Origin of the sequence: Pseudomonas sp. FYR_2 (assembly GCF_043106425.1) — a bacterium.
GTDB classification, from domain to species: Bacteria; Pseudomonadota; Gammaproteobacteria; order Pseudomonadales; family Pseudomonadaceae; genus Aquipseudomonas; species Aquipseudomonas monteilii.
In genome coordinates this window covers 1-56,321 of the sequence record NZ_JBICMM010000058.1, presented here as the reverse complement: position 1 = coordinate 56,321, position 56,321 = coordinate 1, and the positions used below count along the sequence as shown (strand labels likewise).

The 56,321-nt window shown below is 63.8% G+C and carries 46 protein-coding genes and 2 pseudogenes (1 of these 48 running past the window's edge); 15 read left to right on the top strand and 33 right to left on the bottom strand.

Going from position 1 to position 56,321, the window contains the following annotated elements; all coding sequences use genetic code 11:
* The 6 genes from ACF8R4_RS24870 to ACF8R4_RS24845 form a co-directional block, all read right to left on the bottom strand.
* Positions 1-1,505, bottom strand: the 5' portion of a protein-coding gene (locus ACF8R4_RS24870; RefSeq protein ID WP_060499520.1) for a C13 family peptidase. The gene continues 229 nt to the left of window position 1, outside the view; only the first 1,505 of its 1,734 coding nucleotides appear in the window; the start codon lies at positions 1,503-1,505; the stop codon falls past the left edge of the window.
* Positions 1,506-1,658: 153 nt separating this feature from the next.
* A complete protein-coding gene (locus ACF8R4_RS24865) occupies positions 1,659-2,723 on the bottom strand; it encodes a 2,3-butanediol dehydrogenase (RefSeq protein ID WP_392493684.1) in 1,065 nt (354 codons plus the stop codon).
* A gap of 53 nt (positions 2,724-2,776) precedes the next feature.
* Positions 2,777-3,883, bottom strand: a complete 1,107-nt coding sequence (locus ACF8R4_RS24860; protein ID WP_060499518.1) for an acetoin dehydrogenase dihydrolipoyllysine-residue acetyltransferase subunit — start codon at positions 3,881-3,883, stop codon at positions 2,777-2,779.
* Complete coding sequence (locus ACF8R4_RS24855) at positions 3,880-4,902, bottom strand: alpha-ketoacid dehydrogenase subunit beta (protein WP_010951829.1); 1,023 nt, start codon at positions 4,900-4,902, stop codon at positions 3,880-3,882. Before ACF8R4_RS24855 ends, ACF8R4_RS24860 begins: the two co-directional genes overlap by 4 nt.
* A gap of 33 nt (positions 4,903-4,935) precedes the next feature.
* Complete coding sequence (locus tag ACF8R4_RS24850) at positions 4,936-5,913, bottom strand: thiamine pyrophosphate-dependent dehydrogenase E1 component subunit alpha (RefSeq protein WP_060499574.1); 978 nt, start codon at positions 5,911-5,913, stop codon at positions 4,936-4,938.
* Positions 5,914-5,935: 22 nt separating this feature from the next.
* Positions 5,936-6,991, bottom strand: coding sequence for an ATP-NAD kinase family protein (locus ACF8R4_RS24845; protein WP_060499517.1), 1,056 nt, complete (start codon positions 6,989-6,991; stop codon positions 5,936-5,938).
* Positions 6,992-7,274: 283 nt separating this feature from the next.
* Here ACF8R4_RS24845 and ACF8R4_RS24840 point away from each other — a divergent pair, with 283 nt between their 5' ends.
* Positions 7,275-9,128 carry a sigma-54-dependent Fis family transcriptional regulator gene (locus ACF8R4_RS24840; protein WP_392493662.1) on the top strand — a complete coding sequence of 618 codons (1,854 nt, stop codon included), beginning with the start codon at positions 7,275-7,277 and terminating at the stop codon, positions 9,126-9,128.
* A 71-nt stretch (positions 9,129-9,199) separates the two neighbouring features.
* On the opposite strand, the gene accC is transcribed toward ACF8R4_RS24840, so the two are convergent.
* The 6 genes from accC to ACF8R4_RS24810 form a co-directional block, all read right to left on the bottom strand.
* Positions 9,200-10,555, bottom strand: coding sequence for an acetyl-CoA carboxylase biotin carboxylase subunit (gene accC / locus ACF8R4_RS24835; RefSeq protein WP_016715394.1), 1,356 nt, complete (start codon positions 10,553-10,555; stop codon positions 9,200-9,202).
* 17 nt (positions 10,556-10,572) lie between these two features.
* Positions 10,573-11,037, bottom strand: a complete 465-nt coding sequence (gene accB, locus ACF8R4_RS24830; protein WP_016715395.1) for an acetyl-CoA carboxylase biotin carboxyl carrier protein — start codon at positions 11,035-11,037, stop codon at positions 10,573-10,575.
* A 99-nt stretch (positions 11,038-11,136) separates the two neighbouring features.
* Entirely contained in the window at positions 11,137-11,592 is a 456-nt protein-coding gene (gene aroQ / locus ACF8R4_RS24825; RefSeq protein ID WP_003255330.1) for a type II 3-dehydroquinate dehydratase, read from the bottom strand.
* A 179-nt stretch (positions 11,593-11,771) separates the two neighbouring features.
* Positions 11,772-13,544, bottom strand: coding sequence for a protein-disulfide reductase DsbD (locus ACF8R4_RS24820; RefSeq protein WP_060499515.1), 1,773 nt, complete (start codon positions 13,542-13,544; stop codon positions 11,772-11,774).
* 210 nt (positions 13,545-13,754) lie between these two features.
* A complete protein-coding gene (locus tag ACF8R4_RS24815; protein ID WP_371920922.1) occupies positions 13,755-14,534 on the bottom strand; it encodes a methyl-accepting chemotaxis protein in 780 nt (259 codons plus the stop codon).
* 1,310 nt (positions 14,535-15,844) lie between these two features.
* Positions 15,845-17,203, bottom strand: a complete 1,359-nt coding sequence (locus ACF8R4_RS24810; protein ID WP_060499513.1) for a diguanylate cyclase — start codon at positions 17,201-17,203, stop codon at positions 15,845-15,847.
* 248 nt (positions 17,204-17,451) lie between these two features.
* Between ACF8R4_RS24810 and ACF8R4_RS24805 the strand changes: the two genes are divergently transcribed.
* The 4 genes from ACF8R4_RS24805 to speA all read left to right on the top strand — a co-directional run bounded on the left by ACF8R4_RS24805 (position 17,452) and on the right by speA (position 21,721).
* Positions 17,452-18,519, top strand: coding sequence for a DUF2333 family protein (locus ACF8R4_RS24805; protein ID WP_060499512.1), 1,068 nt, complete (start codon positions 17,452-17,454; stop codon positions 18,517-18,519).
* Between the two features lie 2 nt (positions 18,520-18,521).
* The gene (locus tag ACF8R4_RS24800) at positions 18,522-19,058 is read left to right on the top strand and encodes an NUDIX hydrolase (protein ID WP_060499511.1); all 537 of its coding nucleotides are present in this window, start codon (positions 18,522-18,524) and stop codon (positions 19,056-19,058) included.
* 226 nt (positions 19,059-19,284) lie between these two features.
* Positions 19,285-19,656 (top strand): translation initiation factor Sui1, encoded by a 372-nt coding sequence (locus tag ACF8R4_RS24795; protein ID WP_025754639.1) that lies wholly within the window; start codon positions 19,285-19,287, stop codon positions 19,654-19,656.
* A 151-nt stretch (positions 19,657-19,807) separates the two neighbouring features.
* Complete coding sequence (speA, locus tag ACF8R4_RS24790; protein WP_016715402.1) at positions 19,808-21,721, top strand: arginine decarboxylase; 1,914 nt, start codon at positions 19,808-19,810, stop codon at positions 21,719-21,721.
* Positions 21,722-22,001: 280 nt separating this feature from the next.
* On the opposite strand, the gene ACF8R4_RS24785 is transcribed toward speA, so the two are convergent.
* Complete coding sequence (locus tag ACF8R4_RS24785; protein ID WP_392493659.1) at positions 22,002-23,339, bottom strand: MATE family efflux transporter; 1,338 nt, start codon at positions 23,337-23,339, stop codon at positions 22,002-22,004.
* A gap of 182 nt (positions 23,340-23,521) precedes the next feature.
* On the opposite strand from ACF8R4_RS24785, the gene ACF8R4_RS24780 reads away from it, so the two are divergent.
* Complete coding sequence (locus ACF8R4_RS24780; RefSeq protein WP_392493657.1) at positions 23,522-28,423, top strand: alpha-2-macroglobulin; 4,902 nt, start codon at positions 23,522-23,524, stop codon at positions 28,421-28,423.
* A gap of 139 nt (positions 28,424-28,562) precedes the next feature.
* On the opposite strand, the gene ACF8R4_RS24775 is transcribed toward ACF8R4_RS24780, so the two are convergent.
* Positions 28,563-28,856 (bottom strand): hypothetical protein, encoded by a 294-nt coding sequence (locus ACF8R4_RS24775; RefSeq protein WP_016715405.1) that lies wholly within the window; start codon positions 28,854-28,856, stop codon positions 28,563-28,565.
* Positions 28,857-28,933: 77 nt separating this feature from the next.
* On the opposite strand from ACF8R4_RS24775, the gene pbpC reads away from it, so the two are divergent.
* Positions 28,934-31,288 carry a peptidoglycan glycosyltransferase PbpC gene (pbpC, locus tag ACF8R4_RS24770; RefSeq protein WP_104833520.1) on the top strand — a complete coding sequence of 785 codons (2,355 nt, stop codon included), beginning with the start codon at positions 28,934-28,936 and terminating at the stop codon, positions 31,286-31,288.
* Between the two features lie 60 nt (positions 31,289-31,348).
* Positions 31,349-32,004: pseudogene (locus ACF8R4_RS24765) on the top strand (ShlB/FhaC/HecB family hemolysin secretion/activation protein); the annotation flags it as partial.
* Positions 32,005-32,042: 38 nt separating this feature from the next.
* Here the strand turns inward: ACF8R4_RS24765 and ACF8R4_RS24760 are convergent.
* From ACF8R4_RS24760 to ACF8R4_RS24725, 8 genes are all read right to left on the bottom strand, one after another.
* Entirely contained in the window at positions 32,043-32,816 is a 774-nt protein-coding gene (locus ACF8R4_RS24760; RefSeq protein WP_104835390.1) for a response regulator transcription factor, read from the bottom strand.
* A gap of 119 nt (positions 32,817-32,935) precedes the next feature.
* Positions 32,936-33,406: a prepilin peptidase gene (locus tag ACF8R4_RS24755; protein WP_104833519.1), complete on the bottom strand. Its 471-nt coding sequence runs from the start codon at positions 33,404-33,406 to the stop codon at positions 32,936-32,938.
* 204 nt (positions 33,407-33,610) lie between these two features.
* Entirely contained in the window at positions 33,611-34,180 is a 570-nt protein-coding gene (locus ACF8R4_RS24750) for a DUF4136 domain-containing protein (RefSeq protein WP_060499505.1), read from the bottom strand.
* A gap of 19 nt (positions 34,181-34,199) precedes the next feature.
* Positions 34,200-34,835 carry a DUF4136 domain-containing protein gene (locus ACF8R4_RS24745; protein WP_392493654.1) on the bottom strand — a complete coding sequence of 212 codons (636 nt, stop codon included), beginning with the start codon at positions 34,833-34,835 and terminating at the stop codon, positions 34,200-34,202.
* Between the two features lie 21 nt (positions 34,836-34,856).
* Complete coding sequence (locus ACF8R4_RS24740; RefSeq protein WP_060499503.1) at positions 34,857-35,606, bottom strand: methyltransferase domain-containing protein; 750 nt, start codon at positions 35,604-35,606, stop codon at positions 34,857-34,859.
* Positions 35,603-35,908 (bottom strand): MazG-like family protein, encoded by a 306-nt coding sequence (locus tag ACF8R4_RS24735; protein WP_009685784.1) that lies wholly within the window; start codon positions 35,906-35,908, stop codon positions 35,603-35,605. The genes ACF8R4_RS24740 and ACF8R4_RS24735 overlap by 4 nt, the downstream gene beginning before the upstream one ends.
* A gap of 55 nt (positions 35,909-35,963) precedes the next feature.
* Positions 35,964-36,815: a MaoC/PaaZ C-terminal domain-containing protein gene (locus ACF8R4_RS24730; RefSeq protein WP_060499501.1), complete on the bottom strand. Its 852-nt coding sequence runs from the start codon at positions 36,813-36,815 to the stop codon at positions 35,964-35,966.
* A gap of 2 nt (positions 36,816-36,817) precedes the next feature.
* Entirely contained in the window at positions 36,818-38,170 is a 1,353-nt protein-coding gene (locus ACF8R4_RS24725) for a 3-oxoacyl-ACP reductase (RefSeq protein WP_392493651.1), read from the bottom strand.
* 118 nt (positions 38,171-38,288) lie between these two features.
* Here ACF8R4_RS24725 and ACF8R4_RS24720 point away from each other — a divergent pair, with 118 nt between their 5' ends.
* Entirely contained in the window at positions 38,289-39,569 is a 1,281-nt protein-coding gene (locus ACF8R4_RS24720) for an acetyl-CoA C-acetyltransferase (protein ID WP_060499499.1), read from the top strand.
* A 54-nt stretch (positions 39,570-39,623) separates the two neighbouring features.
* Positions 39,624-40,403 carry a helix-turn-helix transcriptional regulator gene (locus tag ACF8R4_RS24715; protein ID WP_060499498.1) on the top strand — a complete coding sequence of 260 codons (780 nt, stop codon included), beginning with the start codon at positions 39,624-39,626 and terminating at the stop codon, positions 40,401-40,403.
* A gap of 64 nt (positions 40,404-40,467) precedes the next feature.
* Here ACF8R4_RS24715 and ACF8R4_RS24710 read toward each other — a convergent pair whose 3' ends face one another.
* The 5 genes and pseudogenes from ACF8R4_RS24710 to ACF8R4_RS24690 all read right to left on the bottom strand — a co-directional run bounded on the left by ACF8R4_RS24710 (position 40,468) and on the right by ACF8R4_RS24690 (position 45,824).
* Positions 40,468-41,196, bottom strand: coding sequence for a methyl-accepting chemotaxis protein (locus ACF8R4_RS24710; RefSeq protein ID WP_371257973.1), 729 nt, complete (start codon positions 41,194-41,196; stop codon positions 40,468-40,470).
* A 129-nt stretch (positions 41,197-41,325) separates the two neighbouring features.
* Positions 41,326-42,213: pseudogene (locus ACF8R4_RS24705) on the bottom strand (sensor histidine kinase); the annotation flags it as partial.
* A gap of 365 nt (positions 42,214-42,578) precedes the next feature.
* Positions 42,579-42,989: a Cu(I)-responsive transcriptional regulator gene (gene cueR, locus ACF8R4_RS24700; RefSeq protein WP_060499496.1), complete on the bottom strand. Its 411-nt coding sequence runs from the start codon at positions 42,987-42,989 to the stop codon at positions 42,579-42,581.
* Positions 42,986-45,385: a heavy metal translocating P-type ATPase gene (locus ACF8R4_RS24695; protein WP_200929056.1), complete on the bottom strand. Its 2,400-nt coding sequence runs from the start codon at positions 45,383-45,385 to the stop codon at positions 42,986-42,988. The genes cueR and ACF8R4_RS24695 overlap by 4 nt, the downstream gene beginning before the upstream one ends.
* A 52-nt stretch (positions 45,386-45,437) precedes the next feature.
* Positions 45,438-45,824, bottom strand: coding sequence for a hypothetical protein (locus ACF8R4_RS24690; protein WP_060499494.1), 387 nt, complete (start codon positions 45,822-45,824; stop codon positions 45,438-45,440).
* Between the two features lie 131 nt (positions 45,825-45,955).
* Between ACF8R4_RS24690 and ACF8R4_RS24685 the strand changes: the two genes are divergently transcribed.
* Both ACF8R4_RS24685 and ACF8R4_RS24680 read left to right on the top strand, forming a co-directional pair.
* Positions 45,956-46,153 carry a heavy-metal-associated domain-containing protein gene (locus ACF8R4_RS24685; RefSeq protein ID WP_060499493.1) on the top strand — a complete coding sequence of 66 codons (198 nt, stop codon included), beginning with the start codon at positions 45,956-45,958 and terminating at the stop codon, positions 46,151-46,153.
* A gap of 104 nt (positions 46,154-46,257) precedes the next feature.
* Positions 46,258-47,439, top strand: coding sequence for a multidrug effflux MFS transporter (locus tag ACF8R4_RS24680; protein WP_060499492.1), 1,182 nt, complete (start codon positions 46,258-46,260; stop codon positions 47,437-47,439).
* Here the strand turns inward: ACF8R4_RS24680 and ACF8R4_RS24675 are convergent.
* Positions 47,390-47,587: a hypothetical protein gene (locus ACF8R4_RS24675; RefSeq protein ID WP_082426406.1), complete on the bottom strand. Its 198-nt coding sequence runs from the start codon at positions 47,585-47,587 to the stop codon at positions 47,390-47,392. The two genes, ACF8R4_RS24680 and ACF8R4_RS24675, sit on opposite strands and share 50 nt — an antisense overlap.
* A 458-nt stretch (positions 47,588-48,045) precedes the next feature.
* Here ACF8R4_RS24675 and ACF8R4_RS24670 point away from each other — a divergent pair, with 458 nt between their 5' ends.
* Positions 48,046-48,759: a helix-turn-helix transcriptional regulator gene (locus tag ACF8R4_RS24670; protein WP_104833513.1), complete on the top strand. Its 714-nt coding sequence runs from the start codon at positions 48,046-48,048 to the stop codon at positions 48,757-48,759.
* A gap of 19 nt (positions 48,760-48,778) precedes the next feature.
* Here ACF8R4_RS24670 and ACF8R4_RS24665 read toward each other — a convergent pair whose 3' ends face one another.
* The 5 genes from ACF8R4_RS24665 to ACF8R4_RS24645 all read right to left on the bottom strand — a co-directional run bounded on the left by ACF8R4_RS24665 (position 48,779) and on the right by ACF8R4_RS24645 (position 53,133).
* On the bottom strand, positions 48,779-49,726 hold the full coding sequence (locus ACF8R4_RS24665) for an adenosine deaminase (RefSeq protein WP_060499490.1): 948 nt from the start codon (positions 49,724-49,726) through the stop codon (positions 48,779-48,781).
* Positions 49,727-49,812: 86 nt separating this feature from the next.
* Positions 49,813-50,499, bottom strand: a complete 687-nt coding sequence (locus ACF8R4_RS24660; RefSeq protein ID WP_060499489.1) for an SDR family oxidoreductase — start codon at positions 50,497-50,499, stop codon at positions 49,813-49,815.
* A 369-nt stretch (positions 50,500-50,868) separates the two neighbouring features.
* A complete protein-coding gene (locus ACF8R4_RS24655; RefSeq protein ID WP_060499488.1) occupies positions 50,869-51,453 on the bottom strand; it encodes a YigZ family protein in 585 nt (194 codons plus the stop codon).
* Positions 51,454-51,462: 9 nt separating this feature from the next.
* Positions 51,463-52,125, bottom strand: a complete 663-nt coding sequence (locus ACF8R4_RS24650) for a TetR/AcrR family transcriptional regulator (RefSeq protein WP_019099774.1) — start codon at positions 52,123-52,125, stop codon at positions 51,463-51,465.
* Positions 52,126-52,215: 90 nt separating this feature from the next.
* Complete coding sequence (locus ACF8R4_RS24645; RefSeq protein WP_016715426.1) at positions 52,216-53,133, bottom strand: LysR family transcriptional regulator; 918 nt, start codon at positions 53,131-53,133, stop codon at positions 52,216-52,218.
* 118 nt (positions 53,134-53,251) lie between these two features.
* On the opposite strand from ACF8R4_RS24645, the gene ACF8R4_RS24640 reads away from it, so the two are divergent.
* Positions 53,252-54,598, top strand: a complete 1,347-nt coding sequence (locus ACF8R4_RS24640) for an aspartate aminotransferase family protein (protein ID WP_060499487.1) — start codon at positions 53,252-53,254, stop codon at positions 54,596-54,598.
* Between the two features lie 73 nt (positions 54,599-54,671).
* A complete protein-coding gene (locus ACF8R4_RS24635) occupies positions 54,672-56,165 on the top strand; it encodes a CoA-acylating methylmalonate-semialdehyde dehydrogenase (protein WP_014861053.1) in 1,494 nt (497 codons plus the stop codon).
* Positions 56,166-56,321 lie beyond the last annotated feature (156 nt).

Sequence of the window (56,321 nt, the reverse complement as noted above, 5' to 3'; positions counted from 1 at the left end):
TCGGCGAAGAGGGCATCGCCAAAGTAGGTGAAGTCGGCTTCTTCTGAGCAACCGAAAGACACGCGGTCGGCCCGGGCCGCCGTCATGATCAACGTGCGCTCATCCTTGAGCGGGGCGATGTAGCCCCCTGAATAGCAGGCCGAGATGACGATTACCTTGTCTCGATCCTTGAGCGGCGCCAGGGCAGCGGCCAGTTCGTCGGCGGAAAGGTCAGCCAACTGCAGGCGCGGCTGGTCCAGCACCAGTTGATGGTCTTGGCTGCCATGGCTGGTAAGGTAGATGAACACCAGGTCTTCAGGGCCGCTGCGCTCGGCCAGGGTGCGGGCGGCCCGGGTAAGGTTTTCGCGCGTGGCCATGGGGCGGGTGGCCATGTGGTCGCGGTGGTTGACCAAGGTCACCTGGCCACGGGCGCCAAAGCGCACCTTGAGCATGTTGCTGACATAGTCGGCTTCGCGCAGGAACACGCTCTGCTGGCCATCGCCGGCCACCACCAGGCTGTACAGCTGGATCGATGGGGCTGAGCGCGGGACACCGGCCAGCGCCTCGTCCAGCAGGCGGCCCTGATTGAGCAGGGCCAGGTCCAGTGGATCGGGCAGCAACTGGCCTTTCTGGTCGCGTACCCGCACGCCATTGACCCAGACGCCGCTTTCGACCTTGCCGCTGGCCAGGATCAATCGCCCATGCCCGTGGTAGGCATCGTTCAGGAAGCCGCCGATGTACTTGCTGCCGTCGGCCAGCTGCAGGCTGCCCTGGCCCGACAGGCGCCAGTCGGCGAACTCGCCTTTGTAATGGCTGCCATCGCTGCCCAGCAGTTCGCCTTCGCCGATCAATGAGCCATCCTTGAATTCGCCAATCCACACATCGCCATCGGCGTTTTCGTACCGGCCGCGACCTTCCAGGCGGTTGTCCTTGAACTCGCCGATGTACTGCTCACCGTCAACGCTGTCGTAGGTGCCGCTGCCTTGCAGCTCGCCGTTGACGAAGCGGCCACTGAACTGGTTGCCGCTGGCATCGCTGCGTACGCCGGCGCCGTTGGGTTTGCCTTTGGCGAACAAGCCCTGGTAGCGGCTGCCGTCGGCCAGTTCCAGTTCGCCCGCGCCTTCGTACAGGTCGTCCTTGAACTGGCCTCGGTAGGTCTGGTCGGCTTGCTTGAGCGTGCCTTCGCCATCGCGGCGGCCATGCTTGAAGGTGCCGGCATAGTGGCTGCCCGGCGTGGTCAGGTCGCCCAGTCCCTGGAACAGCCCTCCGGCGAACTGTCCACGGTACACCTCGCCGTTCTGGCCGTGCCATTCTCCCTGGCCGTGCCACTGGCCGTCCTTGAAGCCGCCGGCGTACCAGCTGCCGTTGGGGTAGTCGATACGGCCCTCGCCCTGCAGCAGGCCATCGACCACCTGACCCCGATAACGCCCCCCGTCAGGCAGGCGCGCGTCCGGCGGAAGCAGCGATTCGCCATCGCCACAGGCGGCGAGCAACAGGACCAGGGTAATGGGGAGCAGTGGACGCATGGCGAGGACCGGGCAATAGGTCTGCCGAGTATGACGCAGAATGGGATCCTGAGACAGCGAGGGCAAGGCTTGTACGGCGCCTGATGCTCCCACAGGATTCTGCGCTGCCCCGGGGCCTTGTGCAGTACCTGTGGGAACAAGGTGTTGCAGCAGTCAGCGCACGCCAGGCGAAACGATGATCTTCACGTTCTCCTCTTTGTTGTTCACCAGTTCCTCGAAGCCCAGTTCGACAATCTGCTCCAACCCGATCCGCCCGGTCACCAGCGGGCGAATATCCAGCCGGCCATCCGCAATGAAGGCAATCACATCGGCAAACTCGCCGTTGTACGCCAACGCTCCCAGTACCTGCTTCTCGGTGGATACCAATTCGAAGAAGTTGAACTCGCTAGGCTCTTCAAAAATACCCACCAGCACGCACTTACCCGCCTTGCGGATGGTGTCGATGGCCAGCTTGGCCGTGTGCTTGTTGCCGATGCACTCAAAGCTCACATCGGCCCCCAGCCCGGCGGTCAGTGCACGGATTTCCGCCAGCGCGTCGCACTGGCTAGGGTCCAGCACCACGTTGGCGCCTACCTCTTTGGCCTTGGCCTTGCGCGCCGAGGACATTTCCAGCGCAATCACTTGCGCCGCGCCCGCAGCCTTGGCGCACATGATGGTACACAGGCCGATGGTGCCTGCACCCACCACCACAACCGTTTGCCCAAGCAGGCTGCCGGCCTTTTTCACCGCGTGCATACCCACCGCCAGCGGCTCGATCAGTGCCCCCGCCTCTGGCGGGAAGCCTTGCGGCAAGCGGTACAGCAGGTTGGCGGGTACGTTGACCAGCTCGGCAAAGGCGCCATTGTTCATCAGGCCGGTGAACGCCAGGTGCTCGCAGATGTTGTACAGGCCGTGGGTGCAGTAATAGCAAGTACCACAATGCTGGCAGGCGTCCGCCGCCACCGGGTCACCTACCGCAAAACCCTCCACGCCTTCGCCAAGCTTGGCGATCTGGCCGCAGAATTCGTGGCCGAGGATGCACTGGCCCTGGATGCCGGTCAGCGGGTGCGGTGCCTCCACCGGGATGAACACCGGGCCGGCGACGTATTCGTGCAGGTCGGAGCCGCAGATGCCGCACCAGTCCACCTTGATCTGCACCCAGCCGGGTGCCGGGTCGGCTGGTAGGGGTACCTGTTCGACGCGAATGTCATTGCGGCCATGCCAGACGGCGGCGCGCATGTGGGTGTGGCTCAGGTCATTCATTGTTGTTCTCCAGGCTCACGGGAAAGGGCTTAGTGCTTTCGCAGGAATGCGAGCACCTGCTGGTTGACCTGTTCGGCTGCCTCCATCTGCACCATATGCCCGGCCTCTGGCAGCACCAGCACTTCGGCCTCCAGGCCCTCTGCGTGGCTGGCCGGGATAATCGCGTCCTTGCCGCCCCATACCACCAGTGCCGGATGCTGCCCCAGCACGCCGCGCAGTTCATGGCGCTGGCGGTCACCCTCGGCAATGGCCGATGCCAACTGGCGCAAGGCGTTATCAACACCTTCCAGGCGCTTGAACTTGAGCATGTCTTCCAGCATCTGCCGGGTGACCAGTGCCGGGTCGGCGAACAGCTGCACCATCTGCGGTTTGAGGGCGTTGCGGTTTGCAGCGGCAACAAAGCCTTGCAGGTACTGCCCATTGATTGCCTCACCCAGGCCGGCACTGGCGATCAGGCTCAGGCTGGCGACCCGCTGCGGCGCCAGGCGCGCCACGTTCAGGCTGACCGCGCCACCCATGGAGTGGCCGGCCAGGTGGGCTTTGGCGATATCCAGGTGGTCGAGCAGGGCCAGTACGGTTTCGCTCAGTTCATCCAGGTCGCCCCGTTGCAGGGCCTTGGCCGACTCGCCGTGCCCCGGCAGGTCGAGGGCGATCACCCGGCGCTCGGCTGCCAGGGCCGGGTGGTTGAACAGCCAGTTGTTGAGGTCGCCGCCGAAGCCGTGTACCAGTATCAGCGGCGTACCGCCTTCGCCCAGTTCGAACCAGCGCAACAGGCGGCCGCCCACTTCAGCCTTCTGCGGGGCCGGCCCTTGTGCCTGATCGGCGCCTCCTTCGGCGACGAACTCGGCCTGGAAGCGCTGTACCACCGCGTCGATCTCGGCGTCCTCGGCTTCGCCTTCCACCACCACCGCCAGTAGCGCGCCGACCGGCAAGGTTTCATCCGGTTTGGCCACCTGGCGGCGCAGTACGCCACTGAACGGGGCTTCGACGCTGCTGCTGATCTTGTCGGTCTCGACGTCCAGCACCTCGTCGCCCTTGTTGATTTCGTCGCCTTCCTGCTTGAGCCAGGCGTCCACCCGGCCCTCGGTCATCGAAAGGCCCCACTTGGGCATGGTCAGGGTATGGATCTGGCTCATGCGGCACTCCTTGCAGCTTCGATCACCTTGCGCACGGCAGCTTCGATCTTCGCCGCGTCAGGGATGTACAGGTCTTCCAGGGCATCGGAGAAGGGCACCGGGGTGTGCGGTGCGGTGACCATTTCGATCGGGCCCTTGAGCGCGCCGAAGGCCTTCTGCGCCACCAGCGCGCTGATGTCGGTGGCCATGGAGCAACGCGGGTTGGCTTCGTCGATCACCACCAGGCGGCCGGTTTTTTCCACGCTTTCCAGAATGCTGTCTTCGTCCAGCGGGCTGGTGGTGCGCAGGTCCAGCACCTCGCAGTCGATGCCCTGGCGGGCCAGGTTGTTGGCAGCCTCCAGCGCCACATGCACCATGCGCCCGTAAGTGACCAGGGTCACATCGTCACCATCGCGCAGGAAGTTGGCCTCGCCGAACGGTACGGTGTACACCTCTTCCGGCACCTCCCCCTGCATGCTGTACAGCAGCTTGTGCTCGCAGAAGATCACCGGGTCGTTGTCGCGGATCGCCTGGATCAACAGGCCTTTGGCATCGTAAGGCGAGGACGGGCACACCACTTTCAGGCCCGGGATGTGCGTCCACAGCGAGGTGAGCATCTGCGAGTGCTGGGCCGCCGCACGCAGGCCGGCGCCATACATGGTGCGCATCACCAGCGGGGTGACTGCCTTGCCGCCGAACATGTAGCGGAACTTGGCGGCCTGGTTAAGGATCTGGTCCAGGCAGCAGCCGGCGAAGTCGACGAACATCAGCTCGCACACCGGGCGCAGGCCCTGGGTGGCGGCACCGACGGCGGCCCCGACATAGCCGATTTCCGATAGCGGCGCGTCCAGCACGCGGCCCGGAAACTGGTGGTACAGGCCTTTGGTCACGCCCAGCACGCCACCCCAGGCGTCATCCTCGCCCGGGGCGCCGGCACCGCCGGCCACGTCTTCGCCAATGATGAACACCGTACTGTCGCGCCGCATTTCCTGGGCCAGGGCTTCGTTGATGGCCTGCTGGTAGCTGATCTTTCTTGCCATGGTGGTTCTCCTGTTGTTCTTGTAATCCGCGGCTCAGGGGTAGGCGACGTAAACGTCGGTGAGCAGGTCGGCGGGCTGTGGCTTGGGATCGGACTTGGCGCGGCGCACGGCGTCCTCGATAAGGTCTTCGATGCGGGCGTCGATGGCGTCCAGTTGCTCGGCAGTGAGCAGGCCGGCTCGGGTGGTCTTGTTGCGGAACTGCATGAGGCAATCGCGGGATTCGCGCAGGTTCTTCACTTCATCCGGGGCGCGGTAGGTTTGCGCATCGCCTTCGAAGTGGCCGTAGTAGCGGCTGAGCTTGACCTCGATCAGCGACGGGCCTTGCCCGGAGCGTGCGCGCTCGATGGCCGCGCCAGCGGCCTCGTACACCGCAAAAAAGTCGAAACCATCGATGGTGACACCCGGCATGCCGAAACCGGCGGCGCGGTCGGCAATATGGTCGCAGGCTACGGACCAATTGGAGGCAGTTGCCTCGGCATAGCCGTTGTTTTCGGCCACGAAGATGCAGGGCAGGTTCATGATCGACGCCATGTTCATGGCCTCGAACACCGCACCTTCGTTGGAGGCGCCATCGCCGAAGAAGGCCACCGATACATCGTCGCGGCCTTTGATCTTGGCGGCCAGCGCCGCCCCGGCTACCAGCGGGGCGCCAGCGCCGACGATGCCGTTGGCGCCGAGCATGCCTTTTTCCAGGTCGGCAATGTGCATCGAGCCGCCCTTGCCGCCACATACGCCGGTCTTCTTGCCGTAGATCTCGGCCATCATGCCGTACACGTCCACGCCCTTGGCGATGCAGTGGCCATGACCACGGTGGGTTGACGCGATGCAGTCGCTGTCGCGCAAATGGGCCATGACCCCGGCGGCCGAGGCCTCTTCGCCAGCGTACAAGTGGACAAAGCCTGGGATCTCGCCGGTGGCGAATTCCACATGCAGGCGTTCTTCGAAGGCACGGATGGTGCGCATCACTTCATAGGCATGCAGCAGTTGTTCGGGACTCAGTTGATTGGACATCTTGTTGTTCTCCAGGGTTGTCTCAACGCGGGGATGCAGGGTGCAGCCGGTGGCCGCGCGGTACGGCCAGCAGGTGATGGCGGGCGGCATGCGCCAGTACGGCCTCGACATCCACGCTCAACGGGCCTTGGTGGTCGAGGGTGACGGTGGGCGTGTCGTGCTCGGCGAATTCGATCTCGCGTTCGCCGTCCAGGGCCAGGGTGCCGCTGGTCAGGCTCAGGCGATGGGCAACGCCAGGTGTCAGCGGGCCGCTGGCGGTGATGCCGCAGGCTTGCAGCAGGCCGGGCGCCAGCGGCGCGAGCAATGCTTGTTCGGCGCCGGGGTAAAGGCGTACCCAGGCGCCGTGCGGGTCTTGGCGTGACACTGGGCACCACAGGCCGCACAGGGCCGAGAGGCCGATGGCATGGGGTTCGGCGAAGCAGGCGAAGACTTCGCTCAGGTCCTCGCTGCGGCTGAGCGCACGGGCGCCGATGAAGCGCTGTGGCGACACGGCCACTTCGACCAAGGCCCATTCGGCCAGCTGTTGCTCGGGCACGCTTACCAGCAGGCGCTTGTTACGGCGCAGGCCGATGCTGGCGGGTACCAGGCCGCTGGCGAACAGGCCACCGGCAAGGCCAGCGCTGGTGGCTTCGCGCAGTTCGGGGAACGCATTGTTGGTGCCGGTGGACAACGTCAGCAGCGGCACGTCACCGGCCTCGGCAGCGACTGCCTTGTGGGTGCCATCGCCACCGAGCACGGCGATCATCGCCACGCCGCGCTCGACCATGCACCGGGTGGCCAGGCGAGTGTCGGCAACGGTCTGGTTCAGCGGCAGGTCGAGTATTTCGAGGTCAGGCCAGTGCTGGTTTCGGGCGCCCGGGCCCTGGCTGGCCTTGAGCACGGCAGCGGCGATGCCGGTCATGTCGCTGGGCAACAGCACCTGGCCGATACCGGTGGCACCGAAGGCCGCCAGCAGGCGCTGGATGGCCGAGGCCTTGTCGGTGCTGGAATAGAGCCCGGCATTGGCGGTCAGGCGGCGCAGGTCGCGGCCAGAGGCAGGGTTGGCAATGATCCCGACAATCGGGGCGGGTAGCGGCATGGCGCACCTCGTATTTTTGTTTGCCAAGGCAGGAGCAAGCGCGGTGCCAGCTTTCTTTGATTTGGCTGAAATAGCCGGGCTAGAGGGCTTTGATTGCGCTCTGGCATGCCTGTGCCACGGGGCTGGCGAGACGCCGGGTGCCAGCGCCAGGCCGGCATTGCCGAGACGCTGAGACGCGGCGTCTCAAGCCAGCCGGTAATCACACAGTGCTTGTCGGGGCATGCCCAGAGGCGCTTAATGGCCGGACAACGATAAAAACAGCAACGAGAACCGGAGGGCCTGAATGCTTGCCGCGAACTCCCGAGCCCATGTCGACTGCGTCAGCAGGGTGTTGAAGAATGCCGACCGCCTGCCGCAGGCGCCGGTGCCACCGCTGATTCTCGATTCATGGCGCCGCTCCATGGACCTTTACCGCCTCGACCCGGGGTCCCAGCAGGGGCCGCGTATCCTTTCCCAAAGCCTGCTCAACGAGTGCCGCGAACGCGCCGAACTGTTCCTGCGCATCGCCAGCGATGCTGTGGCTCGCCTGCACGAACGGGTACGCGGTGCCGACTACTGCGTACTGCTGACCGATGCCCAGGGGCGCACCATCGATTACCGGGTCGAGTCGGCCATCCGCAACGACTGCCGCAAGGCCGGGCTGTACCTGGGCACCTGCTGGTCGGAAGGCGAGGAGGGTACCTGCGGCGTGGCGGCGGTGTTGACCACCAAGGCCCCGGTCACCGTGCACAAGCGCGACCACTTCCGCGCTGCGTTCATCGGCCTGACCTGCACGGCGGCACCGGTATTCGACCCGCTGGGCGAGTTGTTGGGCGTGGTGGATGTGTCAGCCTTGCAGTCGCCAGACGACCGCCGTAGCCAGCACCTGATCCGCCAACTGGTGGAGCAGACCGCCCGCGAGATCGAAAACGCCTTTTTCATGCACAGTGCCCAAGGCCACTGGGTGATGCGCGCCCACGGCACGCCGGGTTATGTGGAAAGCCAGCCGGACTACCTGCTGGCCTGGGATGCCGATGGCCGCCTGCAGGCGATCAACAGCCTGGCGCGGCAACGGCTGGTGGAGCGCCTGGGGCGCTTGCCCGAGCATATCGGTGAGCTGTTCGACATCGACCAGCTACGCCGGGTGAGCGCGGCGTCGGCCCAGCGCCTGCCGGGTCTGGGGGGGCTCTATGGTCGGGTCAGCGCCCCACGGCAACGCCAGCGCGCGCAGCCGTTGCGCCAGGCCCAGGACGCACGCATCGAACAGCACCTGCGCCTGGCCACGCGGGTCAAGGACTGCAATCTGGCGGTACTGGTGCAAGGGGAGACCGGGGCTGGCAAAGAAGTGTTCGCCCGCCAACTGCACCAGCAAAGCCAGCGCCGGGATGGCCCGTTCGTCACGCTGAACTGTGCGGCCATTCCGGAAAGCCTGATCGAGAGCGAGCTGTTTGGTTACGTGGCTGGGGCCTTTACCGGGGCCTCCAGCAAAGGCATGCAAGGGCTGTTGCAGCAGGCCGATGGCGGCACGCTGTTCCTCGACGAAATCGGCGACATGCCGCTGAACCTGCAAACGCGCTTGTTACGGGTGCTGGCCGAAGGTGAAGTGGCGCCGCTGGGCGCCGCACGGCGTGAGCGTGTGGACATCCAGGTGATCTGCGCCACCCATCGCGACCTGGCCGCGATGGTTGAGGACGGGCGTTTTCGTGAAGACCTGTACTTCCGCCTGGCCAATGCCCGCTTCGAGTTGCCGCCGCTGCGGGAGCGTGAGGATCGGTTGGGGCTGATTCATCAGCTGCTGGACGAGGAGGCCGATGCGTGTGCTGTCGAGGTGGTGTTGGCAGATGATGCGCTGCAAGCATTGCTGGTTTACCGTTGGCCGGGAAACTTGCGCCAGCTGCGGCAGGTGTTGCGCTATGCCTGCGCGGTGAGTGAAGGCGGGCAGGTGCAATTGCAGGACTTGCCGCAGGAGGTGCGCGGTGAAGCGGTTGCTTCGCCTGAAAGCAGCGTGTCTTGCCCGGCCCGGCAATTGTTGCTGGATGCACTGATTCGCCATCGCTGGAAGCCGGCCGATGCGGCGCGGGCGTTGGGGATATCGCGGGCGACGCTGTATCGGCGGGTGCATGAGCACCGCATCGAAATGCCGCGCATGAAGGGATAGGCCCTCAGGCCCTGACAGGCAATAAAAAACCCCGGCGCAAGGCCGGGGTTCTGGTGCATCACACTACTCGATCAATGCTCGTTGGCCAGCTTGTGTTCGAGGTAATGAATGTTGACGCCGCCTTTGCAGAAACCTTCATCACGCACCAGGTCGCGGTGCAGCGGGATGTTGGTCTTGATGCCGTCGACGACGATTTCGTCCAGGGCATTGCGCATGCGCGCCATGGCTTCGTCGCGGTCCTTGCCGTAGGTGATCAGCTTGCCGATCAGCGAGTCGTAGTTCGGCGGAACCGAATAACCGCTGTACAGGTGCGAATCGACGCGTACGCCGTTGCCGCCCGGGGCGTGGAAGTGCTTCACCTTGCCTGGGCTCGGGATGAACTTCTTCGGGTCTTCGGCGTTGATACGGCATTCCAGCGAGTGGCCACGAATCACCACGTCTTCCTGGCGGTACGACAGCTTGTTGCCAGCGGCGATGCTCAGCATCTCCTTGACGATGTCGATACCGGTCACCATCTCGGACACCGGGTGCTCAACCTGCACACGGGTGTTCATCTCGATGAAGTAGAAGCGGCCGTTTTCGTACAGGAACTCGAACGTACCCGCACCACGGTAGCCGATCTCGATGCACGCATCGACGCAGCGCTTGAACACTTCCTGACGGGCTTTCTCGTCGATGCCCGGGGCTGGTGCTTCTTCCAGTACCTTCTGGTGACGGCGCTGCAGCGAGCAGTCACGGTCGCCCAGGTGAATGGCGTTACCCTGGCCGTCGGACAGTACCTGCACTTCCACGTGACGTGGGTTGGTCAGGAACTTCTCCAGGTACACCATCGGGTTGCCGAAGGCTGCACCGGCTTCGGTACGGGTGAGCTTGGCCGAGGCAATCAGGTCCTCTTCCTTGTGCACCACGCGCATGCCGCGACCACCACCACCACCGGCGGCCTTGATGATCACCGGGTAGCCGACGTCACGGGCGATCGCCAGGGCGACTTCTTCGTCTTCCGGCAGCGGGCCATCGGAGCCCGGTACGGTCGGTACGCCCGACTTGATCATCGCGTCCTTGGCCGAAACCTTGTCGCCCATCAGGCGAATGGTGTCGGCTTTCGGGCCGATGAAGGCGAAACCGGATTTTTCAACCTGCTCGGCGAAGTCGGCGTTTTCTGCCAGGAAGCCGTAGCCCGGGTGAATCGCGGTGGCGCCGGTGACTTCGGCGGCAGCGATGATTGCCGGGATATGCAGGTAGGAATCCTTGGACGATGCAGGACCGATGCAGACCGACTCGTCTGCCAGGCCCAGGTGCATCAGTTCACGGTCGGCGGTGGAGTGCACAGCGACGGTTTTGATGCCCAGCTCTTTGCAGGCACGCAGGATCCGCAGGGCAATTTCCCCGCGGTTGGCGATCAGGACTTTTTCGAGCTTCCCAGACATCGTTGGCTCTCCGCGATTCAAACGACGGTGAACAGCGGCTGGTCGAACTCAACCGGCTGGCCGTCTTCTACCAGGATGGCGTCGATGACACCGCCAACATCGGCTTCGATGTGGTTCATCATCTTCATGGCTTCGACGATGCACAGGGTGTCGCCTTTCTTCACGGTCTGGCCCACTTCAGCGAAGTTTGGCGAGGTTGGCGAAGGCTTGCGGTAGAAGGTACCTACCATTGGCGAGCGGATCACGGTGCCTTTCAGGGCCGGGGCGGCGGCAGCGGCTTCGGCGGCTGGAGCGGCAGCGGCAACCGGGGCGGCAACAGGTGCAGCAGCGGCTACCGGAGCCGGTGCGAAGTACTGTTGGGCAGCCGGGGTTTTGCTGTGACGGCTGATACGGACCGACTCTTCGCCTTCCTTGATCTCCAGTTCGTCGATGCCAGACTCTTCCAGCAGCTCGATCAGTTTCTTGACTTTACGGATATCCATTAATCATCAACTCCCAAAGGTTCGGTCAGGGGGCGAAATACAAAAAAACGTAACTGAACGTTTCTCTAGAACCCTGGCCCACTGAGGCCAGGGTTTTCATCATTTGGGCTGTGCGTTGGCAGCCAGTTGTTCCAGCGCGGACTCCAGGGCCAGGCGATAACCGCTGGCGCCCAGGCCGCAGATCACCCCTACGGCAACATCAGAAAAGTAGGAGTGGTGACGGAACGGTTCGCGTTTGTGCACGTTGGACAGGTGCACTTCGATGAATGGGATGCTCACCGCAAGCAATGCGTCACGTAATGCGACGCTTGTGTGGGTGAAAGCAGCCGGATTGATCAGGATGAAGTCCACACCCTCGTTGCGTGCGGCGTGAATACGGTCGATCAGTTCGTACTCGGCATTGCTCTGCAGGTATTGCAAATGGTGGCCTGCGGCGCGGGCACGTTGCTCCAGGTCCTGGTTGATCTGGGCCAGGGTCACGGCGCCGTAGTGGCCTGGCTCGCGGGTACCGAGCAGGTTGAGGTTGGGGCCGTGGAGCACCAGTAGCGTTGCCATCTGCGGATTCCTTGGATTTGTAGGGCAATTCGACACAGCGCGGCGAGTGTGCCGCAAAGCGACGGCAGGTGTCCAGTTCCCGGCAGTAGCCAGCACGATGTCCGAGATTCGCGCGAAGTATGTGACCAAATAATTAAATCTGGTCACCTATTTCAGGATTTTTCCCGGCACGGGGGAAGTTATAGACCGACTTTGCTGCGCACGCGTGTCAGAATTTGCGCAAATTCACCGGCGTTTATCTCGCCAATCACCCGATCGGCGGTCATTTCGCTGCCGTTCGCGGCAAAGAAGAGCAAGGCGGGGGGGCCGAACAGCTGATAGCGGTCGAGCAGCGTGCGTTGCTCGGCATTGCTCTCGGTGATGTCGAAACGCAGCAACTTGAAGCCGGTCAGCTGCGTTTGCACCTGTGGCGCGTTCAGCACTTCATGCTCGATCACCTTGCAGCTGATGCACCAGTCGGCGTACCAGTCCAGCAGCACGGGCTGGCCGGCCGCTTTGGCTTGGGCCAGCGCCGCGTCCAGTGCGGCGGGGGTGGTGATGGTTTGCCAGGCATCCGCCTTTGCCGCCGGGTTGTTGCCGCTGGCCGCCAGTGTTGCAACCGGCAGCGGGCGTAGCGGGTCGCCTTGGCCACTCAGCGCGCCATACCAGCACGCCAGGGCGTAGACCAGCAAGCCCAGGCCGAGCAGTTGGGCCAGGCGCTGGCGTGGGCTTTTTACGACGAACTCCAGGGCGCCGAGGAACAGCGCTACGCCAGCGGCGAGGAAGCCGACCAGCAGCAAGGTCACCGGGCCCGGCAGCACGCGGCTGAGCAAGCCGATGGCCAGCCCCAGCAGCAGGACACCGATGGCGTTTTTCACGGTATTCATCCAAGGGCCGCTTTTGGGCAGCCAGGCTGCGCCACCGGTGGCTACCAGCAGCAATGGCGCGCCCATGCCGAGGCCCAGGGCAAACAGCTTGAGCGCGCCGCCCACGGCATCGCCGCTGGCGCTGATGTATAGCAGGGCACCGGCCAAGGGGGCGGACACGCAAGGCGAAACCAGCAGGCTGGAAAGCACGCCGAGCACGGCCGCGCCGAGCAGCGAGCCACCCCGGGTGTGGTTGGCGACGTTGTTCAGGCGGTTGCTCAGGGCCTGCGGCAGCTTGAGTTCGAACAGGCCGAACATGGCCAGGGCGAACACCACGAAGAACAGCGCGAACGGCACCAGCACCCAGGCCGATTGCAGGCGCGCCTGCAGGTTAAGGCCGGCACCGAACAGGCCCATCAGCGCGCCAAGTACGGCGAAGCTGGCCGCCATCGGCAGCACGTAGGCCAGCGACAGTGCCAGCCCGCGCAGGCCGCCGACCTGGCCACGCAGCACCACGCCAGACAGGATCGGCAGCATCGGCAGCACGCACGGGGTGAAGGTCAGGCCAACCCCGGCAAGGAAGAACAGCAGCAGTGATTTCCAGTTCCAGGCGTGTTCCGCAGCGCCCGGCGTATTTGCGCCGCTTTCGCCCTCGATGCTCAGGCGTTCGGTTTCCGGTGGGTAGCACAGGCCCTTGTCGGCGCAGCCCTGGTAGCCCACCAGCAGGGTGAAGGCACGTGGGTCGGTGCGCGGCAGTTCGATGTCGACCACGCCGTGGTAAACCTCGACGTCGCCGAAGAACTCATCGTGTTTGGCCTCGCCTTTGGGGATATTGGGCGTGCCCAGGGCAATGTCGGCCGGCTCGGTGCGGAACTGGAAGCGGTGGCGGTAAAGGTAGTAGCCCTCGGTGGCGACGAAGCGCAGCTTGAGGGTGTGCGCATCGGCCTGGATCAGACTGAGCTTGAAGGCCTCGTGCACCGGCAGGAAGTCGGCGTTATTGGACAGCGAAGCGGCCCCGAGGGTGGCGCTGGGGCGGTTGTCGAGCAGGCCCGTGGCGAAGGCAGGGCTGGCCAGCAGCAGGAACAGCAGGAAAAACAGGCGGCGCATGGCGGACTCGCGAGGTGGAACGTGCCGGGCATGATAGCGGAGTTGGTGGGGTATGGGGCCATGTGGGCTTAGGGGGCGACACATGGCCGCTGAAGATACTATGCCTGTGTCGGCCGTTTCACGATCCCTGTGCGGGCGACGCGATGGATGGCACCGGCTGCGCCGGTGTTCCCGGGCATGCCCGCTCCCACAGGTATCGCGCATGCTTCCTCATACCCTGAACGCCCCCACCGCCCGGTTCAGCTCGCCGCCCAGGCTCAGCAACTGCTCCCCTTGCTCACGCCCCTCGCCAATGCGCTGCAGGTTGTCTTCACCCAACTCATGAATCCGTTCGCTGTGGTCACGAATCTCACTCACCGCGCCGCTTTGCTGCGCCGTGACATCGGCAATCCGCACGGCAGTATCCGAGATGGTGCGAATGGCACAGACAATCTCATCCAGCGCGCCATCCGCCGCTTGGGCCTGGTTGGCTGTGGCCTCGGCATGCTCAAGCTGCGCACGCATCCCTGCCACCGAACTTCTCGCGGCTTGCTGCAGGCGGTCGATCAGTGCCTGAATCTCGCCGGTAGCCCCCGTGGTGCGTTGCGCCAGCGAGCGCACCTCATCGGCAACCACGGCAAAGCCACGGCCCATCTCACCCGCACGCGCCGCTTCGATGGCGGCGTTCAGCGCCAGCAGGTTGGTTTGCTCGGCAATCGAGCGGATCACCGTCAGTACCCCGCCGATGGTGGCCGACTCTTCCGCCAGTTGCTCGATCATGCGGGCGTTGCCTTGCACTTCATCAACCAGTTCACGCAAACCTGACAGGCTCTGGCCGATCACCGCCTGGCCTTGCTCCACCGCACGCCCGGCATCGCGGCTGGCGTCGGCGGCGGCGCTGGCATCACCTGCCACTTGCTGGATGGTCGCTTCCAGTTCGCCCAGGGCGTCGCGGATCTGCCCGGTATCGCCCGCCTGGCGTTCGGCGCCGTCGTGCAGGGCGGCGCTCATACCGGCCAGCGCGTGGCTGCTGCCCGCCACCTGTTCGGCGTTGTGGCGGATGGTGCCGACCAGTTCCACCAGGTACTGGCGCAGGCGGTTGAGCGACTCCTGGATGTCGCGCAGTTCGCGGTTGGTCTTGCCCAGGGTGATACCTTGGGCGAAGTCGCCTTCGGCCCACCGTGACAAGGCGGGTGCCAGGCCGGTGAGGGTACGCGTCAGACGGCGCTGCAGGGTGTCGATCAACAAGGCGATCAGCAGGATCAGGCCAATCATCAAACCCTGGATGATGCGCACCTCGGCGGCAATTTTCGCATGCTGGCCACGCACTTCGGGTTCCAATGCTGCGATGGCTAGCTGCACGGCCTCCAGGCGTTGATGAGTGCTGGCGGCCAGGGCGCCGCGGCGTTCGATTTGTTCGCGGGTACGCTGCAATTCAGCCGGGTAGCGGCTCAGCAGGCTTTGCAGTTCACGCTTTAGGCCAACCGCGATGTCTTCCTGCTGGGCATTGGCCTGGGTCTCAAGGCCCATCATCGCGGCGAAGTCGTCGGCACCGGACTCGGCGGCGCGGGTTACGCCAAGCAAGGGCAAGGCATCGATGGCTTGAGCCTGGGCGCGGATCAGTTGCAGCTCGCGCTCCACCTCGTCGGCAAGCTCCGGGCGGCCGCTGTTGACCAGTTTGTCCCGGGCCAGCGAAAGGCGGCTCAGGTGCACAGTGGCATCGAGCAATGGCAACAGGTAGCGGTTGGCATCGGCGTTGCCGCTGTCGCGAGCGTAGCCGGCCAGTTGTTCGACGTTGGCTCCCAGCTCCCGCTCGGCCTGCAGCAGCAGGGCTTGTGGGTCGCCGGCCAGTTTGCCAGCGGCCAGCAGCTCATTGGCAGTAAAAGCCTGCAGGCTGTCCAGGCTGGGGCGCAGTTTGTCGGCCAGCTCAACGGGCCAGTCGGCCAGGGCGGCCTGCAATTGCTGGTCGCCCTCCATGGCGGCGGCATGGCGAAGTGCGTCGCCGCTGGCCAGGTACGCCTGGATGTTGCGTGCCGTCTGGTTCTGAAACTGCTGAGACAGGCCCAGGTAACGCTCCATCATCTGGTAGGGGCGCTCGAGGGCGCGCTGCGACCACCACAAGGTGGCGCCCAAGGCGAGACACACGGTCACCAGCAACAGGGTGTTGAAATTGGTCAGCCACTTCAGGCGCATAGCCGCGAACTTCCTGCGCAGGGGAGTAGAGGTAGGCGCCTGAAGTTATTGCGATTTTGTGACCGGGTGATGACGACAAGGGCTGGCGTCAGAAAAAAGTGGCACAGTGCCTGTATTGCTAAAACTGCTCAGGGTTCTACCCGCACTACACAGTTACGCCCGGCATGCTTGGCCCGGTACAGCGCCTCGTCCGCCGCACTGGCCATGGTCAGCGCATCGAGCCCGTCATCCAGCTGCACCACGCCGGCACTGAACGTGCACTGCAAATCCCGGGGTTGCGCCGGGTAGAGAATCTCGGCAAAGCGCCGGCGGATTTCGTCCAGCACCTTGTGTGCTGCGTCCAGCGCGGTGTTGGGCATGACAATGGCGAACTCCTCGCCACCGTAGCGGCCGATGAAATCGGTCTTGCGCAAACGCTGCTTGAGAAACAGGGCCAGGCTCTTGATCACCCGGTCGCCCATGGGGTGGCCATGGCGGTCGTTGATCTTCTTGAAATGGTCGATGTCGAGCATGGCAAAGCTCAACGGTTGCTGTTCACGGCGGGCGCGGAAGCTGCAGTCTTCCAGCAGTTGCAGGATGTGGGTGTGGTTGTACAGCCCGGTCAGGCTGTCGCGCACCATACGCGCCTTCAGGTGCCGGGCACGGGCGGCGCGGTTGCGCACGGTGGTGATCAGGTGGCGTGAGCGAAACGGTTTGGTCAGGAAGTCATCACCACCTTCGCTCATGGCGTCCAGCTGTTTGTCCAGGTCGTCTTCGGCAGACAGGTAGATGATCGGCACGCTCACGTAGCGGTCGCTGTGGCGAATCACCTTGGCCAGCTCCGGGCCGGTACAGGCTGGCATGTACAGGTCGAGAATGATCAGGTCGGGCTGGAAGTCGGCAAGCTCCGCCATGGTACGGATCGGGTCGGTCAGGCTGCGGGTCACCATACCGGCACCGGCCAGCACGCGCTCGGTGTACAGGGCCTGGGTGCGTGAGTCGTCGATGATCAGCACGCGCAGCGGGTCTTGCTGGGTGATGTGGGTCAGCAGTTCGACTTTTTCCAGCAGGCTGGAAGCTTCAAGGCTGCCGGTCAGAAAATCCTGGCCACCCGCGCGCACGGCGGCCAGGCGGGTCGGAGTGTCGGCTTCGTGGTGGCTGAAGAACAGCAGCGGAACAGGTTGCGCCAGCGCCTGCTGCACCCGGGCGGCCAGCAGCAAGCCTTGGCCTGCACCGGTGAAGTCGACGTCCATGATGATGGCCGAGGGTGGGTATTCGTTGATTGAAGCGCAGAGCGCCGCAGCGCTGGGCAGCGCTTGCACCACCAGGCCGAAGAATTCCAGCTGCTGGGCCAGGCGCTGGGCGCGCTCGTGGTCCTGCAGCAGGATGTACACCGGTTTGCGCAGGGGCGGCAGCAGCACCTGGTCGAGCGGGTCATCCTTGCGCAGGCCGCTACGCGTCAGCTGCTGGGCGGGGCACTGCGGGCTCGGCTCGACTGCTTTGCTCATGTCCTGGCTACTTATAGGTTGGGGTGTGCAGGGGCAATGATGGCTCTATGCTAGCAGCTCTTTCCGAATACGTGAGTGCCCTGCATCAACAAAGCGGCCAGAACGAATATTCAGTTGCTGACCGATTGGTCGCTTATGCGTACGGGGGTGTCTGCTTTATAGTGCTGCCACACGGGCTTGCCGTGGCACCCTGGCGCAGGCCTGTGGTCCAAGCCCCTGAACCGTCGTGACTGATTAAGGACAAAGCCATGCTGGACTGGAAAAACCGCGAGGCCAAAGCCGAGCCCCGCGAGCGTGTCGATGGCCGCGGCGCTGCTGCCCGTAGCTACCTTGGCGGCCTTTGGAGCCGTGCCCTGGGGACCCTGATCGGGTTGTACCTGCTGGTGTGTATCGGCCTGGGCTGGTACTGGAGCCAGGAGCCTGCGCTGTTCCCGGTGCAGCAGAATGCCCAAGCCGCTGCCGAGCGCACCGGCCAGCAGATGGTGGTGGGTTATACCACCCTCGAAACCCTCAAGACCGTGGCCGGCACCTTGCTGAACAAGCCGGGCGGCTACATTTCCAACGACCGCTTCCCGCCCGGGCTGTGGATGGACAACATGCCGAGCTGGGAATACGGCGTGCTGGTCCAGGTACGCGACCTGTCCCGCGCCTTGCGCAAGGACTTTGCCCGTTCGCAGTCGCAGTCCACCGAAGACGCCGACCTGGCCAAGGCCGAGCCGCGCTTCAACTTCGACAACAAGAGCTGGATCTTGCCATCGAGCGAGTCGGAGTTCGAAGAGGGCATCAAGTCGCTGGGCCGCTACCAGACCCGCCTGGCTGCCGGCGACAAGGGCGCGATCTTCTACACCCGTGCCGACAACCTGAACAACTGGCTGGGTGACGTGGCCACCCGCCTGGGCTCGCTGTCGCAGCGCCTGTCGGCCAGCGTTGGCCGGGTGAAGCTGAACTCCACGCTGAAGACCGAGTCGGTGGTTGCCGGCCAGGCGCCGCAGGTGGATGAAGAGCTGGTGGAAACCCCATGGCTGCAGATCGACAACGTGTTCTACGAAGCCCGTGGCCAGGCCTGGGCGCTGTCGCACCTGCTGCGCGCCATCGAGGTGGACTTTGCCGACGTGCTGGCGAAGAAGAACGCCACAGTCAGCGTGCGTCAGATCATTCGTGAGCTGGAAGCCTCGCAAGAGCCACTGTGGAGCCCGATGGTGCTCAACGGCAGTGGCTTCGGCATGTGGGCCAACCACTCGCTGGTCATGGCCAACTACATTTCCCGGGCCAACGCTGCGGTCATCGACCTGCGTCAGCTGCTGTCGCAGGGTTGATAATGGCCATCAGCCCAAACGAGGCCGCCCACCGGGCGGCTTCCGACCGCGAACTGGTCACTTGGGTGGACGAAGCCGACCAGGTGCTAGGGGCGTTGCCGCGTGCTGAGCTGCGCGAGCGGGTTTTGATCGGGCGTTGCACGTTCATTCTGCTGTTCAACAGTGCCGGTGAGTTGTGCGTGCACCGGCGGACCTTGAGCAAAGCGCTGTACCCGGGGTACTGGGATGTGGCGGCGGGCGGCATGGTGACTGCCGGTGAGGGTTATGCCGAGTCGGCGGCGCGTGAGCTGGCCGAGGAGTTGGGCATTGAAGGGGTGGAGCTGCGGTTTCACGAGCGGTTCTATTTTGACCAGCCCGACAACCGTTTGTGGTGTGCGGTGTACTCGGCGGTGTCGGATGCGCCGTTGCGTTTGCAGCCGGAAGAGGTCATCGAGGCGCGTTTCGTCAGCCTTGAGTTGGCTGAAGAGGAAAGCCTGACGAAGCCTTACTGCCCGGACTCCTTGGCGGCGCTACAGCGCTACAAGGCCAGCCTGAAGTAAAGTTGGGGCTGAAAAGCAGCCCCATTGGCCGGATGGTCGCAAAACATTCGCAAAATGCCGCAATCCAGTACTTAGCAACCGCCCCATTTATCGTTAAACTGCGCGCCCTTTTCGGGCTGTCGCAGGATCTTGCGGCAGTAGCGCCGCCCCTGCCAGAGTGGGGCTTCGCGGTCGGCCTCTACCCCAAGGCACGACCAGTTTTTGTCCTCAGCACAGAGGAACAAAAGTGGCCAAGAAAGCTTCTTCCTTTTCCGCCCTTGGCGGTCTCGTGTACTCCACCGATGCCGGTCGACACTGCCCCGACTGTGGCCAGCCGGTGGACGCCTGCATCTGCAAGCAACAAATCATCCCCGAAGGCGACGGCATTGCCCGTGTGCGCCGTGAGAGCAAAGGCCGTGGCGGCAAGACCGTGACCACCGTCACCGGCGTGCCGCTGCCGCTCGACCAGCTCAAGGAGCTGGCGACCACGCTCAAGCGCCGCTGTGGTACCGGTGGCGCCCTGAAGGACGGAGTGATCGAGATCCAGGGCGACCATGTCGAGCTGTTGATCGGCGAGCTGACCAAACAGGGTTTCAAGGCGAAAAAGTCCGGCGGCTGAGGCCATCGGGCGATTTTTTGCCCAGCGCTTTCTAAACTCGTTCCCGTGGTCAAGGTCTATGCCTGGGCACGGATGAATCGTCATTTTCAGCTTTTACACTCGCTCCGCTGCCTGCGGGGCAGTGTCTTCGACTTATCTATAGGGGACTTGAATGTCCGTACGACGCACACGCAAAGACGATGGTAGCCAATGGACCGTGGCCGACAGCCGCAGTGTTTATGGCATCCGCCATTGGGGCGCTGGTTATTTCGCCATCAATGAAGCCGGGCGCGTCGAAGTGCGCCCCAACGGCCCCAAGAGCGCGCCGATCGACCTGTTCGAACAGGTCGACGAACTGCGTCAGAGCGGCCTGTCGCTGCCACTGTTGGTACGCTTCCCCGACATTCTGCAGGACCGCGTTCGCCAGCTGACCGGCGCGTTCGACGCCAACATCGCGCGCCTGGAATACCAGAGCAAGTACACCGCGCTGTACCCGATCAAGGTCAACCAGCAAGAAGCCGTGGTGGAAAACATCATCGCCACGCAGAACGTGTCGATTGGCCTGGAAGCCGGCTCCAAGCCCGAGCTGCTGGCCGTGCTGGCGCTGGCGCCAAAGGGCGGCACCATCGTCTGCAACGGCTACAAGGACCGCGAGTTCATCCGCCTGGCACTGATGGGCCAGAAGCTGGGCCACAACGTGTTCATCGTCATCGAGAAAGAGTCGGAAGTGGCTCTGGTGATCGAAGAAGCCGCCGAGCTCAAGGTGAAACCCCAGGTCGGCCTGCGCGTGCGCCTGTCGTCGCTGGCTTCGAGCAAGTGGGCCGACACCGGTGGTGAAAAGTCCAAGTTCGGTTTGTCTGCCGCTCAGTTGCTCTCTGTGGTACAGCGCTTCCGCGATGCTGGCCTGGATCAGGGCATCCGCCTGCTGCACTTCCACATGGGCTCGCAGATCGCCAACCTGGCCGACTACCAGCACGGCTTCAAGGAAGCCATCCGTTACTACGGCGAGCTGCGTGCGCTGGGCCTGCCGGTGGACCACATCGACGTGGGCGGTGGCCTGGGGGTGGACTACGACGGTACCCACTCGCGCAATGCCAGTTCCATCAACTACGACATGGACGACTATGCCGGCGTGGTGGTGGGCATGCTCAAGGAGTTCTGCGACGCGCAGGGCCTGCCGCACCCGCACATCTTCTCCGAGAGTGGCCGTTCGTTGACCGCGCACCACGCCATGTTGGTGATTCAGGTCACCGACGTCGAGAAACACAACGACGACGTGCCGACCATCGAGAACAAGGAAGCCCTGCCCGAGACGGTGCAGTGGCTGGTCGACCTGCTGGGCCCGACCGACATCGAGATGGTGACCGAGACTTACTGGCGCGCCACCCATTACATGGGGGACGTGGCGGCGCAGTATGCCGATGGCAAGATCACCCTGGGCGAGAAAGCCCTGGCCGAGCAGTGCTACTTTGCCGTGTGCCGCCGCCTGCACAATTCGCTCAAGGCCCGCCAGCGCTCGCACCGCCAGGTACTGGACGAGCTGAACGACAAGCTCGCCGACAAGTACATCTGCAACTTCTCGGTGTTCCAGAGCCTGCCGGACACCTGGGCCATCGGCCAGGTGCTGCCGATCATCCCGCTGCACCGCCTGGACGAAGAGCCGATGCGCCGCGCCGTGCTGCAGGACCTGACCTGCGACTCCGACGGCAAGATCAACCAGTACGTCGACGAGCAGAGCATCGAGACCAGCATGCCGGTGCATGCGGTGAAAGAGGGCGAGGACTACTTGCTGGGCGTGTTCCTGGTGGGGGCCTACCAGGAAATTCTGGGGGACATGCACAACCTGTTCGGTGATACCGACTCGGTGAACATCTACCAGAATGCCGACGGTAGCGTGTATCACGCCGGTATTGAAACCCACGACACCATCGAAGACATGCTGCGCTATGTGCACCTGTCGCCGGAGGAGTTGATGACCCACTACCGCGACAAGGTGGCCAGTGCCAAGATCACTGCGCGTGAGCGGACCCAGTTCCTGGATGCGTTGCGTCTTGGGTTGACGCGGTCTTCCTATCTGTCGTCTTGAGTGCTGTAGCGCCTATGAGATCGAGCGCCGCCCGCGCGGCGCATCGCGAGCTGCGCTCGCTCCTACGTTTGTTTCGGGCCAGTCATGCCTGTGACAGGCGCGCGCGACCGCCTTGATTGTCCGACGCGATATCGAACCATGCGCCAAAGCGTTCGCGCGCAAAACCCACAGGATTAATTGGCCCGAAACAAACGTAGGAGCGAGCGCAGCTCGCGATGCGCCGCGCGGGCGGCGCGCGATCTCAAAGGCGCTGCAACACCCACGGCATACCCTTCCAGCATTACCGAACCCACTCACCGCTCTGCTGCAACCGCCACCCCACCCATCCCAGCGTCACCGCCCGCAACCCCATGAACCCGAGAAACGCCAACCACAACCCATGGTTGCCGAATCCGCTCATGCCTACCGCCATCGGCAGTGCAATCGCGACTGACACCAACATCGCATTGCGCATCTCCCGTGCCCGGGTCGCACCGATGAACAAACCGTCTAGCAAATAACTCCACACCGCAATCAACGGCAGCAGTGCCAGGTACGGCAAGTACGGATAAGCCGCCGCCCGCACGCTCTCGATATCGGTCTGCAAGTCAATAAACAGGTGCCCACCCAGCAAGAACAGTGCGGCAAATCCCAGGCTGGTAATCAGCGACCAGCCACACGCGACCACCAGCGAGCGGCGCAGGGTATCCCGGTCGCGGGCGCCGATGGCGTGGCCGCACAGGGCTTCGACCGCATGCGCCAGGCCGTCGAGTGCGTAGGCGGTCAGCAGCAGGCCGTTGAGCAGCAGGGCGTTGGCCGCCACGGTGGCCTCGCCCAGGCGTGCGCCTTGCACGGTAATCAGCAGAAACACGAGTTGCAGCGCCAGGCTGCGCAGGAAGATGTCGCGGTTGACCGACAGCAGCGGTCGCCAGGCCTGCCAGCGCTTGAGCGCTGCCCACAAGATCTGCCCTGGGTAAGCCCGCAGTGCCGGGCGGGTCAGGGCCAGGCCGAGCAGGGCAGCACTCCATTCTGCAATCACCGACGCCCGCGCCGAACCCAGCACCCCCCAGTCCAGCCCCAGAACGAACCACAGGTTCAGGACGATGTTCAGCAGGTTGGTGGTCAGCAGAATAGCCAGCGGTGCCCGGGCGTTCTGGGTGCCCAGGAACCAGCCAACCAGCGCGTAGCTGGCCAGTGCCGCAGGCAGGCCCAGCAGGCGGGTATGAAAGAAGTCTTCAGTGGATTGCTGAAGGGCGGCGCTGGGTTGCATCGCCTGCAGTGCCAGCTGGCTGAACGGCAGGGCCAGCAGGCCAATCAGCAGGGCGAAGCCGACCGCCAGCAGCAGCCCTTGGACCAGCACCTGACGCAGCGCTGCGCCGTCACCTCGGCCGGCGGCCTGGGCGGCGAAACCGGTGGCGCCCATGCGCAGGAAGCCCATCAGACCGACCATGAAGGTGAACAGTGTGGCGCCCACGGCCACGGCGCCCAGCTGGTGGGCGTGGGGGAGGTGGCCGATGACCGCGCTGTCGACCAAGGCTACCAAGGGTACGGAGATGTTGGACAGGATCATCGGAGCGGCCAGCGCCCAGACCTTGCGGTGGGTGGGGCGGTGGCGCCAGTCGGTGGTCAGTTGCGACATTGGAGTCCTTGGTCAATTGGGGGCCGCTTTGCGCCCCCGCTTCAACGAATGCGCTAGTGTAACGATCAGGCAACCATTTAGCGCGACGATGGTCTCAGCTTGCGCGCAGCGCCGGGTGTTGCACCCAACCTTGCGCTATAGTTGCTGCCCTCACGTACACGCTGCCAAAGAGTTCCTATTCCATGTTCAACAAAGGATTGTTGCTGGCCTGCGCGCTGGCCTTGCTCAGTGCCTGTGACTCTTCCACGCCAGACAAACCTGCGCCGGCGCAGAAGCCAGTCGCTACAGCGCCCGCCGAAGCCGCTGCACCCAAACGCGAAGACCCCGCCGTGCTCGCCAAGCGCTACGAGGGCCGCGAACTCACGGTGCTGGACGTATCCGAAGTGCAGCTCGATGGCGCGGCCACGCTGTCGATCAGCTTCTCCGCACCGCTGGATGCCAAGCAGGACTTTGCCGCCAAGGTACACCTGGTCGACACCGTCAAAGGCAAGCTCGACGGCGCCTGGGAACTCTCTGACAACCAGATGGAACTGCGCCTGCGCCACCTGGAACCACAGCGCAAGCTGGTGCTGACCGTGGACAAGGGCCTGCTCGCGGTCAACGGCAAGCAACTGGACAGCGAGTCGGTCACCCGGCTGGAAACCCGCGACATGCAGCCGACCATCGGCTTTGCCAGCCGTGGTTCGCTGCTGCCCACGCGCCTGGCCGAAGGGCTGCCGGTGATTGCCCTTAACGTCGACAAGGTCGATGTCGAGTTCTTCCGGGTGAAGCCGGAAATGCTCTCCACCTTCCTGGCCAGCTGGGGGCGCAACAGCAGCCTGTACTACTACCAGTCCAAGGAAACCCTGGACATGGCCGAGCTGGTCTACAGCGGCCGCTTCGACCTCAACCCCGCCCGTAACACCCGCGAAACCGTGCTGCTGCCCATCGCCGGCATCAAGCCACTGCAGGATCCGGGCGTGTACCTGGCAGTGATGCGCGCCTCGGGCACCTATGACTACTCGCAGCCGGCGACCCTGTTCACCCTCAGTGACATCGGCGTGTCGGCACACCGTTACCGCGACCGCCTGGACGTGTTCGCGCAGGCGCTGGAAGGCGGCAAGGCGTTGAGCGGCGTCAATCTCGAAATCCATGACGAGAAGGGCAAGTTGCTGGCGCAGGCCAGCACCGATGGCAAAGGCCACGCCCAGCTGCCGATCACCCCCAAGGCCGATACCCTGATCGCCACCCAAGGTGTGCACACCACCCTGCTGCGCCTGAACACCGCCGCGCTGGACCTGGCCGAATTCGACATCACCGGCCCCCAGGCCAACCCGCTGCAGTTTTTCATCTTCGGCCCGCGTGACCTGTATCGCCCAGGCGAAACCGTGCTGCTCAACGGCCTGCTGCGCGACCAGGACGGCAAACCCGTCAAAGCCCAACCCGTCAGCGTTGAAGTGCGCCGCCCGGATGAGCAGGTCAGCCGCAAATTCGTCTGGGAAGCCGACAGCAATGGCTTGTACCAATACCAGCTGCAACTGGCCACCGAAGCCCCGACCGGGCGCTGGCAGTTGCTGCTCGACCTGGGCGGCGGGCGCAAGCAGGTGTATGAGTTCCTCGTCGAAGACTTCCTGCCTGAGCGCCTCGCCCTGGAGCTGAAGGGCAGCAGCACGCCACTGTCGCCGGATGAAGATGCGCGCATCCAGGTCAATGGCCGTTACCTCTATGGCGCCCCGGCTGCCGGTAATCGCCTGAGTGGCCAGGCTTATGTGCGCCCCCTGCGCGAGGCGGTGCCCGCTCTGCCGGGCTACCAGTTCGGTTCGGTCACCGAAACCGAGCTGAATCAGGATCTGGAACTGGACGAAGTCACCCTCGACCAGGCGGGCAAGGCGGTGGTCGATATCGAAAGCCGCTGGGCCGAAGCCCGCTCGCCGCTGCAACTGACCGTGCAAGCCAGCTTGCAGGAGTCGGGTGGCCGTCCGATCACCCGGCGCCTGGAGCAGCCGATCTGGCCAGCCGAGCGCTTGCCGGGCCTGCGTGGCCTGTTCGATGGCGAGGAAACCGACAGTGACGGGCCGGTGGAATTCGAGGTCCTGGTGGCCGACCGCGATGGCAACAAGCTGGCGGCCGATGACCTCAAGGTGCGGTTGATTCGTGAGCGCCGCGACTACTACTGGAACTACTCGCAGAGCGACGGCTGGAGCTACGCCTACAACGAAAAATTCCTCACTCAGAGCGAAGAGACGGTCAGCGTCAAGGCCGGCTCCACTGCCAAGCTGAGCTTCCAGGTTGAATGGGGCCCTTACCGCGTCGAGGTGGAAGACCCGCAAACTGGCTTGGTTTCCAGCGAACGCTTCTGGGCCGGCTACCGCGCCCAGGACAACGCTGAAGGCGGTGCCGTACGCCCCGACCAGGTCAAGCTGGCGCTGGACAAACCGTCCTACGCCGACGGTGCCACGGCCAAGGTTACCGTCACCCCGCCTGCCGCAGGTAGCGGCTACCTGATGATCGAGTCCAGCGATGGCCCGCTGTGGTGGCAGGAAATCGACGTGCCCGCCGAGGGCAAGACCTTCGATGTGCAACTGGACAAAGCCTGGGCCCGCCACGACCTGTATATCAGCGCGCTGGTGATCCGCCCGGGTGAGCGCAAGGCCAACGCCACGCCCAAGCGTTCGGTGGGTGTGCTGCACCTGCCGCTGGACCGCGCCGAGCGCAAGTTGGCGGTGAGCCTGCAGGCACCGGAGAAAATGCGCCCGAAACAGCCGCTGACCGTGAAGGTAAAGGCCGCCAATGCGGATGGCAGCGTGCCCAAGCAGGTGCATGTGCTGTTGTCGGCGGTGGACGTGGGTATCCTCAACATTACCGACTTCAAAACCCCCGACCCGTTCGCCAGCCTGTTCGGGCGCAAGGCCTATGGAGCCGACCAGCTGGACATCTACGGCCAGCTGATCGAAGCCGGGCAGGGCCGCCTGGCCAGCCTGGCGTTCGGTGGTGACGCGGCCATGGCCAAAGGGGGCAAGCGCCCTAATACCACGGTGACCATCGTCGCCCAGCAGAGCCTGCCGGTGACTCTGGACGACAAGGGCGAGGGCGAGGCCACGGTCGATATCCCCGACTTCAACGGCGAGCTGCGGCTGATGGCCCAGGCCTGGACCGAAGACCACTTCGGCATGGCCGAAGGCAAGACCGTGGTGGCCGCACCGCTGATCGCCGAACTGTCGGCGCCGCGCTTCCTGGCCGGAGGCGACCGCACCAGTCTGGCGCTGGATTTGGCCAACCTGTCGGGCCGCGCTCAGCAGCTGAACGTTGAAATCACCACCGAAGGGCAACTGAACCTGGCGGCCAACGCTGTGCAAAGCGTTGCCCTGGCCGAAGGCCAGCGCTCGACGCTGATGATCCCGGTGCAGGCCCAGGGCGGCCTGGGGCAAGGCAAGGTGCATGTGCGGGTCACAGGCCTGCAACTGCCAAACGAGCCGACCACCGCGTTCGAGCGGGAGTGGACGTTGGGCGTGCGCCCGGCCTACCCGGCGATGCTCAAACACTACCGCGTGGCCCTGAAAGACCAGCCATGGACACTGCCCGAAGCAGACCTGGCGGCCTTCGAGCCTGCCGGCCTGGAAGCCAGCCTGGCCTTGTCGAGCCGGCCACCGCTGAATCTGGCGGAGCAGATTCGCGCCCTGGAAGCCTACCCCTACGGTTGCCTTGAGCAGACCACCAGTGGCCTTTACCCGTCGTTGTACGCCGATGCCGAGAGCCTCAAGCGCCTGGGCATCAAGGGCGAGCCGGCGGACGTGCGCAAGCGAAAGATCGAGATGGGCATCGAGCACCTGTTGGGCATGCAGCGCTACAACGGCAGCTTTGGCCTGTGGGGTTCGGACAGCGAAGAAGAGTACTGGCTGACTGCCTACGTCACCGACTTCCTGCTGCGTGCCCGTGACCAAGGTTACGGCGTGCCGGCTGAGGCGCTGAAGAAGGCCAGCGAGCGCCTGCTGCGCTACCTGCAAGAGCGCAATCTGATCGAAGTGGACTACAGCGAAAACGCCGACCACACCCGCTTCGCCGTGCAGGCCTATGCAGCGCTGGTGCTGTCACGCAGCCAGCAGGCGCCGTTGGCTGCTTTGCGTGGCCTGTTCGAGCGCCGTGCCGATGCGCGTTCCGGCTTGCCGCTGGTACAACTGGCAGTGGCACTGGACAAGATGGGCGACAAGCCGCGAGCCGAGCAGGCTTTGCAGGCGGGCCTGGGCATTAGCCGTGGCAAAGGCTGGATGGCGGACTACGGCAGCGCACTGCGCGATCAGGCGTTGATCCTGGCCTTGTTGCAGGAGAGCAATCTGGCCAGCAGCCAGGTCGACCAGCGGCTGTTCGCCTTGTCGGACGAACTGGCGGCCAACCGCTGGTTGTCGACCCAGGAGCGCAATGCACTGTTCCTGGCCGGCCGTGGTCTGTTGGGCAAGCCGGAAGGCAAGTGGCAGGCCCGCCTGGACACCGCTGGCGAGGTGCGCGAGTTCAACAATGCCGAAGCCGGCATGAAGCTGGAAGGCCCGTTGCTGGCTTCGCCGCTGAGCGTGCAGAACGAAGGCAGTGAGACGCTGTACCAGCAGCTGACCTTGTCCGGTTACCCCCGTCAGGCGCCTGCCGCCGGCGGCAATGGTATGCAGATTCGCCGTGAATACCTGGGCATGAATGGCCAGCCGTTGGACCTGCATAACCTGCGCAGCGGCGACCTGGTGCTGGTGCACCTGGCGCTCAAGGCCGAAGACCGCGTGCCGGATGCCTTGGTGGTGGACTTGCTGCCTGCAGGCCTGGAACTGGAAAACCAGAACTTGGCGCAGAGTGCTGCCAGCCTGGACAACGCCAGCACCGCGGTGAAGGAATGGCGCGAGTCGATGCAGAATGCCAGCGTGATGCACCAGGAGTACCGTGATGACCGTTATGTTGCCGCGCTCAAGCTCGACGGCTACGGCACCACCCACCTGTTGTACCTGGCGCGGGCGGTGACCCCGGGCACCTATCGCGTGCCGCCGCCGCAGGTTGAGTCGATGTACCGGCCGAACCTGCAGGCCGTGGGGGATGGGCAAGGGGAGATGACCGTAAAAGCCCGGTAATTTGGGAGCTACAAGCTACAAGCTACAAGCTACAAGCTACAAGCCGAGTGGCATACACATGCCTTCTTGCAGCTTGCAGCTTGCAGCTTGCAGCTTGCAGCTTGCAGCTTGCAGCTTGCAGCTTGCAGCTTGCAGCTGCTCAGTGAATCACCCAGCTCATCACCCACAACCCCAGCACCAGCCAGATGATCCCGAGGATGATCGAGGCGCGCATGAACGCGCGGATGGCCGAGTACAGCAGCATCAGGCCGACGATCAGGGCCAGGATGCTGAGCAGCGAGGTGTCCATGCCCAGTGTGCGCGCCAGGCCGTCGATGAAATTGCCGCCAGCATTGGCCAGCAGGTTGAACAGCCCGCTCAATGCGTCGACGATGAAGCGGATCAACGACCCCAGTGCCTGGCCCAGCCACTCGAAAAAACCTTCTACATGCATAGTTGTTTCCTGATGAACGATTCGGCGAGGTTGCCGTTCCCAAGCCTTTGGCCATCACCTGGCCAGGTCGGTTCCCGATGCCAAGCTTAGCGCGGCCGTGCACGCGTGCGGGCAAGTGGTTGCGTGCCACGGTAATCGGCTTGCTGGTGCTGTGTGGCCTGGTGTGGCTGGCTGACCGCATCTGGCCGCTGCCCATGCCGGGCGACGACCTGGCCCGGGTGGTGGTGGCCGAAGACGGCACGCCGTTGTGGCGCTTTGCCGATGCCGAGGGTGTCTGGCGCTACCCGGTCAGCCCTGACGAAGTCTCTCCGTTGTACCTGCAGGCCTTGCTGACTTACGAGGACCGTTGGTTCTACCGCCATCCCGGGGTCAACCCGCTGGCCCTGGCCCGAGCCGCTTGGCTGAACCTGCGCGGCGGACGCGTGGTGTCGGGCGGCAGCACGCTGTCGATGCAGGTGGCACGGCTGCTCGACCCGCATGAACGTACCCTGTCTGGCAAACTGCGCCAACTGTGGCGTACGGCGCAGCTGGAGTGGCATCTGTCCAAGCGCGAAATCTTGCAGATCTACCTTGACCGCGCACCCTTTGGCGGCACCTTGCAGGGCGTTGCCGCAGCCAGCTGGGCGTACCTGGGCAAATCACCCATGCACCTGACCCCGGCCGAAGCAGCGCTGCTGGCGGTACTGCCACAGGCGCCCAGCCGGCTACGGCCGGACCGCCATCCCGCGCGTGCCCAGCGTGCCCGCGACAAGGTGCTGCAGCGTCTGGCCGAATACCAGGTATGGCCTGCGCAGCAGATCCGCGAGGCAGCCGAAGAGCCGCTGGTTCTGGCACCACGCCAGGAGCCCGCCTTGGCGCCCTTGCTCGCCAGAAGGCTGAACAGCGCCGACAGCCCACCGCTGATCCGTACCACCCTCGATGCCGCGCTACAGCGGCGCCTGGAGGATTTGCTGCTAGGTTGGCGCTCACGGCTGCCGGAGCGCACCTCCGCCGCGATCCTGGTGGTTGAAGCGCAGACCATGGCGGTGCGTGCCTACCTGGGCTCGATCGACCTGGCTGATGAGCGTCGCTTCGGGCATGTCGACATGGTGCGTTCGCTACGTTCGCCGGGCTCTACGCTCAAGCCGTTTCTGTACGGCATGGCGCTGGATGATGGCCTGATCCATTCTGAATCGCTGCTGCAGGACGTGCCACGCCGCTATGGCGACTACCGGCCCGGTAACTTCTCCATGGGCTTCAGCGGGCCGGTGTCGGCCAGTTCGGCGCTTGCCCTGTCACTCAACTTGCCGGCAGTGCAATTGCTGGAGGCCTACGGCCCGAAACGCTTTGCCGCGCAACTGCGAATGGCGGGTATGCCGCTGATACTACCGCCGCTGGCCGAGCCCAACCTGTCGTTGATCCTCGGTGGCGCCGGTAGCCGGCTGGAAGACTTGGTGGGTGGTTATGCAGCCTTCGCGCGCGGTGGCAACAGTGCGAGGGTACGCTTGCAACCGCAGGATCCATTGATTGAACGGCGCCTGCTGTCGCCTGGCGCGGCATGGATCATCCGGCGCATTCTCAGTGGTCAGGCGCGCCCGGACCGCGACCCGCATGCCGAGTTGGTGCAGCGCCCGCAACTGGCCTGGAAAACAGGCACCAGCTATGGCTTTCGCGATGCCTGGTCGATTGGCGTGAGCCCGCGCTACCTGATCGGCGTGTGGATCGGCCGCCCCGATGGCACGCCGGTACCCGGCCAGTTCGGCCTGGCCTCGGCGGCGCCACTGATGCTGCAGGTGCATGACCTGCTGAGCAACCGCGACAGCCAGCGCGGCATCAGCGTGCCGGTGGAGCGAGTACCGGCGAATATCGGGGTGGCGGCGATCTGTTGGCCGCTGGGCCAGCCGATGAGCAAGCAGGACCCCAACTGCCGGCGACAGCGTTTTGCCTGGACCCTGGATGGCACCACGCCGCCAACCCTGCAAGCTGCCGATCAGCCGCTGGGCCTGGGCCTGCGTGAGCGCGTGTGGGTCAACGAGCAGGGGCTGCGCGTGGATGGTAGCTGCCCAAGCGCCAAGGCCCGTGACATCGCGTTGTGGCCGGCCCCGCTGGAGCCTTGGCTACCCCGTGTCGAGCGGCGGGCGTTGCGCCTGCCGGCCATCGACCCGGCTTGCCCGCCGCAGGTGCCGGCCAGCGCACCGCCGCTGTCGATCGTCGGCGTGCGCCCCGGCGACAACCTGCGCCGCCCGGCCACCAGCAGCGAGCCGTTGCAACTCTATGTATCGGCCTTGGGTGGCGGCGGGCGGCGCTGGTGGTTCCTCAATGGCCAGCCCTTGGGCGAAACCCAGGGGCAGGACAGCCTGCTGCTTCGCTTGCCGCAGGCCGGACAGGCCGAGCTCAGTGCGCTGGATGAAAGCGGCGAGACGGCGCGGGTGGCGTTCCAGGTCAGCGAGTAGGCGTTCGACGGCATTCGGGCCAGCACCGACGCTTGCAGATAACGGGTGTGACCGGCTAAGGCCGTACAGGGGCACGTGTATGCGGTCAGCGAACATGTCGAAGAGCGGCAGTCTTCGTCACGGGACTACGACACTTCAGTGCGCGCGCTGTCCTTCGAGGGCGACTGGCGCAAAGTGGAAGGTAGTCGCCTGCGCATTGTCAGTGCCGGGGTCTACCAAGGCCTCGATTACCTGGGCGCCCGCAGCGATGCCGACTACGACATGGACTTTTTGCGGTTCAGATTGTCGGGGCTGCAAGTGACCCGCTGTCAGCGAGTTGGCAGTGTGTGGTGTCTGGCGCGTTGTACTAGAGTGATGACCGGCTGCTCGATAGCGAACGGGTGGGGTTTGGTGGGCAGAGCTTCGGGCGTGGCTATCCCCGTGATCAGGCCGACGGAGACAAGGGTTGGGGTGTGGCTTACGAGGTGAGCTACAGCATGCGGGGTAGCAGGTTGGCGCTGGTACAGCCGTATTTGGCAGTGGATGCGGCGCAGACGTGGCATAACCGGGAATCGGTGGAGGATGCCCACCTGGCTTCGGCGGCACTTGGTGTACGGTTGGAAGATGGGCGGCTTTTCAATGTTGCGTTGGAGGTGGCAAAACCGCTGGCGGATGTGGCCTTGGACAGTCTGGACCGTGCCCCCCGCTTGACCTTGAGTGTTGGTCTTCAACTGTAGGGGCTGCAGAGCAGCCCCGGTGATGCTGAGTCAATCACTCAATGGGTAGTAAACCGCTGGTGAATCGGTGACGAACTGGGCGTCAGCGCCAGTGCCAACTGGGTGCGGTTGTGCATGTGGGTCAGGCGCAGTACCTGCGACACATACAGCTTCACCGTGTTTTCGGTAATGCCCAGCTCACAGGCAATCTGGTAGTTGGTCTTGCCCTTGCTCACCAGCCGCGCCACTTCAAGTTGGCGCGGCGACAGCTTCTCGAACCCTGCCGGTAGCTCGCTCTCACTGTCTTCCACATCGCTGGCGCGTCGGTGGGTGCCTTGGCCACGGGCTTTTTCCAAGTCCTGGTACAGTTCCTCCACCGAGTCGGCCAGATCCTGCAACCGCTGGTTCAACCCGCCCAAGGCGCGGACGTTGCGCTGGCGCTCTTGCAGGGCCTCTTCCTGGCGGCGCACGCCCTCGAGCAGCTCATCGAGGTTCATGGGCTTCTGGTAGTAATCGGCAAAGCCTTCACGCAGGGCACGGATCACATCCTGTTTATCCGCGCGCCCAGTCAGCATGATGGCTTCGAATATGCGCTGCCCGGTGATTTCCTTGAGCGCGCGAACCAGTTCGATACCATCGCGCTCGGGCATGTGCAGGTCGCAGATGATCAGGCCAATGGCCTCGTCGGCCATGTAGCGCTCGAGGGCTTCGTCGGTGGAATGGGCCGGCAGGCAGTGGTAACCCTGGGTTTCAAGAAACTCACACAGCTGTTCGACGATGACTGGCTGATCATCGACCACTAAAATCTTCACATCACTGAAAGGTCTGGACACGATCAACTCCCTGTTCGTATGCGGCCCTGCTCCCGGGCCAGACGCTCTGGCAGCTTAAAAATAGTCCTACGTTGCGATTTTGTACAAGGCATGTACAAGGTATCGGACCATAGGTTGACTCATTGGATCCATACCGCCGTTAGAAGAAAACCTGTTAGCACATAGGGTACGAAGGCCTGTTTGTCGCCCATTTCTTCAGTCAGGGTTTGCAACCGCTTCTTCACTTTGGGGTTGAGCAGGGTCCACAGGCGTCGGCGGGTGAGCAGCCACACCAGCACACTGACGCCGGCGCCGATGAAGGTGCCGAGCACGTATTGCGGGCTGGTGGCGAGGGCCAGTGCGCCCATCAGCTTGACGTCGTCGGCACCGAAGCGGCCGAGCATGTAGCCAGGCAAGGTCAGCAGCATGACGATGGCCAGCGCCCAGCCGGCATCGGTGGCCTCGGCGCCGATCCAGCTGCGACCGGTGGCGAACAGCCAGACCAGAGCGCCCGTTGCCACACCCAGGGTCAGCAGGTTGGAGATCTGGCGTTGACGCACATCCTGTTCGGAGCACAAGGCAAGCCACAGCAGGAGAACAATGCTTTGCATTGGCAGGTCGCCTTTCCCAAAAGTTGAACACTTCTACCCGGTCAGTCAGGTTTCCTTAAGTGAAGATAGACGGGAACCTGCGAGGGAGTGGGCGGGAACGGGAAAAAGGCGTGGTCGAAATGGATTTTGTCGTTCTTGACACCGTTTAAGTGGGGGAGCAGCCTTGGGGCGCGAAAAGGTGCTCCCACTATTAAGGGCTGAGGCTTATTTCTTGCTACCCGGCGGGTAGTTGGCCAATACCTTGTTCACAGTATTGCGGATGGCGCTGTTGCGTTCTTCCGGGCTTGGCGGGTAGTTGTTCATGATTTGCTCGGCACTGCCGCGCCACACCAGCTTGCCGTCACGCCCGTCGAACATGTCCACCTGAATGGTCGCGACCTTGTAGTCGACACTGCGGGTTTCGTTGTACATCGGGCCACCCCAGTAACCGCCCCAATAACCACCCCAGCCACCGCCGTAGTGGGTGGTGATCTGCTGCTGGCGCTGCTCGACGATCAGGTAGGTGCGGACCGTCAGGTCAGGCCGTGCTCCACCCTGGACGGGGCGCAGCCCACGCTGGTCGAGCTGGTCGGCCACCGCCTGGCGGATGCGTTGCTCGGTAAGGTCGCTCTTGATGCGGGGGTCGTCCGGGCGGTACTGCAGGCCCGGTTCCTGCCACGCCCAGCTGCGGTAAGCGGCAAAGTCACGGCTGGCATCGAAATCCTGCTGGACGTTGTTGCTGGAGCAGGCTGCAAGCAGTAACACGAATGACAGTAGAACGAGACGGCGCAACATGATGGTTCTCCGTTAGCGATTAACTGGGAGGATAGCCGCTGAGCGCCTTGTGCACAGAGTCGCGCAGGGCGCCTTCGCGTTCACGCGGCGAGTCCTTGTCGCTGCCGCTTTCGGCGCTGGCGCTCCATACCGGTTGACCGCTGCGGGCGTCGTACAGGTCGATGCGCACTACCATCACCTCCACTTCGTAGGTGCGCACGATGGGCACGCTGGCATAACCCCCGTAGCCATGGCGATAGCCACCATAGCCCACGCCACCGTAGGGGTAGGGGCCGTAGTACGGGTCGTAGGTGTCGTAGTCACGCACCTGGCGCAAGCGTTTTTCCAGGCGCATGTCGGCGCTTACCAGCAGATCGCCGGTGGCACCTCGGGCGGGGCGCAGGCCATGCTGGTCGAGTGCCCCGCTGACAGCATCGGCCAGTTGCGCCGGGTCGGCGTTGGCCGAGCCACTTGGCAACTGGCCATTGCGCCAGCTCCAGCTGCGGTAGCGCCCATAATCGCGGGCGGGTGCCGGATAGGCACTGGCGTCGAAGGTGGTGGCCGCCTGGGCGGGGGCCGGAGGCAGCGGGCGGCTGCTGGCCACATACGGGTTGCTGCCCTGGCAGCCAGCCAGGGCGAATGGCAGCAGGGCCAGGCACAACAGACGGTACGGCATGAATTCCTCCGGCAGGGTGGGTTAGCGGGGGCGGCACACCCAGTGCAGGTAGCGGCCAAGCCCGGCGAAGGCGGGGTGGCGGCGGTAGGCCAGTTCCATTTCCAGCAGGTCGAGCAGCTCGGCCTTGCCCTGGAACTCCTTGGGCATGTAGTCGTGGAACACCCGCACACCGCTTCCGCTTTCAACTTGCCACATAGGATCAAGTTGCGCCTTGAGCTCGCGTGGATCAAGCGGTTTCTGTGGGGTCAGGCTCTGCTTTTCACCTTCCAGCCGGTTGCTGCGCAACTTGCGGAAATGGCCCTTGAGCAGGTTGCGATAGACCAGGGCGTCGCGGTTGTAGAAGGCCAGTGACAGCCACCCGGAAGGTGCCGTGAGCTGGTGCAGCACGGGCAGGATGCTCTCAGGCTCTGCCAGCCATTCGAGTACGGCATGGCATAGCACCAGGTCGTAAGGTTCGGTGAGCTGGCCGAGCAGGTCTTGCCAGGGGGCCTGGATGAACGTGGCAGTCTGGCCTGCCTCGGCAAAGCGCGCGCGGGCGCCATCGAGCATGGGCGCGGCAGGCTCGGCCAAGGTCAGGAGATGACCACGCTGGGCCAGCCACAAGGCCATGTGGCCCAGCCCGGCACCGATGTCCAGAATGCGCAGCGGCCGATCGGGCAGTGCCTCGGCCAGGTCGGCTTGCAGCACGGCCAGGCGGATCGCACCCTTGGCACCGCCGTAGATCTTCTCGGCAAAGCGGGTGGCCAGTTCATCGAAGTGACGGTCGTTCATCGGGCGAAGCGCCTCTCACTGTCGGCCAGCTTGGCCCGCACCACCTGGTCCATGTCCAGGCCCAGCTCGCTGCACAGCAGCAACAGATAGAGCACCACATCACCGACCTCCTGGCCGGCGTGGGCCAGTTTGTCGGCAGGCAGCTGGCGCGATTCGTCTTCGCTCAGCCACTGGAAAATTTCTACCAGCTCGGCCATTTCGACGCTGGCGGCCATGGCCAGGTTCTTCGGGCTGTGGAAGCCGCGCCAGTCGTTGTTGTCGCGGATCTGATGCAGGCGTTGGGTGAGTTCTTGCAGATTCATCGGGGTCTCCTAATGCTGCATAGCTTCTGCCCAGGCCCGATGCAAAGCAAGTGGCCTACACCCGATCCCACCGCCCGACCATATGCAATACCTCCCCATGCCCATCCAGCCGTAGCTGACCTGCAGGGCCCGCCGCACTGGCACTGAGCACCACCTCCGACGGCAACCGTACCGGTTTGCGGAAGTCCACTTCAAAGGCATATCCACTGTGCGGCAGGTGCCCACGCAATGCCGCCAGGGCCATGGCCTTGCTCCACATGCCATGGGCAATGGCTGTAGGAAAGCCGAACAACCGGGCACTGACAGCACTGAGGTGGATAGGGTTGTAGTCCCCGCAAACCTTGGCATACCGCCGGCCGATGTCACTGTCGGCGTACCAGCGGGAGGCCTCGGGCAATGCATCAGGCTCAATATCGGCAAGCGCGCTTGCCTCGCCTTCCAGCTTCAACCCACGTACCAGCATGCGGCTGGTCTCACGCCAGAGCAGGCCAATGCCGTCTTCGGCCTCGGTGACCAGGTCGAAGGTGCCGCCCTTTGCATGCGGTTGCAGGTTGTGCGCATACACCGCAACGCGCAGCCCTTCGATACCGCCAAGCGGGCGCAGCACTTCGATGCGGTTGTACAGATGCACCAGGCCGAGCAGTGGGAAGGGGAAGTCTGGAGCGGTCATCAACTGCAACTGCAGGCTGAACGCCATGACATGTGGATAGGTCGCCGGCAGGCGGCCATCGTCGGGAAAGTGGCAGAGCTTGCGGTAGGCGCTCAGGTTGCCCGGCTGAACCCGGATGAAACAGCGTAGGCCATCGTCCGGCAGATGGTCACCGCTGATGGTGCGCTTGCTGGCGGCGCGCAGGTACAGGCTGGCGCGCGAAGCCGGGCTGTGCAGGTCATGCCAGTGTCGGCTCATGCTCAGGCCCCCATCAATGCCTGGCCGCACACCCGCAGCACCTGGCCGTTGACTGCCCCGGAGCCCGGTTGGCTGAGCCAGGCAATGGCTTCGGCGACGTCCTGCGGGCGCCCGCCCTGGCCCAACGAGCTCAGGCGCCGGCCGGCCTCTCGCAGGCCCATGGGCATGGCGGCGGTCATGTGGGTTTCGATAAAGCCGGGTGCCACGGCATTGATGCTGCCGCCACGTTCGGCGAGGCGGGGCGCCCAGGCCTGGGCCAGACCGATCAGCCCGGCCTTGCTGGCGGCGTAGTTGGCTTGCCCACGGTTGCCGGCAATGCCGCTGACCGAGGCCAGCAGGGTGATACGTGCGTTTTCCCCCAGCGCGCCACTGTCATACAGCGCCTGGGTCAGCACCTGTGGGGCCTTGAGGTTGACGGCCAGCACCGCGTCCCAGTAGTCCGGGGTCATGTTGGCCAGGGTCTTGTCACGCGTGATGCCGGCGTTGTGCACCACGATGTCGATGCCGTCGGGCAAGGCTGCCAGCAGTTGCGTGGCAGCGTCGCTGGTGCAGATATCCAGCGCCAGTGCCTTGCCACCCAGGCGTGCAGCGAGGGCGTCGAGATCCTGGCTGGCCTGTGGTACATCCAGCAGCAGCACGTCGGCGCCGTCCCGTGCCAGGGTTTCGGCGATAGCGGCGCCGATGCCGCGCGCTGCGCCAGTGACCAGGGCACGACGGCCGGCCAGTGGGCGGGTCCAGTCCTCCACCTGGCTGATACAGGCTTCCAGGCGCAGCACCTGGCCAGAGATGAAGGCGCTCTTGGGCGAGAGGAAAAAGCGCAGTGCGCCTTCCAGCTGGTCATCGGCGCCGGGGGCGACATACAGCAGCTGGGCCGTCGCGCCGTTGCGCAGCTCCTTGGCCAGCGAACGGCTGAAGCCTTCAAGTGCCCGTTGGGCAACGCTGGCCAACAGGTTGTCGAGGCTTTCCGGTGCGCGCCCCAGCACCACGATATGCGCGCAAGGCGCCAGGCTACGCAGCAGGGGCTGGAAAAATTCGCGCAACTGCTTCAAAGCATCGCTGTCGGACAGATGACGGGCATCGAATACCACGGCCTTGATTTTCGGCCCCAGGCCGGCCACCCAGGCTTCAGCCTGCAAATCGTCGGCATTGAAGCTGTAAACCTCGTCAGTCAGGCGTGGGGCGATGGCTTCGACCTGTTTCGCCATTGGCCCGCCGCCCAGCACCAGCGCCCCTTCCACCGGGCGTAGGCGGCCGGCCTGCCAGCGCTCCAGCGGCGCCGGGCGTGGCAGGCCAAGGGCATCCACGAGGCGGCGGCCGAGGTTGGAGTTGGCAAAACCGAGGTAGCGATCGCTCATGAGTGGGTCTCCGCAAAGGCAAGCTTGAAAGTGTGGACCAACTTTGTGGCGAGGTCGTTCGCCCACGGTAAAAACACCTAGGCTGTACGGATCAAATTGTTTCAGGAGGAAAAAGCGCATGCGTTCACTTCGCCGGGTCGCAATCCTGGGCGGCAACCGAATTCCCTTCGCCCGCTCCAACGGCGCTTACGCCACGGCCAGCAACCAGGCGATGCTCACTGTTGTCCTTGAAGGATTGATCGAACGCTATCGCCTGCATGGGCTGCGGCTGGGGGAGGTAGTGGCTGGCGCGGTGCTCAAGCACTCGCGCGACATGAACCTGACCCGCGAATGTGTGCTGGGTTCGCGCCTTTCACCGCAGACCCCGGCCTATGACCTCCAGCAAGCGTGCGGCACCGGGCTAGAATCGGCGTTGCTGGTGGCCAACAAGATAGCCCTGGGGCAGATCGACAGTGGTATCGCCGGCGGCGTGGACACCACCTCCGACGCACCGATTGCCGTCAACGAAGGCCTGCGCCACATCCTCCTGCAAGCCAACCGTGGCAAAAGCCTGAGCGAGCGGCTCAAGCCCTTTCTCAAGCTAAGGCCTCACCACCTGAAACCCGAACTACCACGCAATGGCGAACCGCGCACCGGGCTGTCGATGGGCGAGCATTGCGAGCGCATGGCCCAGGCCTGGCGCATTGGCCGTGGCGAACAGGACGCGTTGGCGCTGCTCAGCCACCAGAAACTGGCTGCCGCGTATGCCGAGGGTTGGCAGGATGATTTGCTGACGCCGTTTCTTACGTTGACCCGCGACAATAACCTGCGCCCCGACCTGACCCTTGAGCAGTTGGCGAAGCTGCAACCCGCCTTTGACCGCAGCGGGCAGGGCACGCTGACAGCCGGTAACTCCACCCCACTGACGGACGGTGCCTCTATGGTGTTGCTGGGCAGCGAGGAATGGGCCGCGCAGCAGGGGCTGGAGGTGCTGGCTTATCTGGTCGATGGCGAAACCGCTGCGGTGGACTTTGTGACCGGTCGCGAAGGGCTCTTGATGGCGCCGGTGTATGCCGTGCCACGCTTGCTGGCGCGCAATGGCCTGACCTTGCAAGACTTTGACTACTACGAAATCCACGAAGCCTTCGCTGCCCAGGTGCTGTGTACGCTCAAGGCCTGGGAAGATGCCGACTATTGCCGTGAACGGTTGGGGCTGGAGGCGCCGCTTGGGGCGATTGACCGCAGCAAGCTCAATGTAAAAGGCAGTTCGCTGGCAGCGGGGCACCCGTTTGCGGCCACCGGAGGGCGCATATTGGCCAACCTGGCCAAGCTGTTGGCCACGGCGGGGAAGGGGCGGGGGTTGATATCGATTTGTGCGGCAGGTGGGCAGGGGGTGACGGTGATTGTCGAGCGCACCTGACGTGCTCTTGCGCCAGCTGTTAGGCTTGTCCCGTCAGAACTACAAGAAGCCACCATGCCGATCATCGGACACCCCCGCGCCATACCGGCGCTGGACCACCTGCCCAGGCCCCTCTATGCCCGTGCCGAAAGCCTCGGCGCCGGTTCCTGGACCACCCGCCACCAGCACGACTGGGTGCAGTTTTCCTATGCCATCAGCGGCGTACTTGGCGTGTACACCCGCGACGGCAGTTACTTCGCGCCACCCCAGTGGGGGGTGTGGATTCCTGCTGATGCCGAGCACGAAGTGGTGACCTCGATGCAGGCCGAAATGCGCAGCCTGTATGTACGGCGTGATGCCTGCCCGTGGGCGCCGCAGCAATGCCGGGTGCTGGAAGTAACCCCGCTGGCACGCGAGCTGATCAAGCAGTTTTGCCTGTTCCCGGCGGACTACCCCGAAGATGACAGCGCCGAAGCACGCCTGGTGGCGGTGCTGCTCGACCAGTTGCGCACGTTGCCCGAGGTGGGTTTTTCGCTACCGTTGCCACGGCACCCAGGGTTGCTGGCGCTGTGCAACGGTTTGATTGCTGCACCGGACCAGCCGCAGACATTGCAGCAGTGGGCGCGCGAGCTGGGTTGCTCGGAGAAGACGCTGATGCGGCTGTTCCAGCGGGAGACCGGGTTGAGCTTTCGCAACTGGCGGCAGCGCATGCGGCTGTTGTCGTCGCTGGCGTTGCTGGAGGCGGGGGAGAATGTGACCGAGGCGGCGCTGGGGTGTGGGTATGACTCGACTTCGGCTTACATTGCGGCGTTCAAGCAGTTGTTTGGCGCTACCCCGGGGGAGTTGAAGCTTTAGTGTCTGGTTGCCTGTACCGGCCTCTTCGCGGGTAAACCGCGAAGAGGCCGGTACAGGCAGTACATCAGGTGCGGAACCTGCGCACCAGCGCATCCAGCTCATTGGACAACCCGGCCAGGCTCTCCGAGTCCACCCGCGCCGCCTGGGCCAGTTCGGCCACCAGTTGGGCATCGCCGTGAATCTGGCTGATGTGCCGGTTGATGTCCTCGGCCACCTGGTGCTGTTCCTCGGCGGCGGTGGCGATTTGCGTGTTCATGTCGCGAATCACATCCACCGATTCCCGGATTTGCCCGAAGCTGTCGCGTGCCAGGCCAATGCGGCTCACCGATTGCTGCGATACCTCCAGGCTGGCATGCATCTGCGCGGCCACTTCGGCCGTGCGGTTGGCCAGGTTACCCAGCAGGCCATCGATTTCGGCAGTGGAGTCGGCAGTGCGTTTGGCCAAGGCCCTTACTTCATCGGCCACCACGGCAAAGCCACGGCCTTGCTCACCGGCGCGGGCGGCTTCGATGGCGGCGTTGAGGGCTAGCAGGTTGGTCTGCTCGGCAATCGAGCGGATGGTGCCGAGGATCGACTGGATGGCATTGCTGTCCCGCTCCAGTTGCTGGATCGACTGCGCCGACTGCTCGATTTCCTGGCTCAGGCGGTCAACGCTGTGTACCGCCGCATCGATCTGCTGCTGGCCTTCGCGGGCCTGCTGCTGACCGCTGTCGGCCGACTGCGCTGCCTGGCTGCAGGAGCGCGCCACTTCGTTGGCGGTGGCGACCATTTCGTGGAATGCGGTTGAAACCATGTCCACGGCTTCGCGCTGGCGGCCTGCGGCTTCGGCCATGTCGCTGGAGACACGGGTCGAGCTGCTGGAGGTGCTGAGGATTTTGCCGGCGGCAGCGCCAATGTGCTGGATCAGGCTGCGGATGGCGCCCAGGAACTGGTTGAACCAGCTGGCCAGTTGCGCGGTTTCGTCGCGGCCGCGGATTTCCAGGTTACGGGTCAGGTCACCTTCACCTTGAGCAATGTCTTCCAGGCCGTTGGTAACGCTGTTGATCGGGCGCACGATCAGCTTGGCGAACGCCGCACCCACCACGGCAAACAACGCGGCCAGTACCACGGCGATGACACCGATCAGCCAGGTGAGCCGGGTGGTGGTCTGCATCACTTCGCTGTGTTCGATCAGGCCGATGAAGGTCCAGCCCAGTTGCTCATCGGGGTAGATGTTGGCCATGTAGCGCACGCCATTGAGCTCGACTTCGACCAGGCCTTTGCCCGCCTTGGCCAACTCGACATAACCACCGCCAAAGCTCGCCAGTTGCTTGAAGTTGTGCCCGGCGTCGCGTGGGTCGACCATCACGTTGCCGTTGCTTTCCACCAGCATCAGGTAGCCGCTTTCGCCCAGTTTGATCTGCTTGACGATCTCGGTCAGGCCCTTGAGCGACACGTCGATGTTGACCACGCCACCGGGGTTGCCCAGCTGGTTGGCCACGGCGCGCACGGTGCTGACCAGTACCGCGTCGTCGGCGGCCCAGTAGTAGGCGCCGGTACGTACGGTTTTGCCCGGGTTGGCCATGGCCAGTTGGTACCAGGGGCGAGTGCGTGGGTCGTAATTGACGAACTTCTGCCCTGCCGGCCAGCCTGTGTAGCCACCGTCGTTCACCCCGTAGGACAAGTAGGCATACGCAGGGTGTGAGTTGGCCAGGCGGGTCATGAAGTCAAGGAGCTTGCTGGCCTGCTCGCCCAGTTCGTAGGACGGCGAGGCACTCATGTACTTGTTCAGCTCGCTGCCCGTGGCGGCGACCATTGGCTGTGAAGCCATGTACTCGACGTTCTGGTTGATGCCCTGGAAGAAGATGTTCATCGCGTTGCTGACCTGGCGGATTTCCCGACTGCTGCTGTCGAGGAATCCGTCGCGGGCTTCGCCACGCAGGTTGAGGACCACCAAGGTGGCCACGAGGACGATGGGCAAGCCGGCGATGACCGCGAATGCCCAGGTCAGTTTCTGTTTGATGCTCATCGACGCTCCCGGAATTTTTGTTGTCGACACACGAGGCAGGTAGCCAGTACATCGGCAGCATCCGGGTTTTATGTAGCCAGAGCGCCCGTATTTATTGGATAAAGTCGTAGTTGGTGACTATTCGGTCGCGTTTGGACGCTTTTGGCATACCAAACGCGTGTGACCGTTCAGTGGCAGCAGTTGCCGGCGGCGCCGTTGGCCAGGTCTTTGAGGATCGGGCAGTCCGGGCGGTCGTCCCCTTGGCAGTGCGAAACCAGCTCGCCAAGGGTGTCGCGCAGGCTCACCAGCTCCTCGATGCGCCGGTTCAGCTCGGCGATGTGCTGCATGGCCAGCGCTTTCACATCGGCGCTGGCCCGTTGGCGGTCCTGCCACAAGGTCAGCAGCTTGCCGACCTCCTCTAGGGAAAACCCCAGGTCGCGGGAGCGCTTGATGAAGGCCAGGCTGTGCAAGTCGTCTGCCTGGTACAGGCGGTAGCCGCTGTCGCTGCGTGTGGCCGGTTTGAGCAGGCCGATGGATTCGTAATAACGGATCATCTTGGTGCTGAGCCCGCTGCGGCGGGCGGCCTGGCCGATATTCATGACGCCTCCTGGGTGGTGCTGGTGGGTTTCCACGCCTTGAGCCACAGCGCGTTGCTGACCACGCTCACGCTGGACAGGGCCATGGCGGCGCCGGCCAGCACCGGGTTGAGGTAACCCAGCGCGGCCAGCGGGATGCCGATCAGGTTGTAGATGAATGCCCAGAACAGGTTCTGACGAATCTTCGCATAGGTCTTGCGGCTGATCTCCAGCGCTGCAGGCACCAGGCGAGGGTCGCCGCGCATCAGGGTGATGCCAGCGGCCTGCATGGCCACGTCGGTACCGCCACCCATGGCAATGCCGATGTCGGCGGCGGCCAGTGCCGGGGCATCGTTGATGCCATCGCCCACCATGGCGACCACGCCGTCCTGCTTGAGCGCGGCCACGGTCGCAGCCTTGTCGGCTGGCAGCACTTCGGCATGTACATCGTCGATGCCCAGCGCGTCTGCAACCACTTTGGCGCTGCCGCGGTTGTCGCCGGTCAGCAGGTGGCTGCTGATATGTTGGGCATGCAGGGTGTCGATGGCCTGCGCGGCGCCGGGCTTGAGGCTGTCACCAAAGGCGAACAGGCCCAGCACGCGGGGTTGCGCGCCCCGTTCGATCAACCACGACAAGGTGCGCCCCTCGGCTTCCCAGGCCTGGGCCTTCGCAGCCAGGTCGCCGGGCTGCAGCCCGCTTTCGTCCAGCAGGCGGCGGTTACCCAGGGCCAGCTCACGGCCTTCCACACTTCCTGCGATACCGCGCCCGGTCAGCGACTGACTGTCGGTAACCACCGGCACGTCCAGCCCCTGTTCGGCACAGGCATCCAGCACTGCCTTGGCCAGTGGGTGTTCGCTACCACGTTGCAGTGCGCCGGCCAGGCGGTGGAGGTCGGCACTGCTGCCAGCCTGCGCCTGGCTGTGAACCACCCGAGGGCTGCCGGAGGTGAGGGTGCCGGTTTTGTCGAAGACCACGCGGTTGACCGCATGGGCACGCTCCAGGGCTTCGGCGTCCTTGATCAGGATACCGTGGCGTGCAGCGACCCCGGTGCCCGCCATGATTGCCGCAGGCGTTGCCAGGCCGAGGGCGCAGGGGCAGGCGATGACCAGCACGGCGACGGCGTTGATCAGCGCGGTTTCCAGCGGTGCGCCGGCCAGCCACCAGCCGACCAGGGTGATCAGGGCCAGCACCAGCACGGCGGGGACGAACACCTGGCTGACCCGATCGACCAGCTTCTGTATCGGCGCCTTGGCGGCCTGGGCGTCTTCCACCAGGCGGATGATACGCGCCAGCACGGTTTCGGTCCCCAGCGCCTGGGTGCGCACCAGCAACCGGCCTTCGCCATTGATGGCACCGCCCGTGACGCTGTCGCCCGGCTGCTTGGGGACTGGCAGGCTCTCGCCGCTGATCAGGGCTTCGTCGGCATGGCTGCTGCCGTCCTCGACTACACCATCGACCGGGAAGCGCTCGCCGGGTTTGACCAGTACCAGGTCGCCCAGGCGCAGCTGGGCAATGGGCACGTCTTCTTCCTGGCCCTCGACGACACGCACGGCACGCTCCGGACGCAGTGCCTCAAGGGCGCGGATGGCGCTGGCGGTCTGGCGCTTGGCACGGTTTTCCAGGTACTTGCCCAGCAATACCAAGGCAATGACCACGGCCGAGGCTTCGAAGTACAAGTGCGGGGCCAGACCGGCGGGGGTTTGTGCCCACTGGTAAAGGCTCAGGCCATAGCCGGCGCTGGTGCCCAGGGCCACCAGCAGGTCCATGTTGCCGGCACCGGCGCGCACGGCCTTCCAGGCGGCTTTGTAGAAGCGTGCGCCGAGAATGAATTGCACCGGCGTGGCCAGCAGGAACTGTGCCCATGCTGGCAGCATCCAGTGCAGGCCGAAGGGCTGCACCAGCATTGGCAGTACCAGCGGCAGGGCCAACAGCAAGGCGGCGCCGACCGCCAGGCGCTCATTGCGCAGGCGGCGCTGGGCAGCGCTTTGGCCGTCCTTGGCCGATTGCGGCAGGCCGGCGCTGTAGCCGGCTTTGTGCACAGCATCGATCAGCAGGTTGTCATCGAGGGCTGCGAGCACGTCGAGGTGAGCGCGTTCGCTGGCCAGGTTGACGCTGACGTGCTCGACCCCAGGCAGCTTGCCAAGGGCACGCTCAACGCGGCCGGCGCAACTGGCGCAGGTCATGCCGCCAATCTGCAGTTCGACAGTGCGGGTGGGCACGCCGTAGCCGGCTTCGCGCACGGCGTCGACCAGGGCGGGCAGGCTGTTGGCCGGGGCCTGGACCCGAGCCTGTTCGGTGGCGAGGTTGACGCTGACCTGTTCAGCGCCGGTGACCTTGCGCAGGGCGCGCTCGACCCTGCCGGCACAGCTGGCGCAGGTCATGCCGGAGATCGGCAGGTCATAAGTGGTGGATGCGGGCATGGCTCTCCTCCTTGGACAGGCCTCCAGCATCAACCTTGCCATGCAGGTAAGGTCAATAGCCCAGGCCGGCTCGCTTCAACTCCAGGCCATATTGCCCCATGGCGATGCGGTATTTGTTGATCTGGCCCGCCTGCAAGTTCAAACGTGTACTGCGCTGGTCTTCGATGCCCGGCGCGCAGCCTTGCACCTGCCCTGGCAGCAGGCGCAGGCGTACGTCCACCGAACCGGGTGGAAGGTTGAACGAGGTGGACTGCTCCTGGAACACGCGCCCGGAGAGCTGGTCGTTGAGGTAAACGCCAATTTCGCAACCGGTGGCCACTTCCAGGCGTTCCCGGGAGATGATCAGTACGCTGTAGTCCGAGTTGCCCTCGGCGCTGGCCGGTGGCACCGCAGCCAGCGCGCTCAATAGCCCGACGACGCCCAATGCTGCCCTGAACATGAATAATCTCCTGCTTGCCTGATCGTCAAAGGCGCAGCTTGGCCGACACGGGCGTAGATTTCCACCCCGGGTGTTGACCTTGCCCCGATGGCAAGCTTGAGACTCGTTGAAAACCTGAAGGAGAGATCCCCATGCAAGTGTTCAATGTACAAGGCATGACCTGTGGCCATTGTGTGAAAGCGGTGACCCGGGCGGTGCAGGAGCAGGATGCTGCGGCCAAGGTCGAGATCGACCTGGCGGCCAGACAGGTGCGGGTGCAGAGTGAGCTGGCGCCAGAGCAGATTCTAACTGCCATTCGGGACGAGGGGTATCAGGCCGAGGTGGCGTGATACGTCAGGGTTGCCTGGCGGCCCATGTGTTGCAAATGTTTTCATGCTGAGGGGGTCCACAGCAGGTAGAATCATCCACTTGCTTAGCCTGCTATGGATTCCTGATGAACCTGCGAATGGTGCTCATCCTGGGCGCACTCAGTGCGTTCGGGCCCTTGGCGATCGACTTCTACCTGCCCGCCTTCCCGGCCATGGCGCAGGCGTTCGCCACCGACGAAAAACACGTCCAGGCCACCTTGGCCGCCTACTTCCTCGGCCTGTCCATCGGGCAGTTAGCCTATGGGCCGGTTGCCGACCGCTTTGGGCGTCGCAAACCGCTGATGTTCGGCGTGACCCTGTTCACCCTGGCGTCACTGGGCTGTGCCTATGCCCCCAACCTCGACACTCTGGTGGTTGCGCGCTTTGTCCAGGCGCTGGGCGGTTGCGCAGGCATGGTGCTGTCGCGGGCCATCGTCAGCGACAAGTGCGACCCGGTGGCCTCGGCCAAGGTGTTCTCGCAACTGATGCTGGTCATGGGCCTGGCGCCGATCCTGGCACCGATGCTGGGCGGGGTGCTGGTGAACCTGGCGGGCTGGCAGTCGATCTTCCTGGCGTTGAGCCTGTTCAGCGCCGGTTGCCTGCTGGCGGTCAGCCTGGGCCTGCCGGAAAGCCTGCCTGCGCATATTCCGCGCCAGCCACTGTCTGGCGCATTGCGCCAGTATGTGCGCCTGCTGGGTGACCGGGTGTTCCTTGGCCATGCCTTGACGGGGGGGATCGCCATTGCCGGCATGTTTGCCTACATTGCCGGTTCGCCATTCGTGTTCATCAAGCTCTATGGCGTACCGGCCGAACATTACGGCTGGCTATTCGGCACCAATGCTGCCGGCTTCATACTCGTGGCGCAGGTGAATGCCCGATTGCTGGCCAAGCGCGGACCTGCTTTCCTGCTGGCGCGCGCCGTGTGGCTGTACCTGATTGCGGGCCTGGTGCTGTTGGGCGTGGCGGCTTTGCGCCCCGCGCAGCTGTGGCCGCTGCTGGTGCCGTTGTTCATCTGCATTGCCAGCCTGGGCTGCATCATCCCCAATGCATCGGCGTGTGCCATGAGCGGGCAGGGCGCGCGGGCCGGCAGCGCTTCGGCATTGATGGGGTGCGTGCAGTTCAGCGTTGCTGCGGGTGCCGCTGCGCTGGTCGGGCTACTGCACGATGGCAGCGCCGTACCTATGGCGCTGGTGATCAGCTTCTGCGGGGCATTGGCGGTCAGTGTCGCGCTGCTGACCCGGCGCTTGCAGGCCAAGCCTCCCGCATGAGCGGGTGAGGTGCCTGAAGGCGGGTTTCCAGCGTTGCGACGAAGGCCCGCGCCTCGGCCTCACTGCGGAAACTGACCACGTGTTGATCGAGCTGGACCTGCCAAGGGCAGGCGGGGTTTCGGCTCGATGCACTGACGATAATTTTCATCGCGGCATACCTCCAGAATGGGGAGAGCCGCTCAAGTGTAGCGCTGGCCCTCCTGCCTGCCATGCGCTGCGTCAGTGTCCTGACTGACGGTCGAAGGGCGTAATGCCTGCAAAACTGCGAAACCTTCGCTAGCTCGCGCGCTATTTGCGGAATGTCGCTGTGGGCCGTATCTGAAATTGCTGCAAGCCTTTTTCTATCAAGATATTTCGGTGCTTCTGTCTGTGGGTATCGGCGCTTTGGTTGACCGGCTTGCGGGCAGCTTTCTGGCGCCGGCTCACTGCTTGCCATGGGTAGGCATACCCAGTGGTTTTTTGTCGCCGATGTGTCTGCGCAAGGCCGTCTGACTGGGATTTTCTGCGGCTTATACTGGCGGGCCAGGCCAGTGCCAGCGAGAGGTGCTTCCCTGCCAGGGTTGGCCATCGCATCCACTCAGTGAACTTGCAGGGAGTTACAGGGATATGAACGCAGCCAGCAGCATCAGCCAGATTGCCAGCTTGATGGCCGACCCCAAACGCAGTGCCATGTTGTGGGCATTGATCGACGGTACGCCACGGCCAGCCAATGAACTTGCGATAATGACCGGCCTGACGTCCTCGTCGGCTTGCGCGCACCTTTCGTTGCTGTCATCTGCCGGTTTGCTCCGGCATGAAGCCAGGGGGCGCAAACGCTACTTCCGCCTGGCAACCCCACAGGTCGGGGCGGCGGTCGAGGCCCTGGCCAGCGTACAGCTGGAAAGCACCAGGGGAGAGCGGGCCAAGGCGCCGGTATCACCGCTGCCCATGTCGATGCGCCGGGCACGCCGGTGTGGCGATCACCTGGGCGGGGAGTTGGCCAGTGAGCTGTATCACCGCCTGGTGGTGGCCGGCTGGCTGGAGGGCAGCGGAAGGCAGTTGATGGTGAGTGACGAGGGGAGGGCGCAGTTGGCCTTGGTCGGGGTGTACATCGATGCCCTGGCACCACACGAGCAACGCGCCTGCGTGGTTTGCCGCTGCACCGAGTGGAATGACCAGGCCCCGCATCTGGGCGGCGTGCTGGGCCAGGCTTTGTTCAGGCTATTTTTGCAGTCTGGCTGGATGCGTGAGGCCGAAGACTCGCGGGCGTTGCATATCTCTGCGCTGGGTATCCAGCAGATCAATCGCATCGCCCGCGTGGAGACATTGCAGGTCGGTTGAACGCAACGTCGTCGTTCAATCAGACCAGCCGGGCATCCAGGCTGTTCTGTGCCAGGCGACGGGCCTGGTCTTCGGTCATGCCCAGGTGGGTGTGCAGGGCGTGGAAGTTTTCCGTGACGTAGCCGCCGAAGTAGGCCGGGTCGTCCGAGTTGACCGTCACTTTCACGCCGCGCTCGAGCATGTCGAGGATGTTGTGCTGGCTCATGTGGTCGAACACGCACAGTTTGGTGTTGGACAGCGGGCACACCGTGAGCGGGATCTGCTCGTCGATGATGCGCTGCATCAGGCGCTCGTCCTCGATGGCGCGCACGCCATGGTCGATACGCTTGATTTGCAGCAGGTCCAGCGCTTCCCAGATGTACTCGGGTGGGCCTTCTTCGCCGGCATGGGCGACGGCGACGAAGCCTTCGCTGCGGGCGCGGTCGAATACACGCTGGAACTTGCTCGGCGGGTGGCCCATTTCCGAGCTGTCCAGGCCAACGGCGATGAATGCATCGCGGAACGGCAGGGCCTGGTCGAGGGTTTTTTGTGCTTCCTCTTCGCTCAGGTGGCGCAGGAAGCTGAGGATCAGGCCACTGCTGATGCCCAGTTGCTGGCGGCCGTCCTTCAGTGCTTGGTTGATACCGTTGAGCACCACTTCAAAGGGGATGCCACGGTCGGTGTGGGTTTGCGGGTCGAAGAACGGTTCGGTGTGAATCACGTTCTGCGCCTTGCAGCGTTGCAGGTAGGCCCAGGTCAGGTCGTAGAAGTCCTGTTCGGTACGCAGCACATCGGCGCCCTGGTAATACAGGTCGAGGAACTCCTGCAGGTTGTTGAAGGCGTAGGCGCCCCGCAAGGTCTCTACATCGGCCCAGGGTAGGGCGATCTTGTTGCGCTCGGCCAGGGCGAACAGCAGCTCGGGCTCCAGCGAGCCTTCCAGGTGCAAGTGCAGCTCGGCCTTGGGCAGGGCGTTCAACCAGTCATACATATAGGGGGATCTCGATCAGGTACGGTTGCCGCCATTCTACAGGGGCTGGCCGGGCATTGCGCCCGGCCACGCTGCGACCCGGTGAATCACCAGACCAAGGGTTCGCCCTTGTAGTTGATGAAACGCAGGCCACCCTTGCCGCTTTGCGCCTTGATCTGGTCGAGCATGCCGCGGGTGCTGGTGAGTACGTCGATCTCGGCGTTTTCGCCGCCCATGTCGGTTTTTACCCAGCCTGGGTGCATGGCCAGCACGCACAGGTCGGGGCGCTGCTGCTCGACGACAAAGCTGTTGATCATCGAGTTCAACGCCGCCTTGCTGGCCTTGTACAGGCAAATTTCACCGCCGTCGGGGATGGTCACGCTGCCCAGGATCGAGCTCATGAAGGCCAGTACGCCGCTGCCCTCGCGTACCTGGTCGACGAGGCGCCGGGCCACACGAATCGGTGCAACGGCGTTGGTCATGAACAGGTCGCCGATGTTTTTGTTGTGTACGGTCTCCAGGTCTTGTGGCAGGGGGCCCATGACACCGGCGTTGACGAATACCAGGTCGAACACCTGGCCTTGCAGGCGTTGCTTCAGGCCGTCGAGCTGGGCGGTGTCGTTCATCTCCAGCTGCTCGATGTGCACGCCGGGCACGTCCGCCAGGGCGCCGGGCTGCTGCGGGTTGCGAACAGTAGCAGTGATGTTCCAGCCGTCTTCGTTCAGGCGCTGCACCAGGCCCAGACCAAGCCCCCGAGAGGCGCCGATGATAAGTGCGGTTTTTGCGTTAGCCATGTGAACGCGCTCCGTGGTCGGTGATAAAGAAAGGTATTGAGAATAATCCACAGCGGCAGTGACTGCCTTGTCTATAGCTGTATAAAAAACGATCAACTGCGTGGGGGCCCTGCCTGTCCGGGCGCCTCGCCTGTTGGCGCACGGGTTATCCACAGGCTGTTCCACAGTTATTGTGTGCAAGCCGAGTACGATGCGGGCAGACCCGTCTAGCCTTGGGTTGGGGATAACTATCTAGCTTTCAGCAATTTGCGACTGTCATCAAGCTGTGATCAAAATATGATCAAAGTCCTGCAGGCCCTGAAAACAGCAGGCTGCAAGCGACTGCCCCAAGCTTATCCACAGGCGGGCCCACAGTTGTTGTGGGCAATGTCAGCGCGCTTCTAGCAGGATGCGCCCACGGCTCAGGTCGGCCAGTTGCTGCTGCAGGTGTGCCAGGTGGGCGTCGCCGAGCGCAATTAGCAGGTCCACGCCGTTGGCGGTGAATTGCTCATCCAGGACGAGGCCATCAACCTCTGCCAGGCGCAGTTTCACCAGTGCCAGTTCGCTGAAACTGCAGCTGCAAGTGAATTCGCTACGCTGCACCAACAGCCGTTTGGGCGCCTGTTGCAGGCATTTGTTGGCGCCGCCGCCATAAGCCCTGGCCAAGCCGCCGGTACCCAGTTGTATGCCGCCATACCAGCGGATCACCAGCACCACGACCTGGTCGCAGTCTTGTGCTTCGATGGCCGCCAGGATCGGTCGCCCGGCAGTGCCGCCAGGTTCACCGTCATCGCTGCTGCGGTACTGGGCGCCGAGCTTCCAGGCCCAGCAGTTGTGGGTGGCGGCCAGGTCGCTGTGGCGTTCGATGAAACTCATCGCGTCCGCAGCGCTGCTGATCGGCCCGGCCAGGGTGATGAAGCGGCTTTTGCGGATTTCCTCGCGGTACTCGCAGAGGTCGAGCAGGGTAGAAGGCATAAATGACGTTCAGGCAGCCGGCTTGATGCCGCAGCCCTTCAGAATGATGTGGATAAGGTTGTTGCTCGCGTCTTCCATGTCCTGCTTGGTCAGGCGGCTGCGGCCGGTCACCTGGCAGATCTGGGTGGCGAAGTCGGCGTAGTGCTGGGTGCTGCCCCACAGCAGGAAGATCAAGTGCACCGGGTCGACCGGGTCCATCTTGCCGGCTGCGATCCAGGCCTGGAACACGGCGGCTCGGCCGCGGAACCACTCACGGTAGTCGGCACTGAAATATTCGGTCAGGCAGGTGCCGCCGCTGATCACTTCCATGGCGAAAATCCGCGAAGCTTGCGGGTTGCGCCTGGAAAACTCCATCTTGGTACGGATGTACTGGCTCAGGGCCTCGCCGGGGTCGTCATCGACGCTCAAGGCGTTGAAGGTGCTGTCCCACAACTCGATGATGTTGCTGAGCACGGCAATGTACAGGCCCAGCTTGTTGGTGAAGTAGTAATGCAGGTTGGCCTTGGGCAAGCCCGCCTTGAGGGCGATGGTGTTCATGCTGGTGCCCTTGAAACCATGGCGGGCGAACTCGTCTTCGGCGGCCTGGATAATGGCCTGTTCGTTCTTCTGGCGGATGCGGCCCGCGGGCTTGCCCGAGGCAGAGAGGCGATGCGCAGGGACTTCTAGGGTCATGGACGATTCCGTACGGGTCAGTGGCTGCGGCAGTCGGACAAGATTACCTGCCTGTGCCGAAGTGACAAGCGTTTGCGGCAGAGACTGGCATCAACGTGTCGCAGCCAGGCTGTCGAGAAAGCTTTCCAGCACCAGGTTCGGCCGCCGGCCCTTGCGCGTTACCCAGCTCAGGCTCAGGTCATAGAAGCGCTGTTGAGGCTTGAGGGCACGCAAGCGGCCCTGCTGCACCCAGAAGGTGGCGTAGTGATCGGGCAGGTAGCCGATGTAGCGCCCGGTGAGGATAAGGAACGCCATCCCTTCACGGTCCGAAGCACTGGCCGTGCAGTTCAGCGCCTGGTAATGCGCCTGGATGTCGGCCGGCAGGCGGAACGTCGGCGTAATGGCTTCCTGGCTGTTCAGGCGTTCGTCGTCGATCTGCTGGTCATCGGCATAGAACAGCGGGTGGCCAACGGCGCAGTAAAGCAGCGAACGTTCGCTGTACAACGGCTGGTATTCAAGGCCCGACAGCGGGCTGGTCTGAGGTACCACACCCACATGCAGGCTGCCGTCGAGCACGCCGTGTTCGACCTGGCTGGGGGCAATCATGCGGATCTGGATGCGCACATCGGGGCCTCGGTCCTTGAGTTCGGCCAGGGCGTGGGTGATGCGCATATGTGGCAGAGTGACCAGATTGTCGGTCAGGCCAATGTTCAGCTCGCCACGCAAATGCTGGTGCAGGCCATTGACCTCGGTGCGAAAGCTTTCCAGCGCGCTGAGCAGTTGCAGGGCCGAATGGTAGACCTCGCGGCCTTCCTCGGTCAGCGAAAAACCGGCGCGGCCACGTTGGCACAGGCGTAGGCCAAGGCGTTGCTCCAGGTCGTTCATCTGCTGGCTGATGGCCGAGCGGCCAATGCCCAACACGTTTTCGGCGGCCGAGAAGCCGCCGCACTCGACAACGCTGCGGTAGATCTTAAGCAAGCGGATGTCGAAGTCGCTGACCTGGGCGAGTGGATCGGGGCGTCGGCTCATTAGTTTAGTCTTGGGCTGTCTGAAGATTAGAAATGTAGGCTTTTTCAGACTTTATCCGCGTGCCAATTTAGCTGCAACAACATCCATCGTTGCCTAATCGTCTTCCGAGGAACCGCCGATGAACATGCCCGAAACCGCTACCGCCGGTATCGCCAGCCAGCTCAAGCTGGATGCCCACTGGATGCCCTACACCGCCAACCGTAACTTCCAGCGCGACCCACGGCTGATCGTGGCGGCCGAAGGCAACTACCTGGTCGATGACCGAGGGCGCAAGATTTTCGATGCCTTGTCTGGCCTGTGGACCTGCGGCGCCGGGCACACCCGCAAGGAAATCACCGAGGCAGTGGCCCGCCAGATCGGTACCCTCGATTACTCACCGGCCTTCCAGTTCGGCCACCCGCTGTCGTTCCAGCTGGCCGAGAAGATCACCGAGCTGACCCCGGGTGACCTGAATCACGTCTTCTATACCAATTCCGGTTCCGAGTGCGCCGACACCGCGCTGAAAATGGTGCGTGCCTACTGGCGCCTGAAAGGCCAGGCCACCAAGACCAAGATCATCGGCCGTGCCCGTGGTTACCACGGCGTGAACATTGCCGGTACCAGCCTGGGTGGTGTCAACGGCAACCGCAAGCTGTTCGGTCAGTTGCTGGATGTCGACCACCTGCCTCACACCGTGCTGCCAGTGAACGCCTTCTCCAAGGGCATGCCGGAAGAGGGCGGTATTGCCTTGGCTGACGAAATGCTCAAGCTGATCGAGCTACACGATGCGTCCAACATCGCTGCGGTGATCGTCGAGCCGCTGGCCGGTTCGGCCGGCGTACTGCCGCCGCCGAAGGGTTACCTGAAGCGCCTGCGTGAAATCTGCACCCAGCACAATATCCTGCTGATCTTCGACGAAGTGATCACCGGCTTCGGCCGCATGGGGGCGATGACTGGCGCTGAGGCCTTCGGCGTGACCCCGGACCTGATGTGCATCGCCAAGCAGGTCACCAACGGCGCCATCCCGATGGGTGCGGTGATTGCCAGCAGCGAGATCTACCAGACCTTCATGAACCAGCCGACCCCGGAATACGCCGTGGAATTCCCGCACGGCTACACCTATTCGGCCCACCCGGTAGCCTGTGCCGCCGGTATCGCCGCGCTGGACCTGCTGCAGAAGGAAAACCTGGTGCAGTCCGCCGCCGAGCTGGCGCCGCACTTCGAGAAGCTGCTGCACGGCGTGAAGGGCACCAAGAACATCGTCGATATCCGTAACTACGGCCTGGCCGGCGCCATCCAGATCGGCGCTCGCGACGGTGATGCCATCGTCCGCCCGTACGAAGCGGCGATGAAACTGTGGAAGGCGGGCTTCTACGTGCGCTTTGGTGGCGACACCCTGCAGTTCGGCCCAACCTTCAACACCACGCCGCAGGAACTGGACCGCCTGTTCGACGCAGTCGGCGAAACCCTGAACCTGATCGACTGATCTATCCAATTTTGATGCCCGGCGTGTGAACGCATCACGCGCCTGCTTCTACCTTCTTTATCTGGAGTTTTGCATGAGCATTGTTCAGCACCTGATCCACGGCGAGCTGGTTACCAAGGGTGAGCGCACCGCCGATGTCTTCAACCCGTCCACTGGCCAGGCTGTACGCAAGGTCGAGCTGGCCAGCCGCGCGACCGTGCAGGAAGCGATCGACTCCGCCAAGGCAGCCTTCCCGGCCTGGCGCAACACCCCGCCTGCCAAGCGCGCCCAGGTGATGTTCCGCTTCAAGCAACTGCTGGAGCAGAACGAAGCCAAAATCTCGCAGATGATCAGCGAAGAGCACGGCAAGACCCTGGAAGACGCAGCCGGTGAACTGAAGCGCGGCATCGAGAACGTCGAGTTCGCCTGCGCGGCGCCAGAAGTGTTGAAAGGCGAGTACAGCCGCAACGTCGGCCCGAACATCGACGCCTGGTCCGACTTCCAGCCACTGGGCGTGGTCGCGGGCATTACCCCGTTCAACTTCCCGGCCATGGTGCCGCTGTGGATGTACCCGCTGGCCATCGCCTGCGGTAACGCCTTCATCCTCAAGCCTTCCGAGCGTGACCCGAGCTCCACGCTGTTCATTGCCCAGTTGCTGCTGGAAGCCGGCCTGCCAAAGGGCATCCTGAACGTGGTGCACGGTGACAAGGAAGCAGTGGATGCGCTGATCGAAGCGCCAGAAGTGAAAGCACTGAGCTTTGTCGGTTCGACGCCGATCGCCGAGTACATCTATGCAGAAGGCACCAAGCGCGGCAAGCGTGTACAGGCCCTGGGTGGTGCCAAGAACCATGCGGTGCTGATGCCGGATGCCGACCTGGACAACGCCGTCAGCGCACTGATGGGCGCGGCCTACGGTTCGTGCGGCGAGCGTTGCATGGCCATTTCGGTGGCCGTGTGCGTGGGCGACCAAGTGGCCGATGCACTGATTGCCAAGCTGGAACCACAGATCAAGGCGCTGAAGATTGGTGCCGGTACCTCGTGCGGCCTGGACATGGGCCCTCTGGTGACTGCGGCTGCCCGTGACAAGGTGGTGGGTTACATCGATGATGGTGTTGCTGCCGGCGCCAAGCTGGTGGTGGACGGGCGCGGCTTCCGTGTGGCTGGTAATGAAGATGGTTACTTCGTGGGCGGCACCCTGTTCGACAAGGTGACCCCAGAGATGCGCATCTATAAAGAAGAGATCTTTGGCCCGGTGCTGTGCGTGGTGCGCGTGAACAGCCTGGAGCAGGCCATGCAGTTGATCAACGATCACGAGTATGGCAACGGTACCTGCATCTTTACCCGTGACGGTGAAGCGGCGCGCCTGTTCTGCGACGAGATCGAAGTGGGCATGGTGGGGGTGAACGTACCGCTGCCGGTGCCGGTGGCTTACCACAGCTTTGGTGGCTGGAAGCGTTCGCTGTTCGGTGACTTGCATGCCTATGGCCCGGACGGGGTGCGTTTCTATACCCGTCGCAAGGCAATTACTCAGCGTTGGCCGCAGCGTGCCAGCCATGAGGCATCGCAATTCGCTTTCCCTAGCCTTTAAGGCAGGTAACTGAAGCGGGGAGGCCGGTAGGCCTCCCCGCTTTGTTTTTCAGCGATATTAAAGTTTCTTGAAATTAAGGGTTGACGCGCTTTCGAATCCCCTTATAATGCGCCCCACTTCCAGCGACATCGGAACGAAAAACTCCTTGAAATTCAA

What these genes read in the sequence shown, in the direction of transcription:
- ACF8R4_RS24865 (WP_392493684.1), bottom strand. Translation starts at nt 2,723, where the DNA reads ATGCGCGCCGCCGTCTGGCATGGCCGCAATGACATTCGCGTCGAACAG.
- ACF8R4_RS24800 (WP_060499511.1), top strand. Translation starts at nt 18,522, where the DNA reads ATGGCCATCAGCCCAAACGAGGCCGCCCACCGGGCGGCTTCCGACCGC.
- ACF8R4_RS24680 (WP_060499492.1), top strand. Translation starts at nt 46,258, where the DNA reads ATGAACCTGCGAATGGTGCTCATCCTGGGCGCACTCAGTGCGTTCGGG.
- cueR (WP_060499496.1), bottom strand. Translation starts at nt 42,989, where the DNA reads ATGAATATCGGCCAGGCCGCCCGCCGCAGCGGGCTCAGCACCAAGATG.
- ACF8R4_RS24840 (WP_392493662.1), top strand. Translation starts at nt 7,275, where the DNA reads ATGCTTGCCGCGAACTCCCGAGCCCATGTCGACTGCGTCAGCAGGGTG.
- ACF8R4_RS24695 (WP_200929056.1), bottom strand. Translation starts at nt 45,385, where the DNA reads ATGCCCGCATCCACCACTTATGACCTGCCGATCTCCGGCATGACCTGC.
- ACF8R4_RS24780 (WP_392493657.1), top strand. Translation starts at nt 23,522, where the DNA reads ATGTTCAACAAAGGATTGTTGCTGGCCTGCGCGCTGGCCTTGCTCAGT.
- aroQ (WP_003255330.1), bottom strand. Translation starts at nt 11,592, where the DNA reads ATGGCAACGCTACTGGTGCTCCACGGCCCCAACCTCAACCTGCTCGGT.
- ACF8R4_RS24775 (WP_016715405.1), bottom strand. Translation starts at nt 28,856, where the DNA reads ATGCATGTAGAAGGTTTTTTCGAGTGGCTGGGCCAGGCACTGGGGTCG.
- ACF8R4_RS24745 (WP_392493654.1), bottom strand. Translation starts at nt 34,835, where the DNA reads ATGCCGTACCGTCTGTTGTGCCTGGCCCTGCTGCCATTCGCCCTGGCT.
- ACF8R4_RS24655 (WP_060499488.1), bottom strand. Translation starts at nt 51,453, where the DNA reads ATGCCTTCTACCCTGCTCGACCTCTGCGAGTACCGCGAGGAAATCCGC.
- ACF8R4_RS24715 (WP_060499498.1), top strand. Translation starts at nt 39,624, where the DNA reads ATGCCGATCATCGGACACCCCCGCGCCATACCGGCGCTGGACCACCTG.
- ACF8R4_RS24690 (WP_060499494.1), bottom strand. Translation starts at nt 45,824, where the DNA reads ATGTTCAGGGCAGCATTGGGCGTCGTCGGGCTATTGAGCGCGCTGGCT.
- ACF8R4_RS24665 (WP_060499490.1), bottom strand. Translation starts at nt 49,726, where the DNA reads ATGTATGACTGGTTGAACGCCCTGCCCAAGGCCGAGCTGCACTTGCAC.
- ACF8R4_RS24730 (WP_060499501.1), bottom strand. Translation starts at nt 36,815, where the DNA reads ATGAGCCGACACTGGCATGACCTGCACAGCCCGGCTTCGCGCGCCAGC.
- accC (WP_016715394.1), bottom strand. Translation starts at nt 10,555, where the DNA reads ATGTCTGGGAAGCTCGAAAAAGTCCTGATCGCCAACCGCGGGGAAATT.
- ACF8R4_RS24640 (WP_060499487.1), top strand. Translation starts at nt 53,252, where the DNA reads ATGAACATGCCCGAAACCGCTACCGCCGGTATCGCCAGCCAGCTCAAG.
- ACF8R4_RS24660 (WP_060499489.1), bottom strand. Translation starts at nt 50,499, where the DNA reads ATGGCTAACGCAAAAACCGCACTTATCATCGGCGCCTCTCGGGGGCTT.
- ACF8R4_RS24810 (WP_060499513.1), bottom strand. Translation starts at nt 17,203, where the DNA reads ATGAGCAAAGCAGTCGAGCCGAGCCCGCAGTGCCCCGCCCAGCAGCTG.
- ACF8R4_RS24860 (WP_060499518.1), bottom strand. Translation starts at nt 3,883, where the DNA reads ATGAGCCAGATCCATACCCTGACCATGCCCAAGTGGGGCCTTTCGATG.
- ACF8R4_RS24855 (WP_010951829.1), bottom strand. Translation starts at nt 4,902, where the DNA reads ATGGCAAGAAAGATCAGCTACCAGCAGGCCATCAACGAAGCCCTGGCC.
- ACF8R4_RS24675 (WP_082426406.1), bottom strand. Translation starts at nt 47,587, where the DNA reads ATGAAAATTATCGTCAGTGCATCGAGCCGAAACCCCGCCTGCCCTTGG.
- ACF8R4_RS24845 (WP_060499517.1), bottom strand. Translation starts at nt 6,991, where the DNA reads ATGCCGCTACCCGCCCCGATTGTCGGGATCATTGCCAACCCTGCCTCT.
- accB (WP_016715395.1), bottom strand. Translation starts at nt 11,037, where the DNA reads ATGGATATCCGTAAAGTCAAGAAACTGATCGAGCTGCTGGAAGAGTCT.
- ACF8R4_RS24650 (WP_019099774.1), bottom strand. Translation starts at nt 52,125, where the DNA reads ATGACCCTAGAAGTCCCTGCGCATCGCCTCTCTGCCTCGGGCAAGCCC.
- ACF8R4_RS24645 (WP_016715426.1), bottom strand. Translation starts at nt 53,133, where the DNA reads ATGAGCCGACGCCCCGATCCACTCGCCCAGGTCAGCGACTTCGACATC.
- ACF8R4_RS24755 (WP_104833519.1), bottom strand. Translation starts at nt 33,406, where the DNA reads ATGCAAAGCATTGTTCTCCTGCTGTGGCTTGCCTTGTGCTCCGAACAG.
- ACF8R4_RS24785 (WP_392493659.1), bottom strand. Translation starts at nt 23,339, where the DNA reads ATGTCGCAACTGACCACCGACTGGCGCCACCGCCCCACCCACCGCAAG.
- ACF8R4_RS24750 (WP_060499505.1), bottom strand. Translation starts at nt 34,180, where the DNA reads ATGTTGCGCCGTCTCGTTCTACTGTCATTCGTGTTACTGCTTGCAGCC.
- ACF8R4_RS24635 (WP_014861053.1), top strand. Translation starts at nt 54,672, where the DNA reads ATGAGCATTGTTCAGCACCTGATCCACGGCGAGCTGGTTACCAAGGGT.
- ACF8R4_RS24710 (WP_371257973.1), bottom strand. Translation starts at nt 41,196, where the DNA reads ATGGTTTCAACCGCATTCCACGAAATGGTCGCCACCGCCAACGAAGTG.
- speA (WP_016715402.1), top strand. Translation starts at nt 19,808, where the DNA reads ATGTCCGTACGACGCACACGCAAAGACGATGGTAGCCAATGGACCGTG.
- ACF8R4_RS24805 (WP_060499512.1), top strand. Translation starts at nt 17,452, where the DNA reads ATGCTGGACTGGAAAAACCGCGAGGCCAAAGCCGAGCCCCGCGAGCGT.
- ACF8R4_RS24735 (WP_009685784.1), bottom strand. Translation starts at nt 35,908, where the DNA reads ATGAATCTGCAAGAACTCACCCAACGCCTGCATCAGATCCGCGACAAC.
- ACF8R4_RS24850 (WP_060499574.1), bottom strand. Translation starts at nt 5,913, where the DNA reads ATGTCCAATCAACTGAGTCCCGAACAACTGCTGCATGCCTATGAAGTG.
- ACF8R4_RS24740 (WP_060499503.1), bottom strand. Translation starts at nt 35,606, where the DNA reads ATGAACGACCGTCACTTCGATGAACTGGCCACCCGCTTTGCCGAGAAG.
- ACF8R4_RS24815 (WP_371920922.1), bottom strand. Translation starts at nt 14,534, where the DNA reads ATGAGCGCCGCCCTGCACGACGGCGCCGAACGCCAGGCGGGCGATACC.
- ACF8R4_RS24820 (WP_060499515.1), bottom strand. Translation starts at nt 13,544, where the DNA reads ATGCGCCGCCTGTTTTTCCTGCTGTTCCTGCTGCTGGCCAGCCCTGCC.
- ACF8R4_RS24725 (WP_392493651.1), bottom strand. Translation starts at nt 38,170, where the DNA reads ATGAGCGATCGCTACCTCGGTTTTGCCAACTCCAACCTCGGCCGCCGC.
- ACF8R4_RS24670 (WP_104833513.1), top strand. Translation starts at nt 48,046, where the DNA reads ATGAACGCAGCCAGCAGCATCAGCCAGATTGCCAGCTTGATGGCCGAC.
- ACF8R4_RS24720 (WP_060499499.1), top strand. Translation starts at nt 38,289, where the DNA reads ATGCGTTCACTTCGCCGGGTCGCAATCCTGGGCGGCAACCGAATTCCC.
- ACF8R4_RS24685 (WP_060499493.1), top strand. Translation starts at nt 45,956, where the DNA reads ATGCAAGTGTTCAATGTACAAGGCATGACCTGTGGCCATTGTGTGAAA.
- pbpC (WP_104833520.1), top strand. Translation starts at nt 28,934, where the DNA reads ATGCCAAGCTTAGCGCGGCCGTGCACGCGTGCGGGCAAGTGGTTGCGT.